Genomic DNA, 57671 nt, shown 5'->3' on the forward strand with positions numbered 1-57671 from the left:
AATTATACTATATAGATTACCAAAGGATATTGAACAGAAATTTTCATATATATCAGCAGCAGTTCCTATTGAAACTATTAAAGATATAGCCTCAAGAATTCAACTCTATGATGGGGGAAGTAAGATTTATGATATATCTGGAAATCCAATTGGAGGAGAAGACAGTGGGATTGATAATAAAGGCGATATTATAGAGTTTTCATCCTCAATAGAAAAGTCACCAGGATGGACTATAGTTTTTAAAGTTCCAGAATATAGATTATATGAAGGAGCTAAAAGGTTAAAGGGGTCAGCTATAAAAATTGGATTATTAATAGGAGTAGTATTGATAGTGTTATTGACTCTATTTAGCTCATCTATAGTAAGACCAATTTGTAGGATGCAGGAGTTAATGAAGAAGGTTGAAAATGGCGATTTAAAAATAAGATTTAAAGATTATAGAAATGACGAAATAGGAGATTTACAAAAAAGTTTTGATCAGATGTTAGATAGGCTATATACGGTGAAATATGAGAAAAAGGAAATGGAACTAAGATTATTACAAGAACAAGTAAATCCACATTTTCTCTATAATACATTAGATACAATTCGGTGGTCAGCAATAGAATATGATGCTATGGAAGTTGTGGAACTTATTGAAGCTTTAAGTAATTATTTTAGAATAGGTCTAAGTAAAGGTGAAAAATTTATAAGGGTATCGGAGGAAATAAGTCATATTAAAAGTTATATCCAAATATATCAAGCAAGATTTGAAGAAGAGTTAGATTATAAGATTATATGTAATGAGTCATTATTAGGGTATAGAGTTATTAGAGTCTTATTACAGCCTTTAGTAGAGAATGCGATTTATCATGGAAATAAATATAATAAAAATCCCAGATTTAAAATAATTGTAAATATATTTAAAGAGGGAAATGAATTAATAATGGAAGTACGAAATAATGGTGAAAATATAGAAGTCAATAGGCTTAAAATAATAAGAAAGATTTTGAGTGGTAAAGAGAAGAATGGGGATAAGATAGGATTTGGATTATATAGTGTAAATCAAAGAATAAAATTAGCATTTGGGGAAAATTATGGTTTGGATATTAAAAATGAAAAAGATTGGGTCATATCAAGAATTAATTGTCCAATCATTATGGAGGATAAATATGAGGAAGATATTGATTGTTGATGACGAGCCTAAAATAAGACGAGGTTTAAGAAAATGGATAGAGGAGTTTGATTTTAAATTTCAAGTAGTAGGTGAAGCAGGTGATTATAAAGAAGCATTGGATATGGCTGAGAAATATAATCCAGATGTATTTTTAATGGATATTAATATGCCAATGATAAATGGATTAGATCTAACTAACCAGTTAAAGTATAGATATCCAAATTCATATACAATAATAATAAGTGGGTATGATGATTTCGAATATGCTCTTAGGGCTTTAAAATTAAAGGTTTTTGATTACTTACTAAAACCTATTCCTAAAACAGATTTATATAATGTTTTAAAGGCATTAAATATTGAGTTATCTTCCTTAGGAGAATATAAGCAAAGAGATAATGGAGATATATATAATATGGAAGCCAGTAATTTATCAGCTATAGTTTTACGAGTAAAAAGATATATAGAAGAAAATTATTCAGACATGGATTTATCACCATCTAAGGTTGCTAGTTTGTTTAATATAAACAAGACTTATTTAAGTACATTAATGAAAGACCAATTAGGTTATTCTTTTATAGAGTATATGACAAAGGTAAGAATCTTAAAAGCAAAGGAATTATTAACAGATGATATATTGTACCCAAATATATCTGAAATTGCAAAAAAGGTAGGGTTTAAAAGTCAGCATTATTTTAGCAGGGTATTCAAGAATAAAGAAGGAATATCTCCAATTGAATATAGAAATAAATTTACTTAAATATAAAATCAAAATTAAATATATGATACATTGAGTTGAAATTATAAAAGATGGGATAGGAGTAAATTGTAATGTCAAAAAGATATAATACATTAAATGAAGAATTAAGAAGAGAATTTGGCGGTAAGGTAATGAAATTATCCTTAGATGGAGGATTTACCTGTCCTAATAGAGATGGGAAAGTTGGAACTAAGGGCTGTATATTTTGTAGTGAAGAAGGCTCTGGAGAATTTGCAGGTTCCAGGCTTGTTTCTCTAGAGGAGCAAGTAAAAGAACAAAAGAAGCTTTTATCAAAGAAATGGGACACTGATAAATATATAATTTATTTCCAAAATTTTACTAATACCTATGGTACTATAGAAAAACTAAAAAGACTTTATTATGATGCAATAGATATTGAGGGAGTAGTAGGACTTGCAATAGCTACGAGACCTGATTGTTTAGGAGAAGAGACATTGGAACTATTATCGAAATTAAATAAAGAAACTTATTTATGGGTAGAATTAGGTCTTCAAACTATCCACGAAAAATCAGCTAGATTTATAAGACGAGGATATCCTCTTTTTATATATGATGAAGCCATAAAGAATTTAAAAGATAGAAATATTAAGGTAGTTACTCATATAATATTAGGATTACCAGATGAAAGCAAAGAAGAAATGTTAGATACGGTAAAATATGTTGGTAATACAAATACTTGGGGAATAAAACTTCATTCTCTTTATATTCAAAGAGATACAGATTTATTTGATTATTATATGAAAAACCCTTTTTCCATAATGAGCAGAGAAGAATATATAGTTTTAGTAGCAGATGCTATTGAACTGCTTCCCAAAGATATGGTAATTCATAGAGTAACAGGGGATGGGAAAAAAGAATTGTTATATGAACCAAAGTGGACTTTAGATAAATTGAGAGTATTGTCCATGTTGGATAAAGAACTTAAATTGCGTAATTCCCATCAAGGAAAAAATAAAATAGAAAATTTTTAGAATTAGACATAGTAACCCTTAATCATATTTTTGCATAGTATATTAATGCATAGAATAATGAAAGAAGGGTGGTAAGCATGAGTAATAACAGAACATGTCCAACAGGAAGCTTTTCCTATACAATTAAATCGGGTGATACGCTTTATAAATTAGCAATCACATATAACACAACTGTGGAAGCTATAATGGCAATAAACCCAGGAATTAATCCAAACAATTTACAAATAGGTCAAAGGATTTGTATACCAGGATCAGTAACGCCTCCTCCTCAAAGATGTCCATCGGGAACGTTTGCCTATACAATTAAATCAGGGGATACACTTTATATGTTGGCAATCAAATATAATACAACAGTAGAGGCAATAATGGCGGTAAACCCAGGAATTAATCCAAATAATTTACAAATAGGTCAGGTAATTTGTATACCAGGAGCAACACCTCCACCAAAACAATGTCCAACAGGAACATTTGCCTATACAATAAAATCTGGTGATACACTATATATGTTAGCGATTACCTATAATACAACAGTAGAGGCAATAATTGCAGTAAACCCAGGAATTAATCCAAACAATCTACAAATAGGTCAAGTAATTTGTATACCAAGAGGTACAACACCTCCACCACCAACATGTCCAATAGGAACATTTGCTTACACAATAAAGGCAGGGGATACAATTTACTCAATAGCAATGACATATAATACAACAGTAGATGCAATATTAGCAGTAAACCCAGGCCTAAATCCAAATAATCTACAAATAGGTCAAGTAATTTGTATACCAAGAGGTATAACACCTCCACCACCAACATGTCCAGTAGGAACATTTGCTTACACAATAAAGGCGGGAGATACAATTTACTCAATAGCAATGACATATAATACAACAGTAGATGCAATATTAGCAGTAAACCCAGGACTAAATCCAAATAATCTGCAAATAGGTCAAGTAATTTGTATACCAAGAGGTACAACACCTCCACCATGTCCTCCATGTAATGGAGTATATTATGCAGTAAGACCAGGAGATACTTTATATAGTATTGCTGCAATGTTTAATATATCTGTAGCTACATTAATTGCAGCTAATCCAGGAGTTGATCCTAATAACCTTAGGGTAGGGCAATTAATTTGTATACCTAAGGTAGAACCCCCACCAGTTACTTGTCCAGGTGGAACAATATACGAAGTTAGACCAAATGATAATTTAGCAACTATATTATTAAGATTTAATATATCAGTTATGGATCTTATGTCAGCTAATCCGAATGTGAATTGGGATAGTTTGACACCAGGTCAAAGAATTTGTATAATGCCACATAAAGATATGGGCTGTCCTTGTCCCACGGGAACTAAAAAATATACTATAGTTCAAGGAGACATTCCATCAAGTGGAGCTGCAGTAGTAGCATTAGCTCAAAAATTTAATATATCTGTTTCAGCATTAATGATGATGAACCCAAATTTAACTCCAGCAGATTTTGTAGTAGGAAAAATGATTTGTGTTCCAGCATAATGAAAAGCCCCTTATAAGGGGCTTTTTAAATGTAGAGTATTTTAGTATGAATTTTTTATTGACATTTAATAATTAGTTTGATAATATACTATACAAAGTCAACTATAATTATTTACTACTTGTGAAAAGTGGTTTTTTTTAAAAACGGTATTGATAATGATTATCAATACCCCGTGGAGTATTTAATTAATATATAAATCTAATGATTAACAATATAATTTTTTAAGAAAGGAGGGAATCCGTTAGGATACTATTATTGTATCTTAAATAACGGTACATAATGTCTATAGTTTTAGTGGGTGGTCATGATAGAATGCATGATGAGTATAAGGAAGTTGGCAATAAGCACGGATATAAAATGAAGATATTTACACAAATGCCATCAAGATTTAATAAAAGTATAGGACAACCAGATGCTATTGTTTTATTTACAAATACAGTTTCTCATAAGATGGTACTTGTTGCCATAAAAGAAGCAAAAAGGAAAAGTATACCTATATTTAGATGTCATACAAGTAGTAGAAGTTCTCTAGAAGAAACATTGATGAAATTAAAAAGTGAAGCTAGTTAATTTTTTTTACCAACTAAATGATAATGATTATCAATATCGTTATAAAAGAATAAATAAAGAAGGAGATGAATTATGCTGCCTCTTACATTTGTTAATAAAGGTGAAATAACTGCAATAAAAAAAATAAATGGAAAGGATGATACAAAAAGATTTTTGGGTACTTTAGGATTTGTAGTTGGTGAAGATGTAACTGTTATATCTGAATTTAGAGGAAATCTTATTGTTAATATTAAGGGCACTAGGGTAGCTCTTGATAATCAAATGGCTAGTAGAATTATGGTTTAAAAAGGGAGGATATGGAAATATGAAGACACTTGAAAGTGCTTTGCCAGGAGAAAATGTGACAGTAGTAAAATTAGAAGGGGAGGGAGCTGTGAGAAGAAGAATCATGGACATGGGGATTACAAAGGGAACTAAGGTTTATATCCGTAAAGTTGCTCCTTTAGGTGATCCAATTGAAATAACTGTAAGGGGATATGAATTATCCTTGAGAAAATCTGATGCAGGTAAAATAGTTATTAGTTAATAAAATGAAAATTGTAGACATAGGAGGGAAAGATTTGGAAATTAAGATTGCGTTAGTAGGGAATCCCAATAGTGGGAAAACAACTATATTTAACGAACTTACAGGTTCTCAGCAATATGTTGGAAATTGGCCTGGGGTTACTGTGGAAAAAAAAGAAGGAAAATTAAAAAAACATAAGGATGTAAAAATTATTGATTTACCTGGGATATACTCATTATCTCCATATACTTTGGAAGAAGTTATTACTAGGAATTATTTAATAGATGAAAAACCAGATGTAATAATAAATATAGTAGATGCTTCTAATATGGAGCGTAATTTATATCTTACTACTCAAATAATTGAAATAGGCATACCTACAGTAGTAGCATTGAATATGATGGATGTAGTAGATAAGTACGGAGATAAGGTAGATACAGAGAAATTATCTAAGGAACTTGGATGCATTGTTGTAGAAACCTCAGCTATTAGTGGAAAAGGGTTAAAGGAATTAATAAATATAGCAATAGAAGTTGGAAATAATGGGGCAAGTATAAAACCATTACATAAGTTTAATAAAAAGGTACAGGATTCAATAGATAGAATATTGGAATTAATAGAATATAAAATAGGAGATAAAGAAAGGGCATACTGGTATGCAGTAAAATTATTTGAGCAAGATGAAAAGGTTTTGGAGAAATTAAATTTAGATGCAAAGATTTTAAATGAGATAGAAACAATAGTAGATGCTTGCGAAAATGAATTTGGTGATGATATAGAGAGTATAGTTACTGGAGAAAGATATAGCTATATAGAAAGAACTATTTCAAAATGTTATAAGAAAAAACAAAGGCATATGACTACGTCGGATAAAATAGATTCAATAGTGACTAATAAATGGTTGGCATTGCCAATTTTCTTTGGAATACTTTGGTTTATCTATTATGTGTCCATATCTACAGTTGGAGATTGGACAGTAGGGTATATAGAGTCACTTACTGAAACTATGCAAGAAGCAACTGTTGGTTTTTTAGAGAATGTTGGAGCTGCTAGTTGGGCATCTGATCTTATAGGTAATGGAATAATAGGAAGTATAGGAGCTATATTTACATTTGTACCTCAGTTAATGATATTATTCTTCTTTTTATCACTTTTAGAGGATAGTGGATATATGGCTAGAATTGCCTTTATTATGGATAGGATTTTTAGGAAATTTGGACTTTCAGGGAAGTCATTTATTCCAATGCTAATTGGCACAGGTTGCTCTATACCTGGAATTATGGCCAGTAGAACAATTGAAAATGAAAAAGATAGAAGGATGACTATTCTTCTAACACCATTTATACCATGTGGTGCTAAGTTGCCTGTATTTGCAATGTTTATAGCTATGATGTTTCAAGATCAAACTTGGGTGGGGCCTTCTATTTATATAATTGCAATAGTTACAGTAATTATATCTGGAATTATTTTGAAAAGAACTAAATTTTTTTCTGGAGAACCTGCACCATTTGTAATGGAACTTCCAACATATAAAATACCAAGGATTAAAGGTGTAGCTATTCATATGTGGGAGAAAGCTAAATCATTTATTAAAAAAGCAGGGTCAATAATATTTGTAGCATGTGTTGCTTTATGGATACTTCAATCTTTTAGTTTTTCATTAGAATACTTAGAAGGTGAAATGATAGAAAAAAGTATGTTGGCGAAGATTGGGGAAAGTATTAGATGGATATTTATACCTCTTGGATTTGGCGATTCTTGGGCGCCTGCTGTTGCAACCTTTACTGGTCTTATTGCTAAGGAAGTAGTAGTTGCTACCTTTGCATCTGTAGGTTCAGTAGTGCCAATTGAATTTACTCAAGTAACTGCATTTGCTTTCATAGTATTTACTATTTTTGCAGCACCTTGTTTTGCAGCTATAGGAGCTATGAAGAGGGAATTTGGAAACTGGAAAATGACATTGCTTGCCATAGGATACCAAACAGGACTAGCATATATAGCAGCATTGATAGTTAATGTTTTAGGAGGAATTATATTCAAAGGAACTTCTGCTATGACTCCAGTAGTATTAGATATAGGAGCTATGGAGGAGGCTTCTGAGGGAGCAGTGGTAAATGGGGATATTGTATTAATGGTATTTGGAGCTATATTAGTTATTGCAATAGTTATGGGTATATTGAATAAACTAAAGGGTTCAAGAAAAAAAGCCCTTGCTTCTAAGTAAAGGAGATAATCATTATGATAAATTTTATTATTGCTGGATTGATTGCTATAGGTTTATTTTTCGCTATAAGGAATATTATAAAAAATAGGAAAAAAGGGGGATGTGCAGGTTGCAGTTCCTGTAGTGGATGTGAAACTACAAAAACATATAAGATTAAATAGGATTAAATTTTAAAAATATTTTATTTATAAATAATTACTTATGAAAGGAAGAGATAATATGAAAAAAGTATCTATAATATACTGGACAGGAACAGGTAATACTGAGGCGATGGCTAATTTAATAGCCAATGGAGCAAAAGAAAAGGATTCAGAAGTAAAATTAATTCCTGTTTCAAATGCAAAATCACAAGATGTATTGGATGCAGATATATTGCTGCTTGGTTCCCCTTCAATGGGAAGTGAAGCTATTGAGGAAGATGAAATGGAGCCTTTTGTAGAGTCTATAAAAGATATTGTAAAAGATAAGATAGTTGGATTGTTTGGTTCTTATGATTGGGGAGATGGAGAATGGATGAGAAATTGGGTTGAAAGAATGAATTCTTATGGGGCTAAAGTATTTGAAGAAGGCTGTATAGTCAACTTATCTCCAGAGGGGGAAGAGGCAGATAAGTGTATAGACTATGGTAGAAGAATTATAGGATAAAATTTATGGATGACAATTTACTGATGAGTTTTTTAAAAAAAATTGAATTGTTAAATGAATATGATTATGCTGAGAAATTTATTGGATATATGTTATCACCAGTTATTACAGGAATTAAGCCAGCTTCTACAATAACATTGAAAAATTGCAAGAGAAAGCTTTATAACTTTTGGAATGAAGGTGGTACAAATATATTACATCAATATAATCTGGAATCTATTGTTCTTCAAGAAACACATGAAGGGATTATTTTGTTAATCTATGATAGATTTAACCTTACCCAACATTTAGAACTGCAAAAAAATCATAAACTATTATGTGAGTTTGGGTATAACTATAATTTTCAATTAGAAAAATGTTTAAATTGTCTAAAAAAAAGAGTGGCTAATGGCAAATTTCCTCACGAAAGTGGCATATTTTTAGGTATACCTTATGAGGATGTAATTGGATTTATTAATAGAGATAAATGTTTATTCAGTGGGTATTGGAAAGTATATGAAAATAATAATAGATATAAAGAGATATTCGATTTATATGATAAATCAAAAAAAATTTATATGTTAAATGTTTTACAGAATAAAAAAAATAGGATTAAAAATTTGTATGTAAATCATAGACAATACTTATATGCATAGAATAGCTAATATAATACTTAGTTACACTATATTAGCAATGAGCTAAAAGAAAGAGAATAATTAGTAAATATGTTATGTAAGGGGCTTAAATTAAAAAATAATGTAGAAAGTAATATTACTTTCTACATTATTTTTTTTATGGCAAAAACCATCAAGGCACTAAATCCTATAAAGATAATTATGGATATAATTAAAGGTAAATCAAAGATTTTTTCATTTGATAATTCCTTATTTTCTTTAAAAGGAATATTGTTTAATTTAAATAATAGATTGATTAATTTAAAAACAAAGATAATGCCTAATAAGGCATAAAGTGAAAGAAATAAAAAATTTGTATCCTTTGCATATTCCATATTTGGATTAACGGGATATAAATAGTTTAGTATCATGGGCAAACCATTATTTACCATATGAATTAAAATTCCTGCAAATATTGAGTTTGTAGCAAATACTATAAGAGAAGCTATAAAACCAGCTATAAAAGTATGGAAGAACTGGAAAGAGTTTAAGTGTAACATTCCAAACATAAATCCATTCATTATAGCTGCTACTAATCTAGATTTATTTCTATACCCATCTAATATAATTCCTCTCATTAAAATTTCCTCTAGAATAGCAGGAGTAACTGCAGTAAAAAATACATTTAGGGCGAATACTTCATGGGCATCTTCAGTAACTATATCTACTAAGGTGCTTCCAAAAAAGTACATATACAATTCAATTATTAGAAATATAAGCGGTAGTGATGCTAGCCATATAATAAATATAATTATTGCACTGCTAAAGTTCAACATATCAGGCTTTAATATCCTATCTATTTTTGATCTGTTCAAAAATAAGTAAATAACACTGGGTATTAAAAATGCTATATATTGATATGAATTATCTGGTATAGGTAAGAATTGAACGATTATAGACCATATAATTGTACAAAGAAAAAATAAATTTACTTTATATATGGATTTTTCCTTTTTTAATATTTTAGCTTCCATAGTGACCCCCCTTCATATATACATCTATACTATTGTACAACAAAATGTGAGAAATAGAAATAAATTAGGATGTTTGTAATAAAATTGTAACGATTTATTATTTAGTATATGTTATAGTTTGGGTATAATAAGATTGATAAAATAATTAGAAAGTGGTGATTTTATGAAGAAATATAAAAATATGGTTATTATTTTTATTCTAATATTATCAGTTGTGACTCTTTCGTCTTGTAAGAAAAAGGATCCAATAAAAGATTTGACTAAAGAACCAACAGAATCTATAGAAAACTCAGGTGAAGATGAGAAAGATAGAGAAAAGATAATGGAAGATTTTGATAGTACTTTAAAAAATAAAGATTTAAATAAGATAGTATCTTTTATAGATGAAAATATTGGGAAACTTTCTCAGATAGAAGGGGACAAGATGGTATCAGAGTTAGAAAATATACTTTCTAAATCCTTAGATTCTATGACAGATAGTATCTTAGAAATTGACACTAATGGAGAATTAATTAAAATTGGAGGAACAGAATTTTTCTTTCCAGAAGATAAAATAAAAGACATACAAGATGAAAATCTTCGAAATTTAGTAACAAAATTAATAAATAATAAATATAAACTTGTAAATATTGAAGGGAATTATTATCCATTAGTAGATTATGAGAAGATGAAAGAATATAATGATTATATTTCAGATGAAATGAAAGAGTATATTGCAATCAAGGCTATGGATTCAAATGAGCCTGTAGCAATAGATGCAGGATTGAAGATTTCTTATGATGAGTTGGCATCAAGAATAATACAAACTGAAAAATATATTCAAAGATATTCACAAGGTCAAAGGCATGAGGAAATGTTGGGAAGTTATAAAAACAAATTAGTTATTTATCTAGGAGGACTAGATAATACACCTATATGTGATCCTCAAAGCAAGAAGATTTATGATGAAGTGTTAGAAAGTTATAGAAAGACTTCAAAGACAAAAGATTCAACTACTGCGTTTATAATAAACAAGTATATTGGCGTTATTGAAGAAAATAAATTAATAGTAAATAAAGTTGTAGAAGATAAAATCGTGTCCCTTGTTAATGAGGCATTAGCCTTATTAGAAGTAAGTAAATAGGTTAGCAGAATAATAAAAAACCACCTCGAGGTGGTTTTTTTATTATTCTGCTGTTTCTGCAACTTCTATTTGTCCGTCTTCAATTAATTTTTGGGCAACCCATTCTGCAACTTTGCCAGTTATTTCAATACAATGTTTTTTTCTTTCTGGGCTTTGAAAATTATCTCCTGCCCATTGTCGAGTAATAACTCTACAGCAAGTTGCACCATATTCATCTTTTATAAAATCATGTAAAGCTGCTGCAACTGGAAACATTTTTTCATTCATAGGTTCTCCATGAACTCTACCATATGCCATTCCAAGAGCCATTTGTCCCCCACTTACAGCACCACATAAACATCCTGATTTTCCCATACCTATTGGGAAACCAGAAGCCATTTTTACGATGTTATTATCATATGGATTTCCTAATAAATTATTGATACTTTGTGCTACTGCTTCTGAGCAGAAAAATTCTCCCCTTTCAAAATATCCTTCTGCTTCTTCTTTAACTTTTGCCAATAATTCTTCCTTTGTCATTAAAAAAACCCCCTTAAATTCATTTGTACTTATTTTTCAATAAATAGACTATTTTGCTGTTTCAGTTTTGGTAAATAAGAAACTTATATATCTGATTAATACATAAAGCACAATAATAATCCCTATTAATTCTTCAAATTTTACTAAATATTTCAGCATAGTAATTGGCTTCTCAGCATTAACTAAAAATCCATTAGTCAATTTGACGGAAATGCCACTAATAACTAATGGAAATGTAAAAGCTGAGTAGGATGGATAGAACTTTAATTTTAGTAATCTTGGCAATTGTAGTAATACAAATAAATATGAGAGTTGAGATAGAGTTAATAATAGATAAACAATAAACATATTTTTTTCTTGAAATGAATTTATATATCCTGCTAAACAAAGAGCAACAGGTGCAGCGAAGATTGCAATAGTTGGTAATGCTGGTTCAGGTATTTCTTTAATTTGAAAGACTCTCTTAAAAACAATTGGTAATAATAGAAAATAGGATATAAAACCAAACCAGAATAAAACTTGTCCAATATTTGCTCTGTTAAATGCAGGAGCCGTTACAGAACCAACTACTATACCAACATAAACAATAAACCAAGATGGAAAAACTTTTTTGATATTAAAATTAAATATATATTTTTTTGTAAAATATATAATAAGGACTATATGTAATACCAGTCCTATAATCCACATACCAAATGCCAAGGATGATGCAAATGGTTTAAGATATGTGGATAAAAGCATAATCCCCATAGAAAGAGTGGGAAAAACACTAGCAACTACGGGATTGTCTAGACTTTCAGAAACACCCTTTGGAAACATAATGATTTTCATTAATACTAAAATTAAAATAATTGCTGAAAATATACCAAAGATATTTCGATATTTCTCTCCATAAGATAAGACTAGATTTCCAGTGGCTGCTAGAGCTAACATTAGACCAACAATTGGTATGGGTAATCTTTTAATAATTTCTTTCATAGCATCTCTCCTTTTTAAGTTTAAATAATATTATCATTAAATACACTAGCATATAAATAAGAGCAAATCCAATAAAAAATATCTATAATAAAGAGAATATTATAAAAAAATATTATTTTACTATAGATATTTGAAAAAAAATCTTATATAATAAAGGGATATATAATTTATCATATATCAGATATTAAAGAAAATTTAAAATATTCATATCAATTGTTGAAATCGGCAATATTTCGTGGTATCATGGTAATATGATAAAGGGAGGAGGAAAGTAGATAAAATGAAAATTAAGGGAGGGATTTTTTATGTCTGACAATATAAATAAAAAACATTCTAGAATAGACTATTTACGATTTATACTTCCATCTTTAATAGGTATTATACTTTTTATGGTTCCTTTAAAATATGAGGGGGATTATACAATTCCAGTTGCAATATTATCTAAAGGTGTAGCTTCCTTATTAGAACCTGCTTTACCAACTATAATTACTTTGCTTATTACATTTACTGGACTAATGACTATATTTTATAAAATATCAAGACCAAGTTTTATTGAAAACTCTAAGGAAATAAAAGGATTATTTAATGTAAATATATTTTGGTTTATAGTTAGAGTCATAGGTATGATATTAGTTGTTTTGTCATATTTTGAAATTGGACCTAGTTGGATATGGAATGAAAATACTGGTGGTTTGTTATTACATGGACTTTTGACAACTTTACTTACTATATTCTTTTTTGCGGCATTTTTACTTCCTTTACTATTAAATTTTGGATTATTAGAATTTGTTGGATCAATGCTTACACCAGTTATGAGACCAATATTTAAACTTCCTGGTAGATCTTCAATAGATTGTATTACATCTTGGTTAGGGGATGGGACTATAGGAGTTTTGCTTACCAATAATCAGTATGAAGAAGGTTACTACAGCACTAGGGAAGCATCTGTTATATCCACAACATTCTCTGCAGTTTCTATTACATTTGCATTAGTAGTATTAGCAGAAGTAGGATTAGAAACTTATTTTGTTCCATATTATTTAGCAGTTACTTTTGCAGGAGTAGTTGCAGCTATTATAGTACCTCGTATACCTCCATTATCAAGAAAAAAAGATGATTATCTAACAGAAGTTAGTAGGGATAGTATGGAGAATTTACCTATGGGATATACTCCTTTTACTTGGGGGTTGGAGCAAGCAGTTGAAAAGGCAAAAAATAGTTCTGATTTCAGAGGTTTTGTGAAAAGTGGACTTCATAATGTTCTTGAAATGTGGATAGGAGTTATGCCAGTTATAATGGCGTTTGGAACTGTAGCAACAATTCTTGCGGAGTTTACTTCAGTATTTACTTGGTTAGGTATGCCCTTTATTCCAATATTGAAATTGCTTAATATACCTTTTGCAGTAGAAGCTAGCCAAACTATGATAATAGGCTTTGCAGATATGTTCTTGCCATCTGTAATAGGGGCTAATATACAATCTGAGTTGACTAGATTTGTAATAGCAGGAGTTTCAGTTACTCAGCTTATATATCTTTCAGAAGTAGGGGCTGTTATCTTAGGTTCTAAGATACCAGTAAATGTTGGTGAGTTATTTATTATATTTATTGAAAGAACATTGGTTACTTTGCCAATTATTGCATTGGTTGGTCATTTATTGTTTTAATTTTAAATAACTCCATTTTATTAAGGAATCACTTCTTTTGAGGCTTTAAGCCTCTTTTTTTTGTAAAAATATAATTGTATTAAAATTGTAACCTTATTTTGTTGTGTTTTTAATTGTAATTAGTCGACATATGTAGTATCATTTAATGTATAATTTAATTGCTAGAGGTGTAACAATGAAGAAAAAATTTGTATTATCATTTGTGCTATCATTTATATTTTTTGCTGTAGCTTTCACTTTTGTAGGTGAAAAAATATTCTCAAAAAGTGATTCTTTCGCAACTATTGACGAGAATATTAATGAGGAATTACAGGAAGAAGATAAAGTAGAACCAAAAGTTAAGGATGAAATTTTATTCTTAATGATGGGTGTTGATGCTGAAGATGTGAAGAAATCTAAAGGTACAAGAACAGATACTATGATGCTTTTTAAGGTTAATTTTGAAACAGGTGAAATAAATTTATTATCTATTCCTAGGGATACTAGAGTGCTAGTAAGGGGTAAAAAAGATAAGATTAATCATGCCCATGCCTATGGAGGACCAGAACTTACTATGAAAACTTTAAGAGATTTTTTGAACCTTGATATTGATTATTATGTGAAGGTTGATTATAGAGCTGTAATGGAAATAGTAGATGCTATAGGTGGAGTAGAGATAGATGTACCTCAAAGAATGAAGTATGATGATACAACACCTGGAATTCCACCGCTTCACATAAATTTAAAAAAGGGCTTACAAAAATTGGATGGTAAGAAAGCTCACGATTTTTTAAGATATAGAAAAGGTTATGCAGAGGGAGATATAGGCAGGATAAAAGCACAGCAAATGTTTATGAAAGAGTTGATTAAGCAAACTTTAAAGCCTAAAAATATAATTAAATTACCAAAGTTTATTGAAACATATTATGATTATGTGGAGACCAATATCCCATTTAAGGTTATTGCCAAGGGAGCATTATCGGCTACAAAGATTGATTTGGAAAATATGACAACAAATACAATTCCAGGAGAAGGTCAAAGGATTTCTGGAGCTGACTATTGGATATATTATAAAGAAGAAACAAAGAAACTTGTGGAAGAGATGTTTGGAGACTATTTATTAACTCAATAGATAGAGGTGGAAATATGAGAGAAAAAAGGAAAAGAGAACATGTGGAGAACTACCTAAGAACTACCTATAAGGGTGCTACCTTATTAGAAAATGTATTTTTAGAGCATAATGCATTACCAGACTTGAATTTTGAAGATATAGATACTAAAACGTTTTTTTTAGGGAAAATTGTAGATTATCCAATTATAATCAATGCTATGACAGGAGGTTCTGACTTTTCCTGGGAAATAAATCGAGATTTGTCATTAATTGCAAAAGAATTTAATATACCTATGGCTGTTGGGTCACAAACCATAGCCCTATGTGATGATGAGGAATGCAAATCTTCATTTAAAATAGTAAGACAAACTATGGGCGATAATGGCACTGTTATAGCAAATCTTAATGCTCAAGCAGCCATAGAAGATGTAAAAAAAGCATTAGATATGATAGAAGCTGATGCAATACAATTACATTTAAATCCTGCTCAAGAAGTAGTCATGCTAGAGGGGGATAGACATTTTAGAGGAATTTTGGATAATATTGGAAATATTGTAGAAAAGGTTGGGAAACCAGTCATAGTAAAGGAAGTTGGATTTGGTATATCTAAGGAAGTGGCTACAAAGCTATATAATGTTGGAGTTAGAAATATAGATATATCTGGATATGGTGGAACTAACTTTATTGAAATTGAAAATATTAGGTATAATAATATAGATTTTTCTGATCTCTATTCATGGGGTATTCCAACAGCCTTAGCTTTAATTAAATGCAGAGAATTACCTAAGGAATTAAATTTAATAGCTAGCGGTGGTATAAGAGATAGTATGGATATTGTAAAATCATTAGTAATTGGTGGAAATATGGTAGGCATATCAGGAGAGATACTATCATATTTACTGCATGGAGGATATGAAAATGCAAGAAATTATTTAGAAGTAACTATCCATAAGATGAAAATACTAATGCTGCTTTTAGGCAAGAAAAATATTGAAGAATTAAGAGCTACAGACTATAAGATAATGGGAGATTTAAAAGATTTAATCAATAATTCATAGTTTTAAATAAGTTATTTAATGCCTAAAGAGATCTGTCTCTATAATTAGTTTGATATATATCATACTTAATTTAGTAACAGGTCTTTTTTAAAACCATTGTAGAATGAATATATTTAAGACAATATTTAATAACAATTTCATATAATAAAAGTATGATAGTATAAAGATAATACTTGTTAAGGTAGAATCAAAGACTTATAATATATATTAATTTTAAATAATAGGAGTGGTATATATGGGTTTAGCAATTGGTATCGTAGGTGCTACTGGTGCTGTAGGTCAAAAAATAATTGAAGTGATTATGGAAAGAAATTTACCCATATCAGAATTGAGACTTTTTGCATCTGAAAAATCAGCAGGAAAAACCGTAAAATTAGATAAGTATAATAAGGAAGTTACAGTAGAGCTTTTAACTGAAGAAGTTATGAAAGAAAAGTATGACTATTTATTATTTTCTGCAGGAGGAAGTATATCAGAAAAATATGCACCAATAGCAGCAGAGGCAGGTAATATGGTAATAGATAATTCGTCACATTTTAGGATGAACAAAGATATACCTTTGGTAATACCAGAAGTGAATTCTCATGTGTTAAAGGGATATAAAGGAATAGTGTCAAATCCTAACTGTTCTACTATTCAAATGATTGTAGCTATAGCTCCTTTATATAGGAAATATGGTATAAATAGGATTGTAGTATCCACTTATCAAGCAGTGTCTGGTAGTGGATATAAGGCCATAGAAGAGCTGCAAAATCAATTAAGAGATAAGGAATATCCAAATAAGGTATATACAAGAAAGATAGCAGGAAACTGTATACCTCATATAGATATATTTAATGAAAATGGATTTACAAAGGAAGAATTAAAAATGGTTTATGAAACCCATAAGATTTTAGAGGATGATACTATAGAGGTCAATCCAACAGCTGTTAGGATTCCAGTCTTTTATGGACATAGTGAATCTATATATTTAGAACTTAAAGAAGAAGTAAATATAAATGAAATTAAGAAAACCTTAGAAGAGTCTAAGGGTGTAATTGTGGAAGATGATCCAAAGATAAATAGATATCCTACGCCTATAGAAGTAGAAAATACGGATTTTACTTATGTAGGAAGAATAAGAAAAGATCTTTATAATCCAAAGGGGTTATCTCTTTGGGTAGTGGCAGATAATCTTAGAAAAGGTGCAGCTACTAATGCAGTTCAAATTGTAGAGGCAATGGAAAATATAAAAATGGAGGGATAATTATGTTCAAAGGGGCAGGTGTTGCAATAGTCACCCCATTTAAAGATGGAAAGTTTGATAAAGAAGCTTACGAAAGATTAATTGACTTTCAAATTCAAAATGGAACTCAAGCTTTAATAGTATTAGGTACTACAGGTGAAGCATCAACATTAAGCTATGAAGAAAGAGAACTTGTTATAAAATCAGCAATAGAAAAAAATGCAAAAAGAATTCCAATTATAGTAGGTACTGGTTCTAATTGTACTGATATTGCAGTTAAATATACTAAACAAGCAGAAGAACTAGGTGCTGATGGTATATTAATTGTAACACCTTATTATAATAAATGTACAAATAAAGGAATGATAGCCCATTTTACAGCAGTGGCCAATGCTACAAAGTTACCAGTTATACTATATAATGTACCTAGCAGAACAGCAGTAAATATACCTCCAGATGTGGTGGTGGCAATGTCGAAGGTTAAAAATGTAATAGGGGTTAAAGAAGCTAGTGGGAATATTTCACAAATATTAGAAATAAAAAGATTAGTATCAGAAGATTTTATGATTTATTCTGGTAATGATGATCAAGTAATACCTATATACGCTTGTGGTGGTCATGGTGTTATTTCTGTTGCATCAAATGTTATTCCAAAAGAAATGCAAGAGATGTGCGAAGCTTTTATGAGTGGAGATGTAGCTAAGGCTTTGAGACTTCAACTAGAATATAAGAAACTTATAGATTTGTTATTCTCCGAGGTAAATCCTATACCAGTTAAAGCTGCCTTAACAGAAATGAAATATATTGAAGATGAACTAAGACTTCCTCTTACATCTATGGAAGAAAATACTAGGATTAAATTGATTCAAGAGATGAAAAGGTTGAATCTTATTTAGGAGGTTAATATGAATTTATTAATCAATGGGATAAATGGGAAAATGGGAGCAATAATTAAGGAACTTGCAATACAAGACAGCTATTGGAGTAATGTTTATGGATTATGTAGAGATAATCCTATGACAACAGATGATATTAAATTTGATGTATTTATAGATTTTACCCATGAATCAGCTTTAGACAAAGTAATAGAGATTGGATTAGATAGAAGACTACCTATTATTATAGGCACTACTGGATATAATGAAATACAATTAGAAAAAATAAAGAATGCAGCAACTAAGATTCCAATTCTTTATGCAACTAATATGTCCTTGGGTATGAATTTATTATTTTCATTAGTGGAAAGGACGGCAGCCATACTTGGAGATAGTGCTGATATTGAAGTAATAGAAGCTCATCATAATAGAAAAAAAGACGCACCATCTGGTAGTGCTGTAACAATAATAGAATCTATAGAAAGTGGATTAGGATCAGCTAGAAAACATCAATACGGAAGAAGTGGAGAATGTCCTAGAGAAAAAGGAGAAATAGGTATTCATGCCATAAGAGGTGGAAATATAGTAGGATATCATGAGGCGAATTTTATAAATGAATTAGAAACTATAAAGATTTGCCATGAGGCCTATGATAGAAAAGTCTTTGCAAATGGAGCATTAGAAGCAGCCAAGTTTATAATAGGCAAGAAACCAAAATTATACAGTATGAAGGATGTACTAAAAATATAATTTAAAATTGGAAACTAATTAATAGTTTAATAGTTAATAATTTATAAAAGAGGCGAAAAATAATTCGTCTCTTTTATAAATTTAGGATAACTATTAATATATATTAAATTTATTTACATAAACTGATATGTAAACCTACATGGTAATAGGTATTTCTGTTATACTAAATGTAATGAGAAATCTTAGTTTTCCATCTTTTGATTCTCAATTATCAATAAATAAAGAGGTGCTAATGTGAAGAATAAAATTTTGAAGATTTTGAAGGATAATGAAGACTTTATTTCAGGAGAAGAGATATCTAAAGAGTTTCATATGACTCGAGCTGCCATATGGAAGTATATAAATATGTTGAAGGAAGATGGATATACTATAGAATCTGTCCCTAGAAAAGGTTATAGAATTATATCATTGCCAGATATACTTACTTATGAAGAAGTAAAAAAATACTTGGATACAGATTTTATTGGAAGAAATATATATTATTTTGATTCCATAAATTCTACTAATAAAAAGGCGAAAGAAATAGCTTTTGGGGAAAAAGAAGGTACTGTTTTAGTTGCAGAAGAGCAAGCAAATGGAAAAGGCAGATTGGGAAGACAGTGGATATCTCCTAAGGGAAAAGGTATATGGATGAGTATAGTTTTAAAGCCAAAGGTAGATCCAATGACAGTTGCAAAGATAACCTTATTAGGTGCAGCGGCAGTACATAAAGCTTTAATTAATATGGGAATAAAATCTGAAATAAAATGGCCAAATGATATATTGATAGATGGGAAAAAAGTCTGCGGAATATTAACAGAAATGAGTGCTGAACTAAATATGATTAATTATGTAATCATGGGAATAGGAATAAATGTTAATTTGGATGAAGATGATATCCCTGAAGATTTAAAAGATAAGGCAACATCTATTAAGATTAAGAAGGGAGAAATTATAGACAGGAAACAACTATTGGCTACTGTTTTAAATGAATTTGAAAAATTTTATATAGATTTTATAAATAATAATATTGTATCTAAAGCCATAAATATATGTAAAGAAAATTCAGCATTAATAGGTAAAGAAATTAAAGTAATTAGAGGAGAAGAAATAAGATTAGGGAGAGCCTTAGATATAAATGAAGAGGGAGAATTAGTTGTAGAATTTAAAGAGGGAGATATAGAAAATATTTATTCTGGAGAAATATCAATTAGAGGGATGAAAGGATATTTTTAACAACACCTAAATTATATATTAAATAGTTGAACCGTTTTCGAATTTGTGATATAATTTAGACAATTTAAAAAATATAGAGAGGTGTTGTTGTGGAAAAAAAGAAAAATGACGCATTTATTTTGGGAGCTGCTTTATTTTCTATGTTCTTTGGAGCAGGAAATTTAATTTTCCCCCCGTTTTTAGGATTATTGGCAGGTCAGAAATGGAATTGGTCCATGTTTGGATTCTTTATTACAGGAATTGGGCTACCTCTATTGGGTATAATTGCTTCTGCTAAAGCTGGAGGAGATGTGGATAAACTGGGAAGAAGAGTTTCTCCTTTATTTAGTAAGTTTTTGGGAATAACAGTTGTTTTAGCCATAGGGCCATTATTAGCAATCCCTAGGACAGGAGCAACTGCTTTTGAAATAGGAGTTTTACCTCTTATGCCTAATGGAAGTCCTACAATATTCGCCATAATTTATTTTGGTATAACTTTATTGTTGGTTATAAAGCCAAATGAAGTAATTGATAAAATAGGCAAGATTTTAACACCAGCATTACTTATACTATTAGGCTTAATTATTATTAAAGGTATCTTTGACCCAATGGGAATACCTGTACCAGAAGATTTTGCAAGACCATTTTCAGAAGGTTTTATTAGTGGGTATCAAACTATGGATGCTTTAGCGTCCATATTATTCGGCGGAATAATAACTACATCTTTAATTCAAAGTGGATATGATGATGAAAAAGAGCAAATGAACATAACGAAAAAAGCTGGTTTAATAGCAGTTGGAGGACTGACTCTTGTTTATGGAGGATTAGGATACTTAGGAGCTACTGGAGGTTCATTATTTTCAAAGGATATAGAAAAAGTGGATTTGATAATAAATATAGCTAATAATTCTTTAGAAAGTTTTGGGAGAATAGGCTTAGGAACCGTAGTATCATTGGCTTGTTTAACTACTACTATAGGACTTACTGCAACAGTAGGGCAATATTTTAATAAAATAAGTAATGGAAAATTAAAATATGAGATTATAGTAATAGCTACTACTATATTTAGTGCAGTTATGTCCATAAGAGGAGTAGAGTCTATAATTTCCTTTTCAGAACCAATACTTGTATTCATGTATCCTGTTGTAATAGTAATGATTTTATTGACTATAATCTTAGGTGATAAGCCAAATAAGAATATTTATAGACATGCAATATATGCAACTTTAATAGTTAGTACATTAGAGATATTAAATAGGTTTCAAATATGGACATATTTTACTCAGGTGGTAGAATACTTGCCTTTAGCCTCATGGGGTTTGGCATGGTTAGTCCCAGCAACACTAGGTGCTATTCTAGGAATGTTAGTACCTAATAAATCAGATATTCAAATAAATTAATAAAAAGGGTTATCTTAATCTAAAGATAACCCTTTTTTATTAAGTATTGGTAAAGCTTTTATGGCTATAATTGAGGATATTATAAATTTTATAAAATCTCCAGGCAGAAAAATTATACATCCAATTTTTATAATAGTTTGAAAGGATAATCCCTTTCCCATTACCATGTTTAATATATAGTACATATAAGGTAGCCCAAATAAATATATTACTATGCTACCAACTAAAGATGCAATCCAGATTTTCTTTTGGGACAATTCATTTCCATGATGTGAAATTTTGCCCACAATATAAGCTGCAAAGATAAAACCAATAATAAATCCGAAGCTAGGTTTCATTACAGTTTGGAAACCGCCACTAAAACCTGCGAATATTGGTATGCCCACTAATCCTAGAATTGTATATACTATTTGAGATAAAGCACCTAACTTAGGACCTAAAATAAGACCAGATAAAATAACAAATAAAGTTTGTAAAGTAATAGGTACTTCGCCTAAGGGAATACTGATAAAAGCCCCCATGGCAGTAAGTCCTGTAAACATTGCCGCTAAAGTCATTTCTTTTGTAGATATTTTCATTTTTACCTCCTTATTGTAAACTTAGACTATTTAAAAGGTTTACAATAGTATAATAGATGAATTTCTTGAAAATGTCAACTAAAAATTTATTGACAAAGAAATATTATAGGTATATACTGTATATATAATCTATATACAGTATATACAAAAGTAACAGTTGTAAAGGAGGGGGATTATGAGAATAATAATATCTAACTCTTCTAATGAATCTATATATGAACAAATATCCAATCAGATAAAAGGCATGATAATAAAGGGAGAATTGGAAGAAGGAGAAGCTTTACCGTCCATAAGAGGCCTTGCAAAAGATCTTCAAATATCTGTTATTACAACTAAAAGAGCATATGAGGAATTGGAAAAAGAAGGATTTATAGAAACTATGCAAGGCAAAGGTTCATTTGTAGCTATGCAAAATAAAGAATTACTGAAGGAAAAAAAGTTGAAAATTATAGAACAAAAGTTAGCAGAAGTAGTACAAGAATCTAAATTATTAGGACTTAGATATATAGAGATAGAAGAAATGTTAAGAATTTTATTCGAGGAGGTTTAGCTATGTTAGAAATTAAAAACTTATCTAAAGATTTTAAGAAGTTCAAGCTTAATAATATATCATTTAAACTAGAACCAGGATATATTATGGGATTTATTGGGCCAAATGGTTCCGGTAAGAGTACAACTATAAAGCTTATAATGAATTTATTAAAAAAGGATTCGGGTGAAATAAAAGTATTTGGTAAGGATCATATACAATTTGAAAAGGAGATTAAAAATAAAATAGGATTTGTATATGATGAGTTTTATTTTTATGAAGATTTAACTATAAAGCAGATGAAGAATATAATAAGACCTTTTTATAAAGAATGGGATGATAAATTGTTCAATAAATATATGGAGGATTTTAAATTAGACCCTAGCCAAAAGATAAAGAGATTATCTAAAGGAATGAAAATGAAGTTTTCCTTGGCAGTGGCTTTATCCCATAATGCGGATTTGATAATAATGGATGAACCTACGTCAGGACTTGATCCAGTATTTAGAAGGGAGATTTTAGACATATTATACAATGTAATCCAAGATGAGAAGAAATCCATATTTTTTTCTACTCACATAACTACAGATTTAGAAAAGATTGCAGATTATATTACATTTATAAATAATGGAACAATAGTATTCTCTAGGGGTAAGGATGAAATTTTAGAATCTTATGGGATAGTAAAAGGTGGAAATAATTTGTTAGATAAGGACATAAGGAAAGAGTTTATAGGGCTTAGGGAAACGAAGGTTGGATTTGAAGGATTAGTAGATAATCCACAAAAATTAAAGAGATTATTTGGCAGTGAGGTAATAATAGAAAGACCAACACTTGAAGATATAATGGTTTATAGTGTTAGGGGGTAGGGATATGTTAAATTTAATAAGGAAGGATTTACTATTGAATTTTTCAAGCAAACAAAGTGTGATTTTTTTAATATTATTTTTTCCTTTTATGTTATTGGTTTTAGAAACAAATAGTACCAATATATATTCTTTAATGATACTAAGTTATGGTTATGTATTGAATAATATGCCTTTTAAATATGAAGTAATAAATAAGACTCATATGCTAATACAGTCCTTACCAATTAAAAAAAGGGATGTAGTATTAAGCAAGTATATATCCATGTTTATAAATTATTTTTTAGGGGTTATTTTAGTTGGAATATATTTTGGAATTATTAGTGTTTTTAGAATTAAAATAGGTGAGAGTTTAAGCATTTCTTTAATATGGCAAACATTAATTATATTTATTTTTATCACCTCAATATCTTTGCCTGCTTATTTTAGGTTGCCACCAAGACTAGGGAATATCGTAAATGTAATGATATATATAATTATTATAAATATTTTTGTCATAGGTTCCAGTGATAATATTGATATACTTACAGCATTAAATGGTCAGAGATTTAATCTGCCAATCATAACAGCTATAGTATATTTGATATCAATGTTAATATCTATAGTCTTATATGAAACAAAGGATTTGGCATAGGAGGGATATAAATGAAACATCTTATAATGAAGGATATACGGTTACTTAGGATAATAAATTTAATTATATTTTGGATATCATTGATTTTTGGCTGTGTTGGAGTATCGACTGAAAATATATATAAGTCTAAGCTTATATATGGATTTTCCATTTTTATAATGATATATATAGTTTCAATATTTTCTACTCAGCATGAGTTAAAGGCTAAATCAGACATGATGCTGAATTCTTTTCCAGTTAATAGATACGATATAGTGAGAGCAAAGTATATATCAATGGGGATTTATATATTTGCTATATCTGGGATTGTTTTCATATCATCCAATTTATTTAAAATCATGATGAATGGTGAAATTATAGGTAGTCCTGCTACCATATTTGATGTATTATTTATAATTGGATTTTCTTTAATGTTTTTCTCAATATATTTACCATTTCAATATTATAGTATAGGAAAGGCACAGGCATTTAGTCAAATATTTTATATATTTTTGATTATTTTACCAAATATAATAGGCAGATTTGGCAGTAAGATTGAAACTGCAAATATATTTAAAAATATAATAGTAATGGATTTTGGAATGTTTATATTTATGTTTGCCGTTGTTGGGATAATACTGTACCTAATATCATTGGAAGTTTCGAAAAAAATATATAGTATGAAAGAATTCTAGAAAAAGGTATTGATGAACATAATAGTTTATCAATACCTTTTATATTACATAAGAACTTGTATAGTTTACTTTTCTATATGAGTATAGTAAACTATATATGAATATGCGAATAATTTTAATATTCTAAAATTATCATTATCTTTGTTTAAAATCAATAATTGTAGGGGTGAGAATAATGGGGCATATACAATATTTTGATTGGGGTAGTATAGAATGGATTTATGAGCCCGATACAAAGAATTCCACTAATATAATGCATATAGGAATTAGTACTATTTTACCAGGAAGAAGACAAAGGGAGCATATTCACTATGGTGATGAACAATTATTATATGTTTTATCTGGACAAGGGGAGCAACTTATTGGTAAGGAATTAAGTATCAAGAAACCAGGTTCCTTATTTCATATAGATGCAGGTTCAGTACATGAGGCTATAAATACTGGGGAAGAACCAATAAAAGAGCTGTTAATATCAGTGCCAGTATATTATAACCAACGTAATCCTCTAAATGATATTTTAAATAGAGAGCAAATATATATAGGAAGTTTTAAAGACACAATAATATTAAATGATAGAATTAAGCATCTATATTATGAGGCAATTGATATACTAGCAGTACCTTTATCAATATTTAATAAGGAAAATGAACCAATTATTGTTTCTGATAACTATCCTGAATTTTGTATGAAAAAATGTAATGTACATAAGGATATAAGAAACTGTTATCTATATAATATTTATGATGAATATATGCCTCCTCATTATAAAGACCCTTCTGCCTTTGTTTGTCAATATGGATTAAGGGTATTTGTAATGCCAATTATTATTAATCATAGTTTAGTTGGTACTATAAAGGGTGGACATATTAGAATATATGATGAAAATCATGTTGGTTTGAAAGACGAAACCGATTCAGATTATGAATTATATGGTAAGATGCAAATAGTACATCAGGGCAGAATTATGGCTATTTTACAACATATAAAAACCTTAAGCAAAAACATATCATATTACTACTTATTAGAGAATACTGAAATAGAGTTAAATAAAAAAGAAGAAATTATTAAAGATATTGCCAAGAATGAACTTCTATTGGAAGAAAGTTTACGGTCTACAAAGGAGCAAGTTTTAAGTATTCAGATTAATAACCATTTTCTTTTTAATACTTTAAATGCAATTGCCAGTTTGGCTATAAGAGAAGGTAGTATAAAAACTTATGAATCTATAATTAGTTTATCAAAGATTTTTAGATATTCTCTCAAGTCAAGCAATACTATTGTTACATTAAATGATGAAATTTTATTTATTATGGATTATTTAGAATTACAAAAATTAAGGTACGGAGAAAGACTTAGTGTAAATATAAATATTTGCGAAGAAGTTAAATTAGCAAGAATTCCATTTAATTTCATACAACCAATAATCGAAAATTCTTTTGTTCATGGTTTTAGAAACAAAGTGGATAATCTTAATGTTGAAATTAGTTGTACAAAAAATAAAGATAAGGTAGTTATTCATGTACAAGATAATGGTGCTGGATTGGAAGAAGATGATATTACTAAACTTAACCATAAAATTAAAGGACAATCAGAAGATTTTATTATTAGTGGTTTAATGATGATATATAGAAAGCTAGAATTGCTTCATCATAATAATTTTGAGTTTAATATTTCAAGTAAGAAGAATGTTGGCACTCAGGTAACAATAATAATACCAGCTTTTAAGGAGGAAATATGATTAAGACATTGATTGTTGATGATGAAGCCCTAGCTAGAGATTTATTAAAGATTTTAATAAACAAAAACAATATGCCCTTAGAAGTAGTAGGTGAAGCGGGAAATGGAAAAGAAGCCATAGGACAAATATTTGATTTAAAACCAGATTTGGTTTTTTTGGATATAGAGATGCCAGGCAGTGATGGAATAGAGGTTATGAATTATATAAATAATCACTATACGGAACCAATATCATTTATTGTAGTTACTGCTTTTAGTTATTTTGAATATGCTCAGTCATCATTAAGATTAGGTGCAAAAGATATATTATTAAAGCCTGTAGAAATTCAGGGATTGAAAGAATCCATTTCTAGAGTTATAGGATATAGATTTACTGATAATCCATTATTGAATGATATTCTTCAATATATAAATACTAATTATAGAAATGATATTCAATTAAATCAATGTGCTAAGAACTTTCATATCAGTGCAAACCAAATTAATAGATTGTTTAAGAAGTATTTTGATATGACTTTTATAAAGTACCTAAATAAATTTAGAATTGATAAAGCAATAGAGTTAATGCATAATAAAGAAGATATTACTATTAAGGAAATAGCCATAGAAGTAGGATTTAATAATCTTAATTATTTTTATAAGACCTTTAAATTAATAACAGGAGATACTCCTAAAAAATATAAACAGTAGCTTTAAGCTACTGTTTATATTTTTATTGATGATTTAGTTCAATTAAATATTGATTTAGTTAATTTTAAATTATTTGAATATTTGAAATAATATATTATAACAACTATGTAAAGGGGAGATTAAAGTGTTAGATACTTTAAAAGAAACAGATTCCGTATTATTTCAAATAGTAAATGAAGAACTAGAACGTCAAAGAACAGGCATTGAAATGATTGCATCTGAAAGTTATGTGCCAACTGAAATTTTAGAATTACAAGGTAGTATATTGACAAATAAAACTACGGAAGGTTTTCCTGGAAAAAGATACCATGCAGGATGTCAGGTAATAGATAAAATGGAAGTTCTAGGTATAGATAGGGCAAAACAGCTCTATGGAGCAGGACATGCTAATATACAAGCACACTCAGGATCTCAAGCAAATCAAACTGTTTATGCTGCAATATTAGAGCCAGGTGATACTGTATTAGGACTAAGACTAGACCAAGGTGGACATTTAACACATGGTAATAAAGTGAACTTTTCAGGAAAAATTTACAATTTTATTGCATACGGGCTTAGCAAAAAAACTGAGTTAATTGATTATGATGAAATTGAAAGACTTGCAAAAGAACATAATCCAAAGCTTATAGTTACAGGAGGAAGTGCTTATCCAAGAACTATTGATTTTAAGAGAATTTCAGAAGTATCAAAATCAGTTGGAGCATATTTTATGGTAGATATGGCACATGTTGCAGGACTTGTGGCAGCTAAGATATATCCTAATCCTATGAAATATGCGGATTTTGTCACATCTACCACTACTAAAACCCTATGTGGTGCAAGGGGAGGTTTTATACTATGTAAAGAAGAATATGCTAAAGCAATTGATAAGGCAATGTTTCCAGGTTCTCAAGGCTCACCTCATCTTCATACAATGGCGGCAAAAGCATATACATTTAGACGAGCTTCTACAGAAGAATTTGCAAATGTAATGAAGCAAGTTGTAAAAAATGCTCAAAAACTAGGAGTGGTATTATCTGAATATGGATTTAGAATTGTATCTGGAGGGACAGATACACATTTACTATTAGTTGATTTAAGACCAAAGAATTTAACAGGTAAACAATTAGAAGAAGCACTAGATTATGTAGGTATTACTGTAAATAAAAATATGATACCTTTTGATCCTGAAAAACCAATGGTAACTAGCGGAGTTAGAATAGGTACTACAGCTATGACAATAAAAGGTATGAAAGAAAAGGATATGGAAGAAATCGGAGAAATAATAAATGAAGTTGCTAACAACATAGATAATAAGGATATACTGAACCAAATAAAAAAGGATGTATTAGATATAAGTAAAAGATTTTCTTTATATGAAGGATATTTTGAATAGATTAAATATTGACTATAGTGGATATTAAATAAAATTAATTTAAAGGTATATAGATTTTATGAATAGGGTCATTAAATAAGGAGGACTATTATGTTAAATCTAGAAAAACTGAAAAATTTGTATGAAAATGAAGTGATTGAATTTAGAAGAGATCTTCATATGTATCCAGAGTTAAGTTTTAAAGAGTATGGAACCACCGAGAAAATTAAAGAAAAATTAATCTCCTTAGGAATTGAAATAATAGACTTAGGATTAGAAACTGGTGTAGTAGGGCTATTAAAAGGATATGAAGATGGACCTACAATTGCTTTAAGAGGAGATATAGATGCTCTTCCGATTCAAGAATTAAATGATGTACCCTATAAATCTAAGATAAATGGAGTAATGCATGCTTGTGGACATGATTTTCATATTTCCTCTGTAATAGGTGCGGCAATAATTTTATCTAAGATTAAAGATAAGTTGAAAGGTAATGTGATGTTTGTTTTTCAACCAGCAGAAGAAATAAACAAGGGAGCAAAATTAATGGTTGAAAAAGGATTGTTTACGAATATTAAAGCTGATTTAATATTTGGACTTCATAATAATCCAGAGATACCATGGGGAAAAATTGCAATTAAAAAAGGTGGATTAATGGCAGCAGTTGATACCATAAGAATAAAAGTTAAGGGGAAAGGAGGACATGGAGGAATACCCAATGCTACAAGGGATCCTATTATAGCAGCATCAGCTATGTTAATGAATTTACAAACAATAGTCAGTCGCAATATAAGTCCTTTAGATTCAGCAGTTATTTCAATAGGGACATTTAATTCAGGAACTGCTAACAATGTTATTTCTGAACTTGTAGAGATGTCAGGAACTGTAAGAAGTTTTAAGCCAGAAGTAAGAGAGATGTTACCAAAGAGGATAAAGGAAGTATTAGAATATACTGCAAAGGCTTATATGGTAGATGTTGAATTAGACTATATTTTTGATTTGCCGGCTGTATTTAATGATGATGAATTGGCAAAATTAGCATATGATGCTGCGAAAGAAATAGTAGGAGAAGAAGGAATTGTTGACCCAATACCTTCAATGGGAGGAGAAGATTTTTCTATTTTTACTGAGAAGATTCCTGGATTTTTCTTTTGGCTTGGGGTAGGGAACAAAGAAAAAGATATGAATTATGTATGGCATAACCCAAGATTTGATGGTGATGACAGGTCAATTATCATTGCTTCGGTTGTAATGAGTAACATGGTATTACGTGGTATATCTTATATAGATGAAAAGATAGATGAAAAGAAAAATGGGGTGAAATAATGAAGAATGTAAAACTACATTTATTAGTATTAGGATTAGTAGTTATTTCTGAATTTATTGGCGTCTTGAAAATTCCTGTTGGAATTGGAACAATTGTATTATTACCAATGTTATATGCTATGGTTTTTGGCGTACTATTAACACCTAAATTTTTAAAGGTTGCAAAGGAAAAAGAAATGAACGATGCAGGGTCTTTAATAGGTTTAACTTTAATGCTTTTAATGGCTAAATATGGTACAAATATTGGACCAACTTTACCAAAGATATTAGCTGCTAGCCCAGCACTTATTTTACAAGAACTAGGAAATATAGGAACAGTATTACTAGGAATTCCAATTGCAGTTTTTTTAGGATTGAAAAGGGAGGCCATAGGTGGTGCACATTCAATAGCAAGGGAACCTAATGTTGCTTTGATAGGAGATATGTACGGACTTGATAGTGAAGAGGGACAAGGAGTGCTGGGTGTTTATATAGTAGGAACCGTATTTGGAACTATATTTATTGGTTTAGTGGCAAGTTTTCTTGCTGCCAATACACCTTTACATCCTTATTCCTTAGCTATGGCTTCTGGAGTAGGATCTGGCAGCATGATGACAGCAGGAGTAGGATCTTTGGCTGCCATGTTTCCTGAAATGGAAGAAATGATTACAGCTTTTGGAGTTGCAAGCAATATGCTTTCAGGATTAGATGGTTTATATATGTCACTTTGGGTAGCATTGCCATTATCTGAATGGTTGTATAAAAAAGTATATAAAATGAAGTATGGTAAATTACCAGAAGTTCCTGTGACCAAGGAGGGAAACTAATATGAAATTAAAGGATTCTATTATTGTATTATTGATAACAGCAGCAATTTCAGTAGTAGGAAACTATGTTGGTTATAAAGTTAATATGATAGAAGCAATTCCAGGAATGTTAATATTAGTATTAATAGCAGTAGTTGGAATAATCCTAGCTAAAGTAATACCGTTTAAAATTCCTAGTGTAGCATATATTGTAACATTGTCTACCATATTAACAGTCCCAGGGGTACCTGGCTCAGAAGTCATATCAAATCTAGTTTCAAAGGTTAACTTTTTAACCTTAGCTACTCCTATCTTAGGATATGCAGGTATATATACTGGTAAAAATTTAGATGCTCTCAAGAAGACGGGATGGCGAATTGTCATTCTTGCAATCTTCGTAATGTTTGGAACTTATTTAGGATCAGCAATTATAGCAAATGTGTTATTGAAGATGTTAGGACAAATTTAAGTTATGTTTCTAAATGATTTCTTTTTTAATAGTTTATAGTTGCAATTCATTAGATTTAGTTAATGTTTGATTTTTAAGAATGATTATACATTTAATATGCAGTAGATAAATTTATATTTAGAGCAATTAAAATAAACCTCAAGAAATTTTGACTTCTTGAGGTTTATTTCTTAAATTAATTAATAGGTATCTTTCTTTTTCTGCATATAAAATCTATTAATGTTACTAATCCAGTTACCAAAACTCGTAAGTAATAATCTATAAATCTCCATAAGATTAATGCAAAAGATAGAATCTTTTTAGGAAATATAACTTTGAATAACATATAAAATCCTCCTTCTGCTGCACCAGCAGTTCCAGGAGTAGGCATAAAGGATACTGCCATATAATGTAAGGATTGAATGGCAATTATATCTATGAAATGACCTTTTTCAAAGCCTAGTGCCAAATAAATAAAAAAAGTAATAGAAAAGCCAATTGTTAGCTGAATTATAGATACTAAGATTAATTGTAATGTAGTTTTCTTATCTTTTTTTAGTTCCTCAATACTTATTTTATAATCTAGCAAAGTATTATTTATCTTTTCCTCAGATTTTTTTATATCTTTTACTATTTTAAATCTGTATAAAATTTTAATTGATTTTTCTAAGATGTTTCTTATAAATTTTTCGTTTAATAAAAATCCAAATATCATGACTAAAATTATTACATTTATTAAACAACCCATTACAACAAAAGGCAATGCTAATCGGACTTCTGCATAAAGTAATTTGAATCTTATTATAAACATAAATAGGGCATAAAAGGTTACTACTAATTGGTATATTAAAAATCTATTAACAAGTAAAGATGATGCAGTGCCTATAGGTACACCTTCATTTACCAGTGAATATATTTGAACGGGTTGACCACCAGTGGAAAATGGAGTAATAGCACTATAATATTGTCCAATCATACAAAGCTTGAGAGATGAAATATAGGTACTTTTAATATTTAAGGTTTTTTTCATTTTATAGAGAATAAAGGCTTCGAAAAACCAGTATAGTACCATGCACAAAACACCAATTAATAAAAATAGGGTATTTGTACTCTTAATTAACTCAGAAAAATTATTGAAGTCATTATTGTTAATAAAGATTAATATTGTAAGGGATATAAGAAATATTAATATTATATAGTTTAAAGACTTTTTCATAGTAATTCCTACTTTCTTTATAAATCAAGGAAAATCTTCAATTTTTATTATATATTAATTTAATAAAGATTAGAAGAGATTAAATTTTTCCTTATTTTATCAGGCACTAGAGAACCACCAGTCCCCCAACATAGATGAGTTATATTTTCATTTTTGTATTTTTCAGAAGTAAAAACAGGACCTAAAAATCCAGCTAAAGCAGAAGGCTCTAAAAATATTTTTTCTTCATCATATAGATTCTTTAGAAAGTCATATAATTTATAATCATCAATGGTAAAAGCACCAGTCAATATTTTATCCATGATTTTCCCTACAAAAGAAGAAGGTCTTCCAACAGCTAAACCATCTGCATCAGTTTTGTTGTCAAGTCCAATATCTTCTACAGAAATCTTATCATGAAGCCCTGAAGCTAATCCTAGTAGCATTGCAGGAGAGTGAGTTGGCTCTGCAAAGAAGCAATGTACATTATCTCCATACATAAGTTTTAGTCCGTATGCTATACCACCAGGGCCACCGCCTACTCCGCAAGGTAGATATACAAAAAGAGGATTTTTATTATCAATTATAATTCCCATTTCATCAAGTTGTTTTTTAGTTCTTATTCCACCAACAGCGTATCCCATAAAAAGATCCTTTGAATTCTCATCATCTATAAAGTAAGATTTAGGGTCATTGTCAGATAAAAATCTTCCTTCTTCTACAGCTTTTGAATAATCTGAAGTGTATTCTATTACTTTTACTCCCTTAGAACGAAGTAATTCTTTCTTCCATTCCTTAGCATCTTGAGACATATGAACTATTACATTAAATCCTACTTTTGCAGAAATTGTACCAATACTTAGCCCTAAATTTCCTGTGCTTCCAACTTGAATGGTATATTGAGCAAAGAAATCTTTAAAACTATTATTTGCCAATATACTATAATCATCATCCAATGTAAGAAGACCATTATCTATAGCTAAAGCTTCAGCATGTTTTAATACTTCATATATACCACCACGAGCCTTGATTGAACCAGCTATTGGGAGCAAATCATCCCTTTTAAGAAGTAGATTTCCATATATCCTTTTTTTATATTTCATTTCCATTAAGGATTTCATTTTATCAATTTTAGATATGGGGGATTCAATAATTCCGTCAGCTACTTCAGGAAATATTTTTTTTATATATGGTGCGAATCTTTTAAGTCTATTTTCTGCTTCAAGAATATCTTCAAAAGATATAGGTAAAGTATTTTTAATTTTGGTAAAACTAGTATAATTATCATTATACCAAATAATTTCTTTTGCAGCTTTTAGATCATTTAACAATGGAAAATACATATAAAAACCTCCAATACAATATCTTTATTCTTAGTATATATTATAAATTTGAATAATGGAAGAAAAAAGATATTGCGACAGGAGAACCACTTGAGCCTTTACTCTAGGGTACCCTCTGTCGCAAAATTTAAATAAACAGTTGTATATTAGAATCTAGAGCATCTACTAAATACTCTTCTGCTGTAACTATACTAACTTCTTTAAGCAGCTCTTCTTCTTTAAATCCCATTACTTCGCAGGAAAGTTTACAAGCTTTCATATTTACGCCTTTTTTTAATGCTCCATTTAAAAAATCTGATAACTTTGGAGTATCACTGTCATCCATCATTCCTATAAGCATTTTTTTCCCTATGCCAGCAAAATTCATTTTAGACAAGGGTAAATCCTCAATATATCTAGGAGTCATATTTGCAAACATTTTCTCTGCTGTGGTTTTATCTTCATCAGGAATGCTATTTGGGTCTCTAATTAGCATTAATCCCCAAAATGCAAAGAACATAGTCACATCTAAATTTATTTCTTTTGCAGAATTAGCCAATATAAGAGCTGCCAAGGCTTTATCATATTCACCGCTAAACATAAGTATACTCATTTTTTTATTAGTGTTATTCTCCATAAAAAACCTCCTTTCCACTAGGTTTAGTAGAAAGGAGAGTTTCTATACTTATTTTTATAAAATTCTATATCCTTGCTGATTTCATTTAGAAGATATGCTAGCAAGTATACTTCATTATAATCATTATATAGTCCAAAACTTATCCTTACTAGACCAGGACGAAGCAAAGATTCATCATTCATGTATTTCTTCATATCTTCATCAGATATTTTGAGTAATCTTTGAACATAGGGCTGTGCACAAAAACAACCATTTCTAACAGCGATTCCACCTTCACGAGCAAGCATCGTTGCTAATTCGTCATGGTTCAATCCTTCCATATTAAATGAAATAATAGATACCTTCTCTTCTACATTCATATCATCATATAGAATAAGTTGTGGGATATTTTTTAGAAGATCTAAAGCATATTTAGTTAAATTTCTTTCGTATTCTTCAATATTTTGTATATTTAGATTTTGTAAGGTTTTTATACTTGTAGACAGAGCCACTACTCCCATTAAATTAGGTGTTCCAGCTTCTTCTTTTTCAGGTGGGTCTGCCCATATAGTATCTTTAATAGATACAAATTTTATAGTACCGCCACCTATATGTTCTGAGAAACCTTTTTCAAAGGTGTTTTTTGGTGCTATCAACACTCCTGTGCCAAAAGGTGCATACATTTTATGGGCAGAGAACGCTATATAATCAATATGCTCAGGACTATCTATAGGTTTCATATCAAAGTGATTGTGAGGAATAAGTTGGGCTCCATCCACTAAAATTTTAGCACCGTAGCTATGACATATTCTTGCAATATCATATATTGGATTGATATAACCAGTTACATTGGAGGCACCTGTTACTGCAACTAAACCAACTTTTCCTTTATAAAGCTTTAGTTTAAATTCTAAATCCTCTAAACACAATCTTCCCATAGAATCCACTTCTATATAATCTGTAGTAAATCTATATTTCCAAGGCAGTAGATTAGAATGATGTTCCATATATGTAGATAAAACTACTTTGTCCTTTAGAGTATCTTGTAATCTATAAGATAGTTTATTTATACATTCTGTAGTATTCTTTAAAAAAACTACTGTATGATATTCCTTATTTCCACCGACAAAATTTAATACTATTTCTCTTCCTTCATCGTATATCATTGAAGATATAATTGATTTATATCCTGTACCTCTGTGTACAGAAGAATAGATATTAGAAAAATCTACTATTTCATTTAAAACTGATTGAAAAGGAGGGGTTGTAGCAGCATTATCAAAGTTTATATAATTTACTAAATTACCATTTTCTAGTCTAACAAGACTATTTCCGCCTACTATTAAATTTTTATCCATAAAATCACCCTTAATATTTAATATAGTACTATCATTTTATTATAAAATATATTTTTGGTGTCAGTTTACTTAATAGAGTTTTTATATAGTATATTATGGTATAATTATTAAGTGGAGAGAAGGGAGGTATTATTTTGGAAAATAAAAAAACTTTATATGCAGATTTATCTTTACTTTTAGTTGCTATTGTTTGGGGTTCCGGATTTGTTGTTACAAAGAGTGCATTAGATTATTTAACTCCTTATTATTTATTATTTTTTAGATTTATTATTTCTGCAATAATATTATTTTTTATATTTTTTAAGAAGATTAAAGATGCATCTATAAAAGATATAAAAGCGGGGATAATTGTTGGGTTGTTTTTATTTACTGGATTTGCTACTCAAACAGTAGGATTACAATATACTGAGGCAGGGAAACAAGCTTTTATTACGGCAACAAATGTAGTAATGGTGCCATTTATTTATTGGGGAATATCTAAAAAAAGGCCAGATAAATTTGATATAGTAGCTGCTTTTTTATGTTTAACAGGGATTGGAGTATTAAGTCTAAATAAGGATTTGACAATAGGTTATGGTGATTTATTAACATTATTATGTGCAGTATTGTTTGCATTTCATATTTCTTCCACTGGATACTTTGCAAAGAAATCAGATCCATATGTAATATCAATAGTACAATTAGGTACAGCAGCTATACTTTCGTTATTATTTGCTTTGTTTTTTGAAGGTACAGAAATTAATATTCAAAAACAAACAATAATTCCAATATTATATTTATCTATATTTAGTACAATGTTTGCATTTTTAATACAGACTGTTGCACAAAAATATACGAATTCCACTCATACTGCTATAATACTGAGCCTAGAAGCAGTATTTGGCAGCACCTTTGCAATTATTTTTCTAAAGGAGCCCTTCACTATAAGATTTTTAATAGGATGTATGGCAATTTTGACTTCAGTCATAACAAGTGAAACAAAATGGGAATTCTTAAAACCGAAGGAAGAGTAAATAGAGATATATAACTGGAGGATGGGAATGAGGATATTTATATTAGATAAAAATATGGATGATATAAATACTTTAAAAAAAATTATATATGATAACCATTTAGGAATACTGGTAGATGTATCTGATAATCCTTTGGAAGACATAGAAGAAATACTATCTTCACAACCAGATTTAGTTATTTTAGATATGTTAGATGAAAGACTTAATGGTTTTCGTATAATTGAGGATATAAAGAAAAAGAGTAAAAGCATTAGATTTATTATGATTTCTGATTTTTCAACTAAAGAAAATGTTGAAAAGGCATATAGATGTGGAGTTGAATACTTTATTTATAAACCTATAAATATTTTAGAAGTAGAAACTATAATAAAGAAGGTAAAATCTAAAATAGTATTGGAAGAAAAGATGAAAGAAATTCAACAAATATTTAACGATATCGCCCCTATTTCTAAAGAAATAATTGAAACCAAAGATTGTCAACATGATGTCAATATAATACTACTTAGATTAGGAATTATTGGGGAAATCGGAAGTGAAGATGTGTTAAAGATTGTAAGCTTTTTAATAAAAAATAAAATTAAAACAAATGATATGTCCATAAGAGAAATTTGTTCTAACTTCACTGATAATCCTAAGGCTATGGAGCAAAGAATGAGGAGAACCATTAATATTGCTATGGGGAATATAGCATCTTTAGGCATAGAAGATTATATGAATGAAACCTTTGTAGAATATTCAAATACATTGTTCAACTTTGAACAAATAAAGAAAGAAATGGACTATATTCGAGGGAAATCTAATATAAAAGGTTCAATAAATATGAAAAAATTCTTGTCTGGACTATGTATACTTTGCGAAAAGTATAACAATTAGAAATATTCAGAAATCAATATTGAGTATTTTTGAGTATTTTTGAAGTTATGTGTATATAATTGATCTAGTCTAATAAATAAAGGAGGCAGATCAATGGATAAGTTGATGGAAATTAATGGCATTATTAATGGTTTTGTATGGGGACCGCCGATGCTTATTTTATTGGTGGGAACGGGTATTTATCTATCATTGCGAACTAATTTTTTCTCATTAAGAAAACTTGGGTACATTTTAAGGAACACATTAATGAAGATGTTCTCTAAAGATCATGAAGGGGAAGGTGAAGTAACGGCATTTCAAGCTGTAGCTACTGCATTGGCTGCTACTGTAGGTACAGGTAATATTGCAGGTGTTGCAACGGCTATTGCAATTGGAGGTCCTGGGGCTATACTTTGGATGTGGGTAGCTGCAATATTTGGGATGACTACAAAATTTGCAGAGGTAGTCCTTTCAGTTCAATTTAGGGAAAAGACTTCTGACGGAAGATTCGTTGGAGGACCAATGTACTATATTACAAATGGATTAAATATGAAATGGTTAGCAAATATATTTGCATTTTTTGGAGCCTTAGCAGCATTTGGTATAGGAAATATGGTTCAGTCAAATTCTATAGCTCAATCATTAGAGGTAACTTTTGGAATAAATAAACTTGCTATAGGAATTGTTTTAGCCATATTTGCAGCTATGGTTATAGTAGGTGGTATTAAAAGAATTGGATCCGTAACAGAAAAATTAGTACCACTTATGGCAGCCTTCTATATTTTAGGCGGCTTATTAATAATTATTATAAATGCAAAACATATTCCAGAAGCATTTGGATTAATATTTAGTAATGCATTTACAGGAACTGCAGCATTAGGAGGATTTGTAGGTTCAACTATAAAGCAGGCTATGAGATACGGAGTTGCTCGTGGAGTATTTACAAATGAGGCAGGTCTTGGTAGTGCACCTATAGCACATGCTGCTGCAACTACTGATCATCCTGTGCGTCAAGGGTTATGGGGAGTATTTGAGGTATTTATGGATACAATTGTAATTTGTTCAATAACTGCATTAACAATTTTAACTACAGAAGTGTGGAAAAGTGGAGAAACAGGAGCTGCCCTTACAACTCAAGCTTTTAGTCATGGTCTACCAGGTACTTGGGGTGGTACCATAGTTTCAATAGGTATTTTATTATTTGCTTTTTCTACTATATTGGGTTGGGAATATTATGGAGAACGTTGCGCTGAATATTTGTTTGGATCCAAGGTTAATATAATTTATAGAATTCTATGGATCCCTTTCATAGTTGTAGGTGCTATAGGAGGACTTGAAGTTCTTTGGAACTTAGCAGATACATTAAATGGTCTAATGGCTATTCCAAACTTAATAGGGGTATTTGCTTTGAGTGGAGTAGTTATTAAATTGACTAAGGAGTTTTTTGCAAAGGAAGACGCACTTGGAAATAGGTAATACAGTAAGGACAGATCTTTATATTGATCTGTCCTTAAATTATTTTTGCTCTTTCATTTCTTTTCTATACTTGTCCATTACTACTGAGAAAATTTCTGCACTGGTAGGCGGAGTATAAGTGATAGCATTAGCACCAGCTTCTATGGTTTCAAGTATTGATTCATCTGTAGGACCACCTGTAGCTATAATAGGTAATTCTTTTCCAAATTCATTTCTGATTTTTTTTACAAGGGATGCAGTTCTAGAACCACCAGATATATTTAATATACTGGCACCAGATTCAACTTTTCCTCTATAATCATCACATTCTGAGACAACAGTAGCTATAATAGGGATGTCTATTCTTTCTCTCATCTTAGCAATAACGTCATTTGTAGTAGGAGCATTTACTACTACTCCATATGCACCCATAAGTTCAGCTTGAAATGCAATACCTACAGATCTTTTCCCTGTTGTGAGTCCACCACCGACACCTACAAATACAGGGACAGGAGCAACTTCAAGTATGGCCTGAGTAATGGATAATTGAGGGGTAAAAGGATAAACTGCTATAATCGAATTGGCATTTGTGTTTTTTATAATAGCTACATCTGTAGAAAATAGTAGGGATTTAATTCTTGTTCCTAATACCTTTATGCCACTTGCCTTATAAATAACAGGTGGAACTTCTATAATCCTAGATCTAAGCTGAGATTTTACTTCTGGGATATATTTTTCCTTTTCCATAAAACACCTCCTAAAATATTTGTACAATTATATTATACACTATAAATATTGGTTTCTACTATGATTTTCTTTTTACATAATATCTATGTAAGAAATATGCTATAATGGTTATATAATACAATTATAAAAAATATCAAAGGGAGTGAATTTGCATGAAGGGACTACCAAACTTAAGTGCACTCTGGGAAACAGCTATTAGTATAATACCGTTAACTGTTATATTAGCTGTAATTCAGATATTTATACTAAAAAAACCATTAAATAATGTAAGAGATTTTACAATTGGATTTTTATTATCTGTATTAGGTCTCCATTTATTTTTAAAAGGAACAACAATGAGTTTAATACCTTTGGGAGATTCAGTAGGCAGAAATTTTGTAATTATAAATAGAAAGTGGATTATACTAGCAATAGGATTTATAATAGGTTATGCAGCTACATTAGTAGAACCAGGATTGAAGGCTTTAGCTTTAGAAGTAGAAGAATTGTCAGCAGGAGCTATACCCTATAAGGTATTAATACATGGAGTTGCCATAGGATTTGGTGGAGGTATGGTTATAGGGCTTTTGAAGATATTATTGAATTTTTCATATATAAAGATTCTCATACCATTACTGCTAATAATAATAGTACTGTCTTTTTTTACACCAAAACCCTTTGATGCTATTGCCTTTGATGCTGCTTCTGCTACAACAGGGCCTGTAAATATACCAATAAATATGGCACTGGCCGTAGGTTTGGCATCTGTTATTGAAGGAGTGGATCCTTTGATGTCTGGTTTTGGTATAGTAGGGCTTACATCTATAGGTTCTATGATATCTGTAATGATTTTGGGAATATTAACTAGAATTTAGGAGGTGGTATTGTGATTGAAATTAAATGTATAATTGCCATAGTTGAAAGAGGAAAAGCAGATAAAATAGTAAGTGCTGCAAAACTGGCAGGTGCTAATGGTGCTACTATTTTTTATGGAAGAGGTACTGGTGAGTCTGAAGTAAAAAAGTTTTTAAGTATGCATGTTGAAGCATCTAAAGAGATAATAATAATATTAACAGAAATAGATAAATATAAATTTATAATGAATGCTATGGTAGATGCAGGTCAATTGGAAAAACCAGGTACAGGTATTATATTTACAGTGCCAGTTACTAATTTAATAGGTTTACACCATAGAGAAGAATTTGAAGAATAATAAAATACAGGGGAATTGATATGAGAAAAGAACATGCAGAATATATGAAGGATTTGCCTATAAATATATTTTTAGCTAATATTATGGAGTATCCAATTCATTGGCGAGATTCAATACAGATATTATTTGTTTTAAATGGAACTATAGATGTAGGTGTAGAAAATGAAATATATACATTATACGAAAGAGAAATAGAGATAATAAATGTAAATGAGGTTTATAGTATAAAATCTAATGACCCAAAAAATTTAGTTCTTATACTTAATATAGATCCTAACTTTTTTGAAAGATATTATGATGATGCAAAGGAAATATTTTTTTATACTAATTCTTCAGATGAACATGTTCAGGAGGATGAGAAATATTATGAATTAAGAAAATATATTTCTATACTCCTTTATGAGGCAGTATCTAAATTAGATGATTATGAGGATAAAATAGAAGAAAATCTTTTGGAAATGATGTATCATTTATTAAATAACTTTCATTATCTTTTCTATGAAAGTGAAGGACTAGAAGATGATGAAGAGCAACTTGAAAGATACCATAGAATAGTTAAATACTTGAGTAACAATTATATGAATAAGGTGAGTTTACAGGAAATAGCTGATAAAGAATTTCTCAGTTCCCAATATTTATCTTATAAAATCAAGGATATATTAGGACATGGATTTAACGAGTATCTAAATCAAATAAGGGTAGAAGAGTCTACAAAACTACTTTTAGATTCAGATAGAAATATATCTGAAATATCCGAAGAAGTAGGGTTTTCACATGTAAGATACTATAATAAACATTTTAAACTTCATTATAATTGTACACCTATGCAATATAGGAAAAAATATAAGGTAAGTGAAGAAGAACTTGAAAATATGACTAAAATAAAATATTTTAATATTAAAGAAGCTTTACCTTATATTACTGGTTATATTGAAGACTATGAAAGATATGATTATGATAATAGAATTATTAAAATAGATATAGATTTAAATAAAGATACAATGGAAAAGTATAGAAGACCAGATATAATAGATTTGGGAGATATTTATCTTCTTCTAGAAGAGGAGAATAGAAGAATATTAGAGGAGATTCAAAGGGAAATAAAATTTAAATATTGTATAGTCAACAGACTTTTTTCAGAAGATATGGATATCTATAGAGATAAGAGTCATAAGTTTATTAACTGGACTAGAGTTGAGAATATATTAGATATTCTAATAGAACAGGATCTTACTCCTATAATTATTACAGAAAATGTTGAAAAATATATAATTGATGATTTTATCAATCATTTTTCAAATCTTTATGAGGAAGATGTAGAGAAGTGGTTAAATATTAATTTGGAGGAGTTAGAGCCATATTTCCCAAAGAATAATATCAGTAAAGTACAGGATACAATTTCTATGGTGTCATATATTTTATATAATTATATCCATTTGCATAATAGGGTTGTATTAAATATGGTAGACGAAATATCCAAAGAAACCATACTTAACAATGATACTTTTTTTGGAGGAAATGGAATATTTACATCTAATTACTTAAAAAAACCATCTTATTATGCCTATATGTTGTTATCCCTTTTAGGAGATACTATAATAGATAAAGGGGAAGGATATATAGTTACAAAATCAGAATATGGCTATCAGATAATGTTGTTTAATCCAATAGAAATAGATGAAGAAATAATATATAATGATCTTCCCATAGATAAGATTAAAGAGAGAAAAGTTTCACTAAATATATTAAATATGGAAAATGATTTTCAAGTTACAAAATATGTTCTAGATAGAAATTTTGGTTCAGTATATGATAAATGGGTAGGACTGAATAAACCAGAAAGATTGGATAATGACAATTGGGAATTATTAAAGGAATATGTACATCCTAATATATCCTTCTACTATGGAAAAAAATCTACAGTGTATAATACAATTGCTACTATAAAACCTTATGGGGCAATATTATTTGTATTAAATAATGTACTAAATTCATAAATTTTTGGATTATCTTAAGCTTTCTTGAAATAAAGTTTATTCAAAAAGCCAAAAACAATCCAAAATAGATATTAAACAAGTGAATGAATAAAACCTCCATTTATGTTAACATAATAAGGTAACATAAATGGAGGTTTTATTATGGGTAAAAATAACAAATTATTTGGGGAGGAAAAAATCGGGAAACTATTAATTAAGTTTTCTATTCCAATTATAATTTCATTTTTAGTATCAGAATTATATAATATGGTGGATACTTTATTTGTAGGAAGAAATGTGGGCAGATATGGAATAGGCGCATTGGTACTTGTGTTTCCTATACAAAGGATAATAATAGCGTTGAGTATTATGATAGGTGTGGGAACATCAACAGCGTTTTCTAGATCTAACGGACAAAATAATATGGATAAGGCTAGAAAATTTGTTAGAAATGGTTTTTCCTTATCTTTCTTGTTAATGTCATCACTTACAGCAATTATATATATATTCTCGGATAAAATTCTTGTAGGTCTTGGTGCTAGTGAACAGACATTACAGTATGCTAATACCTATTTAAATATAATAATATTTGGTTCTACGTTCTTAAGTTTGACAACTTTCATATCCCATGTAATGATATCTTTAGGAAATAACAAAGTTTCAATAATAAGCACAAGTATAGGAGCCATAGTAAATATAATCTTTGACTATATTTTAGTTGTGAAATTTCATATGGGTGTTAAGGGTGCTGCCATAGCAACTACAGTTTCTCAGATTATAGGATTTAGTTATGCTTATTATAACTATTTAAAAGTAAAAAAAGAATATAAAATACCATCAGGTTTTCATTTAGATAAAAAATTTATTATGCCAATTATATTAGTAGGATTATCGGCATTCATAATAGAATCAGAAGATGGTATACTAATGGCAGCTCTAAACCATTTATTACTTAATACAGTAGGAGATAATGGAATTATAGTACTTGGAGTTATTTCAAAAGTATATATGTTTTTATTTATAACTATGTTTGGAATAGCATCAGCTATGCAACCAATAGCCGCATATAATGTAGGAGCAAAAAATTATAAACGATTAAAGTCTGTAATGGAGAAAACTGCTGTTTATGCATTTCTTACATCTGCCATAATGTGGGCAGGAGCAATGATTTTTACTCCCCAGCTAATGGCTCTATTTGTAAAAGATGCAGAGATAATAGAAGAATCTGCTAAGGCATTTAGAATAATGGTATCAGTATTTCCAATAGTAAGTATTTATTATGTATCTATATTCTACTTTCAAGCACTTGGAAAGGCTAAGGCATCAATACTAATGTCAATATTTAAGCAATTAATTTTAATGTTACCAATATCTATTATATTAGTAAAGGTTTTTCATTTAGGTGCTATAGGGGTTTGGTTATCCTACCCTATATCGGATATATTAGCTAGTATTGCATCATTTATGTTGATTAGAGAAGAAAGTTATAAATTAAATATAAAGGTAGAAGAACAAATAGCAATAGAGAATAGAAAAGGTACTATTCCTTTTGTTTCAAATTAAACAATGAGCCAAAGAATTAATTTCTTGGCTCGTTATTTTATTGGATTTAATTAGTTAATATATTTCGAGATTCTCTAATACATGTAGGAGAAAAAAGATTGGCTATAGAAATCTTCTAGCCAATCTTAAATTTTTATCATTATAAGGAGGATATAGTAAATTGCTATCAAATTTTCCTTTAGATTTAAATATACTTTTTTCATGAGAAAAAGTATTAAATGTGTATTTAGAATGATATTTTCCTATGCCACTATATCCAATTCCTCCAAAGGGAAGATTGGGATTTGCCACATGGGATATTGCATGGTTAATACATCCTCCACCAAACTGGACATTTTTTATAATGTAATCTTCAATGTCTTTATTTTGGGTAAAAAGGTATAGAGCTAGGGGATAGGGGTTTGTTTTAACTATATTTACAATATCATCAATATTCTTATAAGTTAATATAGGAAGTATTGGACCAAATATTTCTTCCTTCATAATTGGATGAGTTATATTTATTCCATCAATTAATGTTGGGGCAATGAATCTAATTTCTCTATTATAATTTCCACCTTCCAATATATTAGAATCTTTTAATAGATATATTAATCTGTCAAATCTTTTCTCATTTATTATTCTTCCTAGATTTTTACTTTCTTCAACATTTTCTCCATAATATTTTTTTATATATAATTTTATTTTATTGACTAATGTTTCTTTTTTAGATTCATGTACTAATAGATAATCAGGGGCTACGCAAGTTTGTCCAGCATTATAAAATTTTGCCCAAGTAATTCTTTTAGCCACGATATCTATATTTGCATCTTCATGAACTATAGCAGGAGATTTTCCGCCTAATTCTAAGGTTACTGGTATTAGTTGTTTTGCTGAAACTTCCAATATTTTTTTGCCTGTATTTACACTACCAGTGAAAAAGATATGATCGAACCTGTAGTCCTCTATTAAAGGTATGACAGTTTCAGAGCCTAGTCCTTCTACTATACTAATATAATTTTCATTAAAAGTTTCATGGATTATTTTAGAGATTATTTTTTTAGTTTCTTTTGATTGATTTGAGGGCTTTAATACGACACAATTTCCTGCAGCTATTGCACCTATCAAAGGTGAAATAGATAATTGGAAGGGATAGTTCCATGGGCTAATTATTAATACTATACCTTTTGGTTCGGGATATATATAACTATTAGCTGGCTGTAGGTAAATTGGTGTATGAACCTTTTTAGGTTTCATCCAATATCTTAAGTTTTTAATTGCATGATTTAATTCTTGATATACTACTCCTATTTCCGCAGTATAGGACTCAAATATAGGTTTGCCTAAATCTAAGTTAAGAGCATTGATTATATCTTTTTCATATTTTTTCAGAACCATTTTTAATTTTTCAAGCTGTGTTTTTCTAAACTCATAGTTTCTAGTATTACCATTATCAAAGTATTTTCTTTTTGATTCATATGGATTTTGTAGCATAGTATCATTCCTTTTAACTTAATATACATATATGATATCATATAACTTTTTAATTTAATCTATACTTTTAATTTAAAAATAGTAAAGAGAAATAAATATTATAATTATTAAAAAAACTATTGAAAAAGCGTAATGCAAGTGTTATCATATACATACAAACACTACATAGGTTGAGATTAATTGTATCCATACAATAAAGAAGGGGGAATAAAAATGAAAGATATGAATACTAAGACAATCACAAGAATAGCAGTCCTTATGGCTCTAACAACTGTGATGACTATGGTAATTAATATACCTACTATAGGAACAAATGGATATTTGAATTTGGGGGATATGGTAGTATTTCTGGCAGCTATAATCCTGGGGAGAAAAGGTGGATTTTTAGTAGGTGGGTTAGGGTCTGCTTTAGCAGATATATTATTAGGATATACTCATTATGCTCCTATTACTTTTATAGTAAAAGGGTTAGAAGGTTATATAGCGGGAAGAATACTTGAGACTAAACTAGGTGAGAGAACACCAATTATAGCAACAACAATTGGTGGAGTGTGGATGGCATTTGGATATTATTTTGCAGAAATATTTATGTATGGAGCAAAGGCGGCACTAGCATCTATACCAGGTAATTTAATGCAAGGACTTCTTGGAGCAGTAACATCAGTAGTATTATTTACAGCATTAAAAAAGAGTAGAATAATGAACTAAGACAGGAGCATATTCAATGCATCCTGTCTTTTTAATGTTAATTTCCAGCATTTAATTGTTTTCCTAGTTTATAGCCTTTACTTTGTGAAATTTCTTTTATTTTCTTTGTTCCATATTTTTTAGTAAGATTATTCAATTGATGATTTTCCTTAGCAATAGATAACATTAATTTAATCCTATTTTCTTGGTTTACTTTAGTAGCTCCTGGATCATAGTCTATAGGCACTATATTTGCATTAGGATAGATAGATTTGATTTTACGTATCATTCCTTTTCCTACTATATGATTAGGGAGACATCCAAAAGGTTGAGTGCACACAATATTTTCATATCCCATTCTTACTAAATCAACCATTTCACCTGTAAGTACCCAGCCTTCTCCCATCTTACAACCAGGATTTATTATATCAGTTGCTAAGGTCTTTAAATCTTCAAAGGAAGATGGAGGTGTAAAATCGCTATATTTTTTAATTGCTCGGATTATCATATTTTCATATATTTTAAGGTATTCCATTACTAAGGATGAACTTATTTTCTTTACTTTACTTCCCCCATATATATTAACATCCTCTATGGAATTATCAACACAATACATTGCAAATCCCATAATACCTGGAACCATGATTTCGCAATCTTCATTTATGAGGAAGTCTTCTAGATGGTTATTTCCTAATTTTGAATATTTTACATAAATTTCCCCAACAATTCCTACTTTTATTTTTTCTTCGTAGAAAATTGGAATTTGTGTAAAGGACCTTACTATTCTTTCTAAGTTTCTATTTATTTCTTTTAATTTATATCCCTTATTATGTTTAAATTGTTTTCCTAAATGTTCAATCCAAAAATTTACTAAATCTTCAGTATTACCTTTTGACATTTCATAGGGTTTAACTTGATTTTTTAATAACATCAAGATATCACCATATGTAAGAGCCACTAAAAGTTTATCTATCAAGGATAATGTGAGTTTGAATCCACTGTTTTTTTCAAGTCCCTTAACATTAAAGGAAATGATGGGTATATTATTATATCCAGCTTTATTTAATGCTTTTCTAAGTAAATGTATATAATTAGATGCTCTACAACCTCCTCCTGTTTGACTAATAAGTAGGGCTACTTTATTTATATCATATTTACCGCTATTTAATGCATCAAGCATTTGACCAATTACAAGCAATGCTGGATAACAGATATCATTATGGACATATTTCAATCCTTCATTCACAACAGAAGAGCCTTCGTTTTTAAGGAGTTCAACCTTATATCCATATTGCTCAAAAACCTTTTTAAAAAGAGAAAAGTGGATTGAAGACATATCTGGAATTAAAATGGTATAATCCTTTTTCATTTTCCTAGTAAATACGACATTTGAATCTTGTGTATTAATACAATTTGCCATATTACCATGACTCCTTTCATTGGTTGAGAGCTTCCATCAGGCTACGAAGTCTAATTTTCACAGCTCCAAGATTAGTGATTTCATCTATTTTTATTTGAGTATAAATTTTTCCTTCGTTTTCCAATATTTCTCTTACTTCATCTGTAGTGACAGCATCTAGTCCGCATCCAAAAGAAACTAATTGTACCAAATTTATATTATCTTTATTACTTATATATTTAGCAGCAGCGTATAGTCTGGCATGGTAAGTCCATTGGTTTAATACTGTAGTTGGAAACTTAGAAACATTTCCACTAATTACATCTTCTGATATAACTACAGCACCTAATTGACATATTAGTTTATCTATTCCATTGTTTATTTCAGGATCCACATGATAAGGTCGTCCTGCTAAAACTATAATTGGTAAGTTGTTTTTATTTGCATAATCTATATAGTGTTTACCCATATTTTGAATGTTTTCTAAATGGCAATAATACTCGTCATAAGCTTTATTAGAAGCTATTTTAATTTCACTTAAACTAATATCTTTAAAGATTTTATTTAAAATAGTATAAATTTTCTTTGTAAAATCCTTTGGTCTATGGAGTCCAATATAATCATAAATAAAGTTAATATCCCTAATCTGTGGAACATTTGCATCTATAACTTCAGGATAATATGCAACTACAGGGCAATTATAATGATTATCCCCTAGACCTTCATCTAAATTATAACTCATACAAGGATAAAATATTGTACTAATACCCGAATCGATTAAAGCCTCAATATGCCCATGAACAAGTTTTGCAGGATAGCAGATTGTGTCAGAAGGAATAGTATGTTGTCCTTTTAAATAAATATCCTTATTAGATTTGGGAGAAGTAATTACTTCAAATCCTAATTCAGTAAAGAACTTATGCCAAAAAGGTAATAATTCGTACATGTTTAATACCATAGGTATTCCTATTTGTCCTCGCTGTCCCTTAACAGGTTTATATTTGCTTAATAGTTTCAGCTTATAATCATATATACTTAATTGCTTTCGTCCTTCTTTTTTTGTTAAAGGTCTTTCACATCGGTTGCCACTAATAAACTTTCTATTAGCATCAAATATATTAATGGTCAATCTACAGTTGTTGCTGCAGAGTTTACAGTTAGTTCCTTGTACTTCATGTGAGAAAGACTTTAATTTATCTAAAGATAAAATTGAAGATTTATCCTTAGAATTAGATTTGGCATAGAGAGCCGCACCATAAGCGCCCATTAAACCTGCAATATTAGGTCGAATAACATTCTGCCCTATTTCAATTTCAAAAGCTCGAAGTACAGCATTATTCAAAAATGTTCCACCTTGAACTACAATATTTTTACCCAATTGATTATTGGAAGTAACTCTAATTACTTTATATAATGCATTTTTAACAACTGAAATTGATAGACCAGCAGAAATGTCTTCAAGAGTTGCACCGTCTTTTTGAGCTTGTTTTACAGATGAGTTCATAAAAACAGTACAACGAGAACCTAAATCTACAGGGTTTTGGGCAAAGTATCCTAAGTTTGAAAAATCTTGAATATTATAGTTCAAAGCTTCAGCAAAGGTTTGTAAAAATGACCCACAACCAGATGAACAAGCTTCGTTTAAAAATATATTATCAACAATACCGTTTTTTATTTTAAAGCATTTAATATCCTGTCCTCCGATATCTATTATAAAATCCACATTGGGTTTAAATTTTTTAGCGCCAGTAAAATGTGCAATAGTTTCTACAATTCCATAGTCTATTTGGAAGGCATTTTTTATTATATCTTCTCCATATCCAGTTACTGTACTGCATGATATTTCAATATTTGGATAGTCATTATAAAAATCTTGTAAAAAATCTTTCACAATGGATACAGGATTGCCCCTATTTGAAAGATAGACTGAATTTAATATATTTTCCTTATCATCAATTATTACCATCTTTATTGTAGTAGAGCCTGCATCAATACCGAGATATGCTTTTCCATTATATTCTTTGGGATTTGAATATATAACCTTTTCTGTACTATGTCTAGAAATAAAGTCTTCATATTCTTTTGTACTATTAAATAATGGGGGAGTATGAGCAAAGACTCCAGTATTATTTTCATTTTGAATCATGTTTAGAATGGATTTTATATTTACTTTTTGTGCCATAAATGCTGTGCCAAGGGCAACAAAATATAGAGAGTTATTAGGAGAGATTCCATTTGTATTAAGAGTCTTATCAAAGCTTTTCCTAAGTTCAGATAAAAAGGTAAGAGGTCCTCCAAGATATACAATATTACCAGATAATTCTCTGCCTTGGGCTAATCCTGCTATGGTTTGATTTACAACGGCATAGAAAATACTGGCAGCCACATCGTTTTTCTTGGCACCTTGATTTAAAAGTGGTTGAACATCAGATTTGGCAAATACACCACATCTAGATGCAATGGTATATAATTTATCATAAGATTTAGCTAAATCATTCATTTCACTTGGGGTAATATTAAGTAAAGTTGCCATTTGGTCAATAAATGCACCTGTACCACCAGCACAGGAACCATTCATACGGACTTCCAGACCATCAGTTAGAAATAGTATTTTTGCATCTTCTCCTCCTAGTTCAATGACTACATCAGCCTCTGGTATCAATTTTCCTACAGCCACTCTAGTCGCATAAACTTCTTGGATAAAGGGAATTTTACATCTATCAGCAAGTCCCATACCAGCAGAACCAGAAATAGCAAGATTAACATATTCATCACATGAATATTCTTCCATAAATTTTTCTAACAGTTCTTTAGTCTTTTTAATAATCTGAGAATAATGACGCTCATAGGAACTAAAAATTATATTGTCATCTTCATCTAGTACAATACATTTCAATGTCGTAGAACCCACATCAATACCAATTCTCAATTCGTATCGTCCTTTCATTTTGTATAATTAACTTTACTATACTATATCACAGTTTTATAATAATTCAATATATAGAAAGGACACTTTTAAATCATTTTTTATGTGAAAGCAATTTTCTATTAAGAAGGGTTGTGGAGAGTATTCTATTAAAAATTTATGTTATAATATTTTAAATGAAAGAGGTGTGAATATGATAAAAATACTTTTGGTAGAAGATGATAGAACTTTGGCTATGGGAATAGAATATACTTTAAAAAATGAAGGATATGCAGTAGACGTGGCAGATAGCTTTGCTAAAGGAAAAGAATTAGTTAATAAGGAAGATTATGACTTAATAATACTGGATATTGAATTACCAGATGGAAATGGTTTTGAACTATGTAAACATATAAGAAAAGATAAAGCAACACCCATTATTTTTTTGACAGCTCAGGATGAAGAAGTAAATGTTGTAATGGGACTAGATATTGGAGGAGATGATTATATAACTAAGCCCTTTAGGATAAAAGAATTAATTTCTAGAATTAAGGCAGTGCTTAGGAGAGCATCTAATGTTTTACAAAGAGATATCCTAGTATCTAATGATATTAAGATGAACCTAACAGAACATAAGGTGTATATTAAGGATGAATTGGTGCAGCTTACGCCATCAGAATATAAATTATTAAGTATCCTAATGAATAATTCACATCAAGTATTATCTAGAATGCTAATATTGGAAAAGCTATGGGATATAGAAGGAGAATTTGTAGATGATAATTCACTATCTGTATATATAAGACGTCTTAGAGAAAAGATAGAGAAAGATTCATCTAACCCTGTATATATAAAAACTGTAAGAGGTGTAGGGTATATATGGGATGTAGATGTAAGGGGGTAATATATGTTTCGAAATGAAGAGTTTAAATCTATGATATTAAAGCTTGTATTATTGCAGATAATATTTGCTGTAGTAGGATTTTTTGTTGTAAGTATATTTATGGACAATATAAATCAAAAGATAATAAAACGTGATATGGCTTTAGTTGGTAATATAATAAAAAATCATCCAGAATTAAAAGAAGAAATGATATCCTATATAACAAAAGAAATTTCCAAAGAAGATAAAAAAAATGGGGAAGAAATATTGAAATCCTATGGATATCATAAGAAATTGAATAAATCTTTCCAACCAATATTAAAAAGAATTAGTCCTAATTTACAAATATTTATATTTTTATTAATATTTTTCTTTACAATCCCCTTAGGATATATGATAAAGGGGGAGTATAAGAAGATATATAAAAAGATACAAGATATATATACTGCATCGGAAAAAGTAGTAGAAGGAGATTTTGGAGTTTATTTAACTGAAGAAGGAGAAGGGGATTTTAATATACTAAATCACCAATTTAATCAAATGGCAAATAGATTAGAAAATAGTTTGAGCATGTTAAATAGAGAGAAAATATTCTTGAAAAACATGATATCAGATATTTCTCATCAGCTTAAAACACCATTGTCTTCTCTAATAATAATAAATGATATTTTACTTGAAGATGAAAATATGGACTTAAATATTAGACAAAATTTCTTAGAAACAGAAAGAAGTCAGTTAGAAAGAATGGAATGGCTTACAATTAATTTGTTAAAGGTAGCTAGAATAGAAGCAGGGGCAATTGAGTTTAAGAAGGAAAAGGTTTTGCTAAGAGATATACTCAATATAGCCTTATCAGCATTAAATCATAGGTTAGAAAATAAAACTTTAGAAATAGATGGAGATGAAAATGCAATTTTCTATGGAGATAAAGAATGGACTGGAGAGGCTTTGATAAATATAATCAAAAATGCTATAGAACATGGCAGAGGAAAAATTAATATTCGTTTGGAGGAGACACCGTTATTTAGTAGTATTATTGTGAAAGATAATGGTGAAGGCATAGATGAAAAGCATTTGCCACATATTTTTGACAGGTTTTATAAAGTAAGCAGTGAAGTTAAGTTGGAAAGTATAGGTATAGGTTTAAATCTAGCAAAACTCATAGTAGAGTCTCAAGATGGAACTATTTCTGTAAAGAGTAAGAAATTTGAAGGAACAGAATTTACAATTACTTTTATAAAGGGGACAATTTAATGATATAGGAATAGAAAAGTTTTACTTTTATCTCCTTTAAATTATTTATAAAAGCTTTTCTTACTAAATTGTAATCCTTTTATTCATCAAGATGTAAGATTGACATTATATTATATAGTTAGAAAAATGTATAGGAGGAAGTAAATATGGATGTAGTGAAGGTTGTTAATTTATGTAAATTCTACGGTAAAGGAAATACCAAAGTAGAAGCTTTAAAAAACATTAATCTAACTATAAAGCAAGGAGAGTTTGTAGCAGTAGTAGGAGCTAGTGGTTCTGGGAAATCTACATTACTACATTTATTAGGAGGAGTAGATAAGCCAACAGGTGGAAAGGTTTATATAGATGGAGTAGATATATATGATCTTTCAGAAAAGGAATTAGCCATATTTAGAAGAAGAAAGGTAGGGTTTATTTTTCAGTTTTATAACTTAGTTCCAGTTCTAACAGCAGAAGAAAATATGTTATTACCATTACTTTTAGACGAAAAGAAGGTAAATAAGGAGCATTTTGAGGAACTAATAAATGTTCTTGGATTGCACGATAAGAGAAATCACCTGCCAAATGAACTTTCTGGAGGACAGCAGCAAAGAGTATCCATAGGGAGAGCCTTAGCCTATAGTCCGTCTATAGTCTTAGCAGATGAGCCTACAGGAAACTTAGATAGTAAAAATAGTAGGGAAATAATAGATTTGCTTAAAATATCTGTAAGAAAATACAATCAAACACTAATACTCATTACACATGATTTAAATATTGCATCTCAAGCTGATAGGATAATAACTATAGGAGATGGAAATATCATAAAAGATGAGGTGATTAATAGTGAGATCCTATAAAGAAATTACTTATAGATATTTGAAAGGTCAGAGAAATAGGACTCTCCTTACTATATTAGGAATAATTTTATCTGTAGCACTTATTTCAGCAATAGGCACTATAATAGTATCTGCTAGGGGGGCATTGATTTCAGGGGCAATAAGAGAAAATGGTTCTCATCATGCCAAGTTTATTGAGATGGATAAGGATAATCTAAATAAGCTAATTAATAATGTAGGAGTATCGGAAATAGGGGTTGGTAAACTTGAAGGTGCAGCTATAGTCAAAGAGACTACAGAAGAAGAAAAAAAAGAATATAGATGGGATATTCCATATAGATATATAGAGATAGAAGGACTTGAAGAAAAGGCTCTAGAAATGCTTCCCTTTAATCTCAAGGAAGGAAGATTTCCTAAAAATTCAGACGAAATAGCTATAGAGTATTGGATGGCTAGTTACTTTGACAAGGAGGTAAAACTAGGGGATAAGATAAAATTAATAATAGGTAATAGGATAATGGAAAGTGATGAAGAAACCTCAGATGGAAAAGTAATTAGGAAAGAAACTTTTGAAGAAAAAGGAGAAAAGGAATATACCCTTGTAGGATTTATAAAACCTCAATATATTTGGAAAGGAAATTTAGTTACTAAAGGTATTACTGGACTAGATAATAGAGCAGAAGAAGGAAGGTACAATGCTTATATAAAAATTCCCAATATAAAGGATGCATATAAGAAAATAACATTAATTGCAAAGGATATGGGAAAGACGGAGAAGGATTTTGAATATAACTATAGGGTGCTGAGGTTATATGCTGAGAGTATGAGTCAAATCTTTAATAAGTCAATGGTGGTTCTTTTGATTTTTGTTGTAGGATTGATTATAGTATCTACAATAGCGGTTATATACAATGCTTTTAATATTTCTGTATTAGAGAGAATAGCTCAATTTGGGTTACTTAGATCAGTTGGAGCTACTCCAAATCAAATTAGAGGAATAGTACTTAAGGAAGCTCTGATACTTAGTATAATAGGAATCCCTATTGGATTGTTCTCAGGAGTATTTGCCATGAGAGTAGTTTTATATATCATTAGCTTGCTAAAATCAGATATATATCTTTTTAAAGATATGAAAATAACTATTTCAGTAGTTGTATTTTTAGTTAGTACCATAACAGGATTGGTTACAGTATTTTTATCTGCCATAGGACCAGCAAGGCAAGCGGGAAAAGTATCGGCACTAGAAGCCGTTAGAAATGCAGGAAGTTTTAAAAAAGAGAGATTTAAAAGGGCAAAGAACTCAGTTTTTGTCAGAAAAATCTTAGGAATAGAAGGAGAAATTGCATATAAAAATCTAAGAAGAAATCGAAAAAGATTTATAATTACTGTATTTTCTATGGTTATAAGTATATCCCTATTTATTACATTTTCTAGTTTTTCAGATTTTATGTTTAAGATGGGAATTGTAGAAAGTAAAGAAATGGGGGATTTTTGCATTTATTCCATTTATGATGATATGGATCATAAGGAAAGAATATATACAGAGTTAAAAAATATAAAAGATATAGAAAGAGTTTATAAAGTAGAACATAATGATGGAGAGGCTCTAATTGAAGAAAGTAAAATTAGTAAAAAGATGATAGAAATGACACCTTATTTATTGGATAATAAGAAAGATAATTTAATTAGTATAGATAGTGTTCAAATAAGTACTATTGGAGATGAGAATTTTGAAGTTTTAAATGGATTTTTAAAAGAAGGAACTTTAGATATAAATAAATTAAATAAAGAAAATGGGGTACTGGTTATAAATAATACTTATGTATATAATCAAAAAACAAATAGAAATTCTTTGATGGAAGGATATAAATTAAAGGCAGGAGATAAGATATTTTATACTTCCTATGCCTTAGATAAAGAAGGAGCAGAACCTGTTTATAAAGAATTAACAGTATTAGGAGTATTAGAAAAAGGTATATTAAATATGGAATATAATCTAAATGGCAGTATAAATATAATAACTACAGAAGCAGTATTAGAGAATTTACTCAAGACAAATGATGAAACATTCAATGCTGCTGAGGTAGGAAGATATGGTACAAATATATATATTGAAATGGCTGAAAATGGGAATATTGAAGTTGTAAGATCTTATTTAGATGAACTAGAGGAAGTAGTACCAGGATTTAATTATATAGACTATGCAGAATCAGCTAAGGAAAACAGAGTAGCAAGTATAATAGTAAGCATATTTTTATATGGTTTTGTTGCCATAATCACTTTAATCAGTTCTATAAATATAATAAATACCATAAGCACCAATATTATACTAAGAACTAAGGAAATAGCAATGATTAAGGCAGTAGGCATGACACAATCTGGAATTAAGAGAATGGTAGCACTTGAAAGTCTTTTTTATGGAATATATGCAGCAATATTTGGTGGAATTATAGGCACAGGGCTGTCATATATATTATTTAACATATTGATGAATATTAGAGAATTTCAGTGGATTATACCATGGAAGAATATAATAACTGCTTGTATAGGGGCTGCAATTATAGCTTTATTGTCAGGGGTATATCCTCTTAAGAGAATTAATGATAAAATCATAGTGGAAAGTATGAGAACAGAAAATTAAATTCAGAAGCTATAGCATGATATTATCTTGTTATAGCTTTCAATATATATTATTCTATATTTAGGTGTTTTATAGGAATTTATTATCATAAGCAATATTGAATTATTAAATTATACGGTTTATAATTTAATATATAATAAGCAAATTAATAGAAAGGCTTTAAGATATGAAGGATCCGTCAACGAATATAGCAGTAGTTTTGAAAAAGGTCAGATTCGAAAGAGGTTTGACATTAGAAGACACATCTAATTTGACTGGTGTGAGTAAGGCTATGCTTGGTCAGATTGAAAGAGGAGAATCAAACCCTACTATATCAACATTATGGAAGATATCCACTGGTTTAAGGATTTCATTTTCAGAGTTATTAAGTAGTGAAACTAATGATTATGAGCCAATATCCTTAGATGATTTAGAACCAGTATATGAATCCGATGGGAAAATGATGTTGTATGATGTATTTCCTTTTAATCCTATATCAGGGTTTGAGTATTTTTATATTAAATTGCTTCCAGGAGCAAACCATGTGTCTACACCTCATGAAAATTCAATTAATGAATATATTATTGTAACAAAAGGAACCCTTGTATTAACTGTAGATAAGGAAAGATTTGAACTTAAAGCTCCATCTGCATTAGCTTTTAAAGCCAATGTAGAACATTCATATAGTAATCCCTATGATATAGAAGTTATATTTCAAAATATAGTTAAGTATTAAATTTATTCAGAATGATTTAAATCACTCTGAATAAATTTTAAACATTGTGTATGTTATAACGTATAATAAATGTAAAAACATAAAAAGAAATTAAATAAAAGGAGGGAGCATATATG

55 protein-coding genes and 1 pseudogene (2 of these 56 running past the window's edge) are annotated in these 57671 nt (G+C 29.6%); 44 read left to right on the forward strand and 12 right to left on the reverse strand.

Annotation, left to right across the window (positions count from 1 at the left end):
- From BUB33_RS04030 to BUB33_RS04080, 11 genes are all read left to right on the forward strand, one after another.
- Positions 1–1174, forward strand: the 3' portion of a protein-coding gene (locus BUB33_RS04030; RefSeq protein ID WP_072973396.1) for a sensor histidine kinase. It extends 449 nt beyond the left edge of the window; only the last 1174 of its 1623 coding nucleotides appear in the window; the start codon falls outside the window, past its left edge; it ends in the stop codon at positions 1172–1174.
- Positions 1152–1913 carry a response regulator transcription factor gene (locus BUB33_RS04035; protein ID WP_072973398.1) on the forward strand — a complete coding sequence of 254 codons (762 nt, stop codon included), beginning with the start codon at positions 1152–1154 and terminating at the stop codon, positions 1911–1913. The genes BUB33_RS04030 and BUB33_RS04035 overlap by 23 nt, the downstream gene beginning before the upstream one ends.
- A gap of 71 nt (positions 1914–1984) precedes the next feature.
- On the forward strand, positions 1985–2905 hold the full coding sequence (gene mnmL, locus BUB33_RS04040; protein ID WP_072973400.1) for a tRNA modification radical SAM protein MnmL/YtqA: 921 nt from the start codon (positions 1985–1987) through the stop codon (positions 2903–2905).
- Between the two features lie 77 nt (positions 2906–2982).
- Positions 2983–4422, forward strand: coding sequence for a LysM peptidoglycan-binding domain-containing protein (locus BUB33_RS04045; RefSeq protein WP_072973403.1), 1440 nt, complete (start codon positions 2983–2985; stop codon positions 4420–4422).
- A 280-nt stretch (positions 4423–4702) separates the two neighbouring features.
- Positions 4703–4993 carry a DUF2325 domain-containing protein gene (locus BUB33_RS04050; protein ID WP_072973405.1) on the forward strand — a complete coding sequence of 97 codons (291 nt, stop codon included), beginning with the start codon at positions 4703–4705 and terminating at the stop codon, positions 4991–4993.
- 72 nt (positions 4994–5065) lie between these two features.
- Positions 5066–5278 carry a FeoA family protein gene (locus tag BUB33_RS04055; RefSeq protein ID WP_072973407.1) on the forward strand — a complete coding sequence of 71 codons (213 nt, stop codon included), beginning with the start codon at positions 5066–5068 and terminating at the stop codon, positions 5276–5278.
- 19 nt (positions 5279–5297) lie between these two features.
- On the forward strand, positions 5298–5519 hold the full coding sequence (locus tag BUB33_RS04060) for a FeoA family protein (RefSeq protein ID WP_072973410.1): 222 nt from the start codon (positions 5298–5300) through the stop codon (positions 5517–5519).
- 34 nt (positions 5520–5553) lie between these two features.
- Entirely contained in the window at positions 5554–7722 is a 2169-nt protein-coding gene (gene feoB, locus BUB33_RS04065; protein WP_084725145.1) for a ferrous iron transport protein B, read from the forward strand.
- Between the two features lie 14 nt (positions 7723–7736).
- Positions 7737–7883 carry a FeoB-associated Cys-rich membrane protein gene (locus BUB33_RS04070; protein ID WP_084725147.1) on the forward strand — a complete coding sequence of 49 codons (147 nt, stop codon included), beginning with the start codon at positions 7737–7739 and terminating at the stop codon, positions 7881–7883.
- Between the two features lie 58 nt (positions 7884–7941).
- Positions 7942–8367, forward strand: coding sequence for a flavodoxin (locus BUB33_RS04075; protein WP_072973412.1), 426 nt, complete (start codon positions 7942–7944; stop codon positions 8365–8367).
- Between the two features lie 23 nt (positions 8368–8390).
- Entirely contained in the window at positions 8391–9002 is a 612-nt protein-coding gene (locus tag BUB33_RS04080) for a DUF3793 family protein (RefSeq protein WP_172463223.1), read from the forward strand.
- A 122-nt stretch (positions 9003–9124) separates the two neighbouring features.
- Here BUB33_RS04080 and BUB33_RS04085 read toward each other — a convergent pair whose 3' ends face one another.
- Positions 9125–9994: a CPBP family intramembrane glutamic endopeptidase gene (locus BUB33_RS04085; protein ID WP_072973416.1), complete on the reverse strand. Its 870-nt coding sequence runs from the start codon at positions 9992–9994 to the stop codon at positions 9125–9127.
- Positions 9995–10157: 163 nt separating this feature from the next.
- Here BUB33_RS04085 and BUB33_RS04090 point away from each other — a divergent pair, with 163 nt between their 5' ends.
- Positions 10158–11117: a hypothetical protein gene (locus BUB33_RS04090; RefSeq protein ID WP_072973418.1), complete on the forward strand. Its 960-nt coding sequence runs from the start codon at positions 10158–10160 to the stop codon at positions 11115–11117.
- A gap of 42 nt (positions 11118–11159) precedes the next feature.
- Here BUB33_RS04090 and BUB33_RS04095 read toward each other — a convergent pair whose 3' ends face one another.
- Positions 11160–11636 (reverse strand): C-GCAxxG-C-C family protein, encoded by a 477-nt coding sequence (locus BUB33_RS04095; protein ID WP_072973421.1) that lies wholly within the window; start codon positions 11634–11636, stop codon positions 11160–11162.
- Between the two features lie 48 nt (positions 11637–11684).
- Positions 11685–12614: a TDT family transporter gene (locus BUB33_RS04100; protein ID WP_072973423.1), complete on the reverse strand. Its 930-nt coding sequence runs from the start codon at positions 12612–12614 to the stop codon at positions 11685–11687.
- A 305-nt stretch (positions 12615–12919) separates the two neighbouring features.
- On the opposite strand from BUB33_RS04100, the gene BUB33_RS04105 reads away from it, so the two are divergent.
- From BUB33_RS04105 to brnQ, 8 genes are all read left to right on the forward strand, one after another.
- A complete protein-coding gene (locus tag BUB33_RS04105; protein WP_072973425.1) occupies positions 12920–14278 on the forward strand; it encodes a YjiH family protein in 1359 nt (452 codons plus the stop codon).
- Positions 14279–14453: 175 nt separating this feature from the next.
- Positions 14454–15389, forward strand: coding sequence for an LCP family protein (locus BUB33_RS04110; protein ID WP_072973427.1), 936 nt, complete (start codon positions 14454–14456; stop codon positions 15387–15389).
- A 14-nt stretch (positions 15390–15403) separates the two neighbouring features.
- Positions 15404–16426, forward strand: coding sequence for a type 2 isopentenyl-diphosphate Delta-isomerase (gene fni / locus BUB33_RS04115; protein WP_072973429.1), 1023 nt, complete (start codon positions 15404–15406; stop codon positions 16424–16426).
- 235 nt (positions 16427–16661) lie between these two features.
- Positions 16662–17672: an aspartate-semialdehyde dehydrogenase gene (locus BUB33_RS04120; protein WP_072973431.1), complete on the forward strand. Its 1011-nt coding sequence runs from the start codon at positions 16662–16664 to the stop codon at positions 17670–17672.
- A 2-nt stretch (positions 17673–17674) separates the two neighbouring features.
- Positions 17675–18547: a 4-hydroxy-tetrahydrodipicolinate synthase gene (dapA, locus tag BUB33_RS04125; RefSeq protein ID WP_072973434.1), complete on the forward strand. Its 873-nt coding sequence runs from the start codon at positions 17675–17677 to the stop codon at positions 18545–18547.
- 9 nt (positions 18548–18556) lie between these two features.
- The gene (gene dapB, locus BUB33_RS04130) at positions 18557–19276 is read left to right on the forward strand and encodes a 4-hydroxy-tetrahydrodipicolinate reductase (protein WP_072973436.1); all 720 of its coding nucleotides are present in this window, start codon (positions 18557–18559) and stop codon (positions 19274–19276) included.
- A gap of 234 nt (positions 19277–19510) precedes the next feature.
- Complete coding sequence (locus BUB33_RS04135; RefSeq protein WP_072973439.1) at positions 19511–20491, forward strand: biotin--[acetyl-CoA-carboxylase] ligase; 981 nt, start codon at positions 19511–19513, stop codon at positions 20489–20491.
- Positions 20492–20580: 89 nt separating this feature from the next.
- The gene (gene brnQ / locus BUB33_RS04140) at positions 20581–21870 is read left to right on the forward strand and encodes a branched-chain amino acid transport system II carrier protein (RefSeq protein ID WP_072973441.1); all 1290 of its coding nucleotides are present in this window, start codon (positions 20581–20583) and stop codon (positions 21868–21870) included.
- A gap of 14 nt (positions 21871–21884) precedes the next feature.
- On the opposite strand, the gene BUB33_RS04145 is transcribed toward brnQ, so the two are convergent.
- Positions 21885–22448, reverse strand: a complete 564-nt coding sequence (locus BUB33_RS04145) for a biotin transporter BioY (protein WP_072973443.1) — start codon at positions 22446–22448, stop codon at positions 21885–21887.
- 175 nt (positions 22449–22623) lie between these two features.
- Here BUB33_RS04145 and BUB33_RS04150 point away from each other — a divergent pair, with 175 nt between their 5' ends.
- From BUB33_RS04150 to BUB33_RS04195, 10 genes are all read left to right on the forward strand, one after another.
- The gene (locus tag BUB33_RS04150; RefSeq protein WP_072973446.1) at positions 22624–22998 is read left to right on the forward strand and encodes a GntR family transcriptional regulator; all 375 of its coding nucleotides are present in this window, start codon (positions 22624–22626) and stop codon (positions 22996–22998) included.
- Positions 22999–23000: 2 nt separating this feature from the next.
- The gene (locus BUB33_RS04155; protein ID WP_072973448.1) at positions 23001–23846 is read left to right on the forward strand and encodes an ABC transporter ATP-binding protein; all 846 of its coding nucleotides are present in this window, start codon (positions 23001–23003) and stop codon (positions 23844–23846) included.
- 4 nt (positions 23847–23850) lie between these two features.
- Entirely contained in the window at positions 23851–24477 is a 627-nt protein-coding gene (locus BUB33_RS04160) for an ABC-2 transporter permease (RefSeq protein ID WP_072973451.1), read from the forward strand.
- Positions 24478–24488: 11 nt separating this feature from the next.
- The gene (locus BUB33_RS04165) at positions 24489–25151 is read left to right on the forward strand and encodes an ABC-2 transporter permease (protein ID WP_072973453.1); all 663 of its coding nucleotides are present in this window, start codon (positions 24489–24491) and stop codon (positions 25149–25151) included.
- A gap of 175 nt (positions 25152–25326) precedes the next feature.
- Positions 25327–26889 carry a histidine kinase gene (locus BUB33_RS04170; RefSeq protein WP_072973455.1) on the forward strand — a complete coding sequence of 521 codons (1563 nt, stop codon included), beginning with the start codon at positions 25327–25329 and terminating at the stop codon, positions 26887–26889.
- Positions 26886–27578, forward strand: coding sequence for a response regulator transcription factor (locus BUB33_RS04175; RefSeq protein WP_072973457.1), 693 nt, complete (start codon positions 26886–26888; stop codon positions 27576–27578). The genes BUB33_RS04170 and BUB33_RS04175 overlap by 4 nt, the downstream gene beginning before the upstream one ends.
- 124 nt (positions 27579–27702) lie before the next feature.
- Complete coding sequence (locus tag BUB33_RS04180) at positions 27703–28953, forward strand: serine hydroxymethyltransferase (protein ID WP_072973459.1); 1251 nt, start codon at positions 27703–27705, stop codon at positions 28951–28953.
- Positions 28954–29043: 90 nt separating this feature from the next.
- Positions 29044–30258: a M20 metallopeptidase family protein gene (locus BUB33_RS04185; RefSeq protein WP_072973461.1), complete on the forward strand. Its 1215-nt coding sequence runs from the start codon at positions 29044–29046 to the stop codon at positions 30256–30258.
- Positions 30258–31064, forward strand: coding sequence for a DUF3100 domain-containing protein (locus tag BUB33_RS04190; protein WP_072973463.1), 807 nt, complete (start codon positions 30258–30260; stop codon positions 31062–31064). Before BUB33_RS04185 ends, BUB33_RS04190 begins: the two co-directional genes overlap by 1 nt.
- A 1-nt stretch (position 31065) precedes the next feature.
- The gene (locus BUB33_RS04195) at positions 31066–31512 is read left to right on the forward strand and encodes a DUF340 domain-containing protein (RefSeq protein ID WP_072973465.1); all 447 of its coding nucleotides are present in this window, start codon (positions 31066–31068) and stop codon (positions 31510–31512) included.
- Positions 31513–31687: 175 nt separating this feature from the next.
- On the opposite strand, the gene BUB33_RS04200 is transcribed toward BUB33_RS04195, so the two are convergent.
- From BUB33_RS04200 to BUB33_RS04215, 4 genes are all read right to left on the reverse strand, one after another.
- A complete protein-coding gene (locus tag BUB33_RS04200) occupies positions 31688–32707 on the reverse strand; it encodes a lysylphosphatidylglycerol synthase transmembrane domain-containing protein (RefSeq protein ID WP_072973467.1) in 1020 nt (339 codons plus the stop codon).
- A 59-nt stretch (positions 32708–32766) separates the two neighbouring features.
- Complete coding sequence (locus tag BUB33_RS04205; protein WP_072973469.1) at positions 32767–34029, reverse strand: D-serine ammonia-lyase; 1263 nt, start codon at positions 34027–34029, stop codon at positions 32767–32769.
- A 127-nt stretch (positions 34030–34156) separates the two neighbouring features.
- The gene (locus BUB33_RS04210) at positions 34157–34645 is read right to left on the reverse strand and encodes a DsrE/DsrF/DrsH-like family protein (RefSeq protein ID WP_072973471.1); all 489 of its coding nucleotides are present in this window, start codon (positions 34643–34645) and stop codon (positions 34157–34159) included.
- Positions 34646–34668: 23 nt separating this feature from the next.
- Complete coding sequence (locus tag BUB33_RS04215; RefSeq protein ID WP_072973473.1) at positions 34669–35982, reverse strand: aminotransferase class V-fold PLP-dependent enzyme; 1314 nt, start codon at positions 35980–35982, stop codon at positions 34669–34671.
- Between the two features lie 134 nt (positions 35983–36116).
- Between BUB33_RS04215 and BUB33_RS04220 the strand changes: the two genes are divergently transcribed.
- The 3 genes from BUB33_RS04220 (at position 36117) to BUB33_RS04230 (ending at position 39323) form a co-directional block, all read left to right on the forward strand.
- The gene (locus tag BUB33_RS04220) at positions 36117–36995 is read left to right on the forward strand and encodes a DMT family transporter (protein WP_072973475.1); all 879 of its coding nucleotides are present in this window, start codon (positions 36117–36119) and stop codon (positions 36993–36995) included.
- Positions 36996–37022: 27 nt separating this feature from the next.
- Entirely contained in the window at positions 37023–37868 is an 846-nt protein-coding gene (locus BUB33_RS04225) for a response regulator (protein ID WP_072973486.1), read from the forward strand.
- 93 nt (positions 37869–37961) lie between these two features.
- On the forward strand, positions 37962–39323 hold the full coding sequence (locus tag BUB33_RS04230) for an alanine/glycine:cation symporter family protein (RefSeq protein ID WP_072973488.1): 1362 nt from the start codon (positions 37962–37964) through the stop codon (positions 39321–39323).
- A gap of 39 nt (positions 39324–39362) precedes the next feature.
- Here BUB33_RS04230 and BUB33_RS04235 read toward each other — a convergent pair whose 3' ends face one another.
- Positions 39363–40049, reverse strand: a complete 687-nt coding sequence (locus tag BUB33_RS04235) for a hydrolase (protein ID WP_072973490.1) — start codon at positions 40047–40049, stop codon at positions 39363–39365.
- A 152-nt stretch (positions 40050–40201) separates the two neighbouring features.
- Here BUB33_RS04235 and BUB33_RS04240 point away from each other — a divergent pair, with 152 nt between their 5' ends.
- From BUB33_RS04240 to BUB33_RS04255, 4 genes are all read left to right on the forward strand, one after another.
- A complete protein-coding gene (locus tag BUB33_RS04240; RefSeq protein ID WP_072973492.1) occupies positions 40202–40903 on the forward strand; it encodes a DUF1538 domain-containing protein in 702 nt (233 codons plus the stop codon).
- Positions 40904–40914: 11 nt separating this feature from the next.
- Positions 40915–41241 (forward strand): P-II family nitrogen regulator, encoded by a 327-nt coding sequence (locus BUB33_RS04245; protein WP_072973494.1) that lies wholly within the window; start codon positions 40915–40917, stop codon positions 41239–41241.
- A gap of 20 nt (positions 41242–41261) precedes the next feature.
- On the forward strand, positions 41262–43238 hold the full coding sequence (locus BUB33_RS04250) for a helix-turn-helix domain-containing protein (RefSeq protein ID WP_072973496.1): 1977 nt from the start codon (positions 41262–41264) through the stop codon (positions 43236–43238).
- A gap of 141 nt (positions 43239–43379) precedes the next feature.
- Positions 43380–44780 (forward strand): MATE family efflux transporter, encoded by a 1401-nt coding sequence (locus BUB33_RS04255; RefSeq protein WP_072973498.1) that lies wholly within the window; start codon positions 43380–43382, stop codon positions 44778–44780.
- Positions 44781–44882: 102 nt separating this feature from the next.
- Here BUB33_RS04255 and BUB33_RS04260 read toward each other — a convergent pair whose 3' ends face one another.
- Positions 44883–46253 carry an aldehyde dehydrogenase gene (locus BUB33_RS04260; RefSeq protein ID WP_072973500.1) on the reverse strand — a complete coding sequence of 457 codons (1371 nt, stop codon included), beginning with the start codon at positions 46251–46253 and terminating at the stop codon, positions 44883–44885.
- Positions 46254–46466: 213 nt separating this feature from the next.
- Between BUB33_RS04260 and BUB33_RS04265 the strand changes: the two genes are divergently transcribed.
- Positions 46467–46961 (forward strand): ECF transporter S component, encoded by a 495-nt coding sequence (locus tag BUB33_RS04265; protein ID WP_072973502.1) that lies wholly within the window; start codon positions 46467–46469, stop codon positions 46959–46961.
- Between the two features lie 37 nt (positions 46962–46998).
- Here the strand turns inward: BUB33_RS04265 and BUB33_RS16725 are convergent, their stop codons facing one another.
- Both BUB33_RS16725 and BUB33_RS04275 read right to left on the reverse strand, forming a co-directional pair.
- On the reverse strand, positions 46999–48360 hold the full coding sequence (locus BUB33_RS16725; protein ID WP_072973504.1) for a 2-hydroxyacyl-CoA dehydratase: 1362 nt from the start codon (positions 48358–48360) through the stop codon (positions 46999–47001).
- A 16-nt stretch (positions 48361–48376) separates the two neighbouring features.
- Complete coding sequence (locus BUB33_RS04275; protein ID WP_200778113.1) at positions 48377–51286, reverse strand: acyl-CoA dehydratase activase; 2910 nt, start codon at positions 51284–51286, stop codon at positions 48377–48379.
- Positions 51287–51458: 172 nt separating this feature from the next.
- Between BUB33_RS04275 and BUB33_RS04280 the strand changes: the two genes are divergently transcribed.
- The 6 genes and pseudogenes from BUB33_RS04280 to BUB33_RS16265 all read left to right on the forward strand — a co-directional run.
- Positions 51459–52148 (forward strand): response regulator transcription factor, encoded by a 690-nt coding sequence (locus tag BUB33_RS04280; protein ID WP_072973508.1) that lies wholly within the window; start codon positions 51459–51461, stop codon positions 52146–52148.
- 3 nt (positions 52149–52151) lie between these two features.
- On the forward strand, positions 52152–53381 hold the full coding sequence (locus tag BUB33_RS04285) for a HAMP domain-containing sensor histidine kinase (protein ID WP_072973510.1): 1230 nt from the start codon (positions 52152–52154) through the stop codon (positions 53379–53381).
- A 146-nt stretch (positions 53382–53527) separates the two neighbouring features.
- On the forward strand, positions 53528–54220 hold the full coding sequence (locus BUB33_RS04290) for an ABC transporter ATP-binding protein (protein ID WP_072973512.1): 693 nt from the start codon (positions 53528–53530) through the stop codon (positions 54218–54220).
- Positions 54207–56840, forward strand: coding sequence for an ABC transporter permease (locus tag BUB33_RS04295; protein ID WP_072973514.1), 2634 nt, complete (start codon positions 54207–54209; stop codon positions 56838–56840). Before BUB33_RS04290 ends, BUB33_RS04295 begins: the two co-directional genes overlap by 14 nt.
- A gap of 166 nt (positions 56841–57006) precedes the next feature.
- Entirely contained in the window at positions 57007–57555 is a 549-nt protein-coding gene (locus BUB33_RS04300; RefSeq protein ID WP_072973516.1) for a helix-turn-helix domain-containing protein, read from the forward strand.
- 113 nt (positions 57556–57668) lie between these two features.
- Positions 57669–57671, forward strand: a pseudogene (locus tag BUB33_RS16265) (pyruvate formate lyase family protein) (its annotated part continues 1802 nt past the right edge of the window); the annotation flags it as partial.

It is taken from the genome of Tissierella praeacuta DSM 18095 (assembly GCF_900128955.1).
In the GTDB taxonomy this organism is placed as follows: Bacteria; Bacillota; Clostridia; order Tissierellales; family Tissierellaceae; genus Tissierella; species Tissierella praeacuta.

What these genes read in the sequence shown, in the direction of transcription:
- BUB33_RS04035 (WP_072973398.1), top strand. Translation starts at nt 1,152, where the DNA reads ATGAGGAAGATATTGATTGTTGATGACGAGCCTAAAATAAGACGAGGT.
- mnmL (WP_072973400.1), top strand. Translation starts at nt 1,985, where the DNA reads ATGTCAAAAAGATATAATACATTAAATGAAGAATTAAGAAGAGAATTT.
- BUB33_RS04045 (WP_072973403.1), top strand. Translation starts at nt 2,983, where the DNA reads ATGAGTAATAACAGAACATGTCCAACAGGAAGCTTTTCCTATACAATT.
- BUB33_RS04050 (WP_072973405.1), top strand. Translation starts at nt 4,703, where the DNA reads ATGTCTATAGTTTTAGTGGGTGGTCATGATAGAATGCATGATGAGTAT.
- BUB33_RS04055 (WP_072973407.1), top strand. Translation starts at nt 5,066, where the DNA reads ATGCTGCCTCTTACATTTGTTAATAAAGGTGAAATAACTGCAATAAAA.
- BUB33_RS04060 (WP_072973410.1), top strand. Translation starts at nt 5,298, where the DNA reads ATGAAGACACTTGAAAGTGCTTTGCCAGGAGAAAATGTGACAGTAGTA.
- BUB33_RS04070 (WP_084725147.1), top strand. Translation starts at nt 7,737, where the DNA reads ATGATAAATTTTATTATTGCTGGATTGATTGCTATAGGTTTATTTTTC.
- BUB33_RS04075 (WP_072973412.1), top strand. Translation starts at nt 7,942, where the DNA reads ATGAAAAAAGTATCTATAATATACTGGACAGGAACAGGTAATACTGAG.
- BUB33_RS04080 (WP_172463223.1), top strand. Translation starts at nt 8,391, where the DNA reads ATGAGTTTTTTAAAAAAAATTGAATTGTTAAATGAATATGATTATGCT.
- BUB33_RS04085 (WP_072973416.1), bottom strand. Translation starts at nt 9,994, where the DNA reads ATGGAAGCTAAAATATTAAAAAAGGAAAAATCCATATATAAAGTAAAT.
- BUB33_RS04090 (WP_072973418.1), top strand. Translation starts at nt 10,158, where the DNA reads ATGAAGAAATATAAAAATATGGTTATTATTTTTATTCTAATATTATCA.
- BUB33_RS04095 (WP_072973421.1), bottom strand. Translation starts at nt 11,636, where the DNA reads ATGACAAAGGAAGAATTATTGGCAAAAGTTAAAGAAGAAGCAGAAGGA.
- BUB33_RS04100 (WP_072973423.1), bottom strand. Translation starts at nt 12,614, where the DNA reads ATGAAAGAAATTATTAAAAGATTACCCATACCAATTGTTGGTCTAATG.
- BUB33_RS04105 (WP_072973425.1), top strand. Translation starts at nt 12,920, where the DNA reads ATGTCTGACAATATAAATAAAAAACATTCTAGAATAGACTATTTACGA.
- BUB33_RS04110 (WP_072973427.1), top strand. Translation starts at nt 14,454, where the DNA reads ATGAAGAAAAAATTTGTATTATCATTTGTGCTATCATTTATATTTTTT.
- fni (WP_072973429.1), top strand. Translation starts at nt 15,404, where the DNA reads ATGAGAGAAAAAAGGAAAAGAGAACATGTGGAGAACTACCTAAGAACT.
- BUB33_RS04120 (WP_072973431.1), top strand. Translation starts at nt 16,662, where the DNA reads ATGGGTTTAGCAATTGGTATCGTAGGTGCTACTGGTGCTGTAGGTCAA.
- dapA (WP_072973434.1), top strand. Translation starts at nt 17,675, where the DNA reads ATGTTCAAAGGGGCAGGTGTTGCAATAGTCACCCCATTTAAAGATGGA.
- dapB (WP_072973436.1), top strand. Translation starts at nt 18,557, where the DNA reads ATGAATTTATTAATCAATGGGATAAATGGGAAAATGGGAGCAATAATT.
- BUB33_RS04145 (WP_072973443.1), bottom strand. Translation starts at nt 22,448, where the DNA reads ATGAAAATATCTACAAAAGAAATGACTTTAGCGGCAATGTTTACAGGA.
- BUB33_RS04150 (WP_072973446.1), top strand. Translation starts at nt 22,624, where the DNA reads ATGAGAATAATAATATCTAACTCTTCTAATGAATCTATATATGAACAA.
- BUB33_RS04155 (WP_072973448.1), top strand. Translation starts at nt 23,001, where the DNA reads ATGTTAGAAATTAAAAACTTATCTAAAGATTTTAAGAAGTTCAAGCTT.
- BUB33_RS04160 (WP_072973451.1), top strand. Translation starts at nt 23,851, where the DNA reads ATGTTAAATTTAATAAGGAAGGATTTACTATTGAATTTTTCAAGCAAA.
- BUB33_RS04165 (WP_072973453.1), top strand. Translation starts at nt 24,489, where the DNA reads ATGAAACATCTTATAATGAAGGATATACGGTTACTTAGGATAATAAAT.
- BUB33_RS04170 (WP_072973455.1), top strand. Translation starts at nt 25,327, where the DNA reads ATGGGGCATATACAATATTTTGATTGGGGTAGTATAGAATGGATTTAT.
- BUB33_RS04175 (WP_072973457.1), top strand. Translation starts at nt 26,886, where the DNA reads ATGATTAAGACATTGATTGTTGATGATGAAGCCCTAGCTAGAGATTTA.
- BUB33_RS04185 (WP_072973461.1), top strand. Translation starts at nt 29,044, where the DNA reads ATGTTAAATCTAGAAAAACTGAAAAATTTGTATGAAAATGAAGTGATT.
- BUB33_RS04190 (WP_072973463.1), top strand. Translation starts at nt 30,258, where the DNA reads ATGAAGAATGTAAAACTACATTTATTAGTATTAGGATTAGTAGTTATT.
- BUB33_RS04195 (WP_072973465.1), top strand. Translation starts at nt 31,066, where the DNA reads ATGAAATTAAAGGATTCTATTATTGTATTATTGATAACAGCAGCAATT.
- BUB33_RS04200 (WP_072973467.1), bottom strand. Translation starts at nt 32,707, where the DNA reads ATGAAAAAGTCTTTAAACTATATAATATTAATATTTCTTATATCCCTT.
- BUB33_RS04205 (WP_072973469.1), bottom strand. Translation starts at nt 34,029, where the DNA reads ATGTATTTTCCATTGTTAAATGATCTAAAAGCTGCAAAAGAAATTATT.
- BUB33_RS04210 (WP_072973471.1), bottom strand. Translation starts at nt 34,645, where the DNA reads ATGGAGAATAACACTAATAAAAAAATGAGTATACTTATGTTTAGCGGT.
- BUB33_RS04215 (WP_072973473.1), bottom strand. Translation starts at nt 35,982, where the DNA reads ATGGATAAAAATTTAATAGTAGGCGGAAATAGTCTTGTTAGACTAGAA.
- BUB33_RS04225 (WP_072973486.1), top strand. Translation starts at nt 37,023, where the DNA reads ATGAGGATATTTATATTAGATAAAAATATGGATGATATAAATACTTTA.
- BUB33_RS04230 (WP_072973488.1), top strand. Translation starts at nt 37,962, where the DNA reads ATGGATAAGTTGATGGAAATTAATGGCATTATTAATGGTTTTGTATGG.
- BUB33_RS04235 (WP_072973490.1), bottom strand. Translation starts at nt 40,049, where the DNA reads ATGGAAAAGGAAAAATATATCCCAGAAGTAAAATCTCAGCTTAGATCT.
- BUB33_RS04240 (WP_072973492.1), top strand. Translation starts at nt 40,202, where the DNA reads ATGAAGGGACTACCAAACTTAAGTGCACTCTGGGAAACAGCTATTAGT.
- BUB33_RS04250 (WP_072973496.1), top strand. Translation starts at nt 41,262, where the DNA reads ATGAGAAAAGAACATGCAGAATATATGAAGGATTTGCCTATAAATATA.
- BUB33_RS04255 (WP_072973498.1), top strand. Translation starts at nt 43,380, where the DNA reads ATGGGTAAAAATAACAAATTATTTGGGGAGGAAAAAATCGGGAAACTA.
- BUB33_RS04260 (WP_072973500.1), bottom strand. Translation starts at nt 46,253, where the DNA reads ATGCTACAAAATCCATATGAATCAAAAAGAAAATACTTTGATAATGGT.
- BUB33_RS04265 (WP_072973502.1), top strand. Translation starts at nt 46,467, where the DNA reads ATGAAAGATATGAATACTAAGACAATCACAAGAATAGCAGTCCTTATG.
- BUB33_RS16725 (WP_072973504.1), bottom strand. Translation starts at nt 48,360, where the DNA reads ATGGCAAATTGTATTAATACACAAGATTCAAATGTCGTATTTACTAGG.
- BUB33_RS04275 (WP_200778113.1), bottom strand. Translation starts at nt 51,286, where the DNA reads ATGAAAGGACGATACGAATTGAGAATTGGTATTGATGTGGGTTCTACG.
- BUB33_RS04280 (WP_072973508.1), top strand. Translation starts at nt 51,459, where the DNA reads ATGATAAAAATACTTTTGGTAGAAGATGATAGAACTTTGGCTATGGGA.
- BUB33_RS04285 (WP_072973510.1), top strand. Translation starts at nt 52,152, where the DNA reads ATGTTTCGAAATGAAGAGTTTAAATCTATGATATTAAAGCTTGTATTA.
- BUB33_RS04290 (WP_072973512.1), top strand. Translation starts at nt 53,528, where the DNA reads ATGGATGTAGTGAAGGTTGTTAATTTATGTAAATTCTACGGTAAAGGA.
- BUB33_RS04300 (WP_072973516.1), top strand. Translation starts at nt 57,007, where the DNA reads ATGAAGGATCCGTCAACGAATATAGCAGTAGTTTTGAAAAAGGTCAGA.